At 58.5% G+C, this 57,671-nt stretch carries 48 protein-coding genes (1 of these 48 running past the window's edge); 32 read left to right on the forward strand and 16 right to left on the reverse strand.

The features are described from left to right. Position 1: 1 nt before the first annotated feature. Both FTW19_RS10955 and FTW19_RS10960 read left to right on the forward strand, forming a co-directional pair. Entirely contained in the window at positions 2-928 is a 927-nt protein-coding gene (locus FTW19_RS10955; protein ID WP_147647660.1) for a PmoA family protein, read from the forward strand. Then, entirely contained in the window at positions 925-3,648 is a 2,724-nt protein-coding gene (locus FTW19_RS10960; protein ID WP_147647661.1) for a TonB-dependent receptor, read from the forward strand. Before FTW19_RS10955 ends, FTW19_RS10960 begins: the two co-directional genes overlap by 4 nt. 83 nt (positions 3,649-3,731) lie before the next feature. On the opposite strand, the gene FTW19_RS10965 is transcribed toward FTW19_RS10960, so the two are convergent. After that, positions 3,732-7,316 carry a TonB-dependent receptor gene (locus tag FTW19_RS10965; protein WP_147647662.1) on the reverse strand — a complete coding sequence of 1,195 codons (3,585 nt, stop codon included), beginning with the start codon at positions 7,314-7,316 and terminating at the stop codon, positions 3,732-3,734. Between the two features lie 47 nt (positions 7,317-7,363). Further along, positions 7,364-7,762 carry a hypothetical protein gene (locus FTW19_RS10970; RefSeq protein WP_147647663.1) on the reverse strand — a complete coding sequence of 133 codons (399 nt, stop codon included), beginning with the start codon at positions 7,760-7,762 and terminating at the stop codon, positions 7,364-7,366. 356 nt (positions 7,763-8,118) lie between these two features. On the opposite strand from FTW19_RS10970, the gene FTW19_RS10975 reads away from it, so the two are divergent. Continuing rightward, positions 8,119-8,799 (forward strand): response regulator transcription factor, encoded by a 681-nt coding sequence (locus tag FTW19_RS10975; protein ID WP_147647664.1) that lies wholly within the window; start codon positions 8,119-8,121, stop codon positions 8,797-8,799. Further along, entirely contained in the window at positions 8,796-10,193 is a 1,398-nt protein-coding gene (locus FTW19_RS10980) for a sensor histidine kinase (protein WP_147647665.1), read from the forward strand. Before FTW19_RS10975 ends, FTW19_RS10980 begins: the two co-directional genes overlap by 4 nt. On the opposite strand, the gene FTW19_RS10985 is transcribed toward FTW19_RS10980, so the two are convergent. Together FTW19_RS10985 and araA are read right to left on the reverse strand one after the other, a co-directional pair. After that, complete coding sequence (locus FTW19_RS10985; protein ID WP_246153679.1) at positions 10,190-11,263, reverse strand: LacI family DNA-binding transcriptional regulator; 1,074 nt, start codon at positions 11,261-11,263, stop codon at positions 10,190-10,192. The two genes, FTW19_RS10980 and FTW19_RS10985, sit on opposite strands and share 4 nt — an antisense overlap. A 145-nt stretch (positions 11,264-11,408) precedes the next feature. Continuing rightward, the gene (araA, locus tag FTW19_RS10990; RefSeq protein WP_147647666.1) at positions 11,409-12,869 is read right to left on the reverse strand and encodes an L-arabinose isomerase; all 1,461 of its coding nucleotides are present in this window, start codon (positions 12,867-12,869) and stop codon (positions 11,409-11,411) included. A gap of 145 nt (positions 12,870-13,014) precedes the next feature. Between araA and FTW19_RS10995 the strand changes: the two genes are divergently transcribed. From FTW19_RS10995 to FTW19_RS11005, 3 genes are read left to right on the forward strand one after another with little or no spacing between them, the layout of a single operon-like run. Next, the gene (locus tag FTW19_RS10995; RefSeq protein WP_147647667.1) at positions 13,015-13,701 is read left to right on the forward strand and encodes an L-ribulose-5-phosphate 4-epimerase; all 687 of its coding nucleotides are present in this window, start codon (positions 13,015-13,017) and stop codon (positions 13,699-13,701) included. 7 nt (positions 13,702-13,708) lie between these two features. Then, positions 13,709-15,310 carry a ribulokinase gene (locus FTW19_RS11000; protein ID WP_147647668.1) on the forward strand — a complete coding sequence of 534 codons (1,602 nt, stop codon included), beginning with the start codon at positions 13,709-13,711 and terminating at the stop codon, positions 15,308-15,310. A 19-nt stretch (positions 15,311-15,329) separates the two neighbouring features. Next, positions 15,330-16,427, forward strand: coding sequence for an aldose epimerase family protein (locus FTW19_RS11005; RefSeq protein ID WP_147647669.1), 1,098 nt, complete (start codon positions 15,330-15,332; stop codon positions 16,425-16,427). Between the two features lie 311 nt (positions 16,428-16,738). Here the strand turns inward: FTW19_RS11005 and kdpC are convergent, their stop codons facing one another. The 7 genes from kdpC to FTW19_RS11040 form a co-directional block, all read right to left on the reverse strand. Beyond that, positions 16,739-17,290, reverse strand: coding sequence for a potassium-transporting ATPase subunit KdpC (kdpC, locus tag FTW19_RS11010; RefSeq protein WP_147647670.1), 552 nt, complete (start codon positions 17,288-17,290; stop codon positions 16,739-16,741). 11 nt (positions 17,291-17,301) lie between these two features. After that, the gene (gene kdpB / locus FTW19_RS11015) at positions 17,302-19,338 is read right to left on the reverse strand and encodes a potassium-transporting ATPase subunit KdpB (RefSeq protein ID WP_147647671.1); all 2,037 of its coding nucleotides are present in this window, start codon (positions 19,336-19,338) and stop codon (positions 17,302-17,304) included. An 11-nt stretch (positions 19,339-19,349) separates the two neighbouring features. Continuing rightward, positions 19,350-21,113, reverse strand: coding sequence for a potassium-transporting ATPase subunit KdpA (gene kdpA, locus FTW19_RS11020; RefSeq protein ID WP_147647672.1), 1,764 nt, complete (start codon positions 21,111-21,113; stop codon positions 19,350-19,352). Then, complete coding sequence (gene kdpF, locus FTW19_RS26440) at positions 21,114-21,200, reverse strand: K(+)-transporting ATPase subunit F (RefSeq protein WP_432445173.1); 87 nt, start codon at positions 21,198-21,200, stop codon at positions 21,114-21,116. It abuts the gene before it with no gap. Positions 21,201-21,315: 115 nt separating this feature from the next. Continuing rightward, on the reverse strand, positions 21,316-22,749 hold the full coding sequence (locus FTW19_RS11030; RefSeq protein WP_147647674.1) for an outer membrane beta-barrel protein: 1,434 nt from the start codon (positions 22,747-22,749) through the stop codon (positions 21,316-21,318). 64 nt (positions 22,750-22,813) lie between these two features. Beyond that, positions 22,814-23,512 carry a response regulator transcription factor gene (locus FTW19_RS11035; protein WP_147647675.1) on the reverse strand — a complete coding sequence of 233 codons (699 nt, stop codon included), beginning with the start codon at positions 23,510-23,512 and terminating at the stop codon, positions 22,814-22,816. Then, positions 23,509-24,639: a universal stress protein gene (locus FTW19_RS11040; RefSeq protein WP_147647676.1), complete on the reverse strand. Its 1,131-nt coding sequence runs from the start codon at positions 24,637-24,639 to the stop codon at positions 23,509-23,511. Before FTW19_RS11040 ends, FTW19_RS11035 begins: the two co-directional genes overlap by 4 nt. Before the next feature lie 17 nt (positions 24,640-24,656). Here FTW19_RS11040 and FTW19_RS11045 point away from each other — a divergent pair, with 17 nt between their 5' ends. From FTW19_RS11045 to FTW19_RS11055, 3 genes are all read left to right on the forward strand, one after another. Further along, a complete protein-coding gene (locus tag FTW19_RS11045; protein WP_147647677.1) occupies positions 24,657-26,096 on the forward strand; it encodes a sensor histidine kinase in 1,440 nt (479 codons plus the stop codon). 114 nt (positions 26,097-26,210) lie between these two features. Further along, the gene (locus FTW19_RS11050) at positions 26,211-27,017 is read left to right on the forward strand and encodes a hypothetical protein (RefSeq protein ID WP_187143420.1); all 807 of its coding nucleotides are present in this window, start codon (positions 26,211-26,213) and stop codon (positions 27,015-27,017) included. A 26-nt stretch (positions 27,018-27,043) separates the two neighbouring features. Next, positions 27,044-28,897: an ABC transporter ATP-binding protein gene (locus tag FTW19_RS11055; protein WP_147647679.1), complete on the forward strand. Its 1,854-nt coding sequence runs from the start codon at positions 27,044-27,046 to the stop codon at positions 28,895-28,897. A 30-nt stretch (positions 28,898-28,927) separates the two neighbouring features. Here FTW19_RS11055 and FTW19_RS11060 read toward each other — a convergent pair whose 3' ends face one another. After that, positions 28,928-29,986: a hypothetical protein gene (locus tag FTW19_RS11060; RefSeq protein WP_147647680.1), complete on the reverse strand. Its 1,059-nt coding sequence runs from the start codon at positions 29,984-29,986 to the stop codon at positions 28,928-28,930. Positions 29,987-30,115: 129 nt separating this feature from the next. Here FTW19_RS11060 and FTW19_RS11065 point away from each other — a divergent pair, with 129 nt between their 5' ends. From FTW19_RS11065 to FTW19_RS11085, 5 genes are all read left to right on the forward strand, one after another. Continuing rightward, positions 30,116-31,249 (forward strand): phospholipase D-like domain-containing protein, encoded by a 1,134-nt coding sequence (locus FTW19_RS11065; protein WP_246153680.1) that lies wholly within the window; start codon positions 30,116-30,118, stop codon positions 31,247-31,249. A 189-nt stretch (positions 31,250-31,438) separates the two neighbouring features. Continuing rightward, positions 31,439-32,539: a 23S rRNA (adenine(2503)-C(2))-methyltransferase RlmN gene (rlmN, locus tag FTW19_RS11070; RefSeq protein WP_147647682.1), complete on the forward strand. Its 1,101-nt coding sequence runs from the start codon at positions 31,439-31,441 to the stop codon at positions 32,537-32,539. Positions 32,540-32,658: 119 nt separating this feature from the next. After that, the gene (locus FTW19_RS11075) at positions 32,659-33,090 is read left to right on the forward strand and encodes a hypothetical protein (protein ID WP_147647683.1); all 432 of its coding nucleotides are present in this window, start codon (positions 32,659-32,661) and stop codon (positions 33,088-33,090) included. Positions 33,091-33,307: 217 nt separating this feature from the next. After that, positions 33,308-33,823 (forward strand): outer membrane beta-barrel protein, encoded by a 516-nt coding sequence (locus tag FTW19_RS11080; protein ID WP_187143421.1) that lies wholly within the window; start codon positions 33,308-33,310, stop codon positions 33,821-33,823. Positions 33,824-33,978: 155 nt separating this feature from the next. Beyond that, positions 33,979-35,127 (forward strand): diflavin oxidoreductase, encoded by a 1,149-nt coding sequence (locus FTW19_RS11085; RefSeq protein ID WP_147647685.1) that lies wholly within the window; start codon positions 33,979-33,981, stop codon positions 35,125-35,127. A gap of 75 nt (positions 35,128-35,202) precedes the next feature. On the opposite strand, the gene FTW19_RS11090 is transcribed toward FTW19_RS11085, so the two are convergent. Further along, positions 35,203-35,634 (reverse strand): DUF6526 family protein, encoded by a 432-nt coding sequence (locus FTW19_RS11090; protein ID WP_147647686.1) that lies wholly within the window; start codon positions 35,632-35,634, stop codon positions 35,203-35,205. Between the two features lie 79 nt (positions 35,635-35,713). On the opposite strand from FTW19_RS11090, the gene FTW19_RS11095 reads away from it, so the two are divergent. From FTW19_RS11095 to FTW19_RS11135, 10 genes are all read left to right on the forward strand, one after another. Next, positions 35,714-36,580: a deoxyribonuclease IV gene (locus FTW19_RS11095; protein WP_147647687.1), complete on the forward strand. Its 867-nt coding sequence runs from the start codon at positions 35,714-35,716 to the stop codon at positions 36,578-36,580. 76 nt (positions 36,581-36,656) lie between these two features. Further along, positions 36,657-37,589, forward strand: coding sequence for a hypothetical protein (locus FTW19_RS11100; protein ID WP_147647688.1), 933 nt, complete (start codon positions 36,657-36,659; stop codon positions 37,587-37,589). A gap of 108 nt (positions 37,590-37,697) precedes the next feature. Continuing rightward, positions 37,698-40,202, forward strand: coding sequence for a leucine--tRNA ligase (gene leuS, locus FTW19_RS11105; RefSeq protein WP_147647689.1), 2,505 nt, complete (start codon positions 37,698-37,700; stop codon positions 40,200-40,202). A gap of 195 nt (positions 40,203-40,397) precedes the next feature. Continuing rightward, positions 40,398-41,315: a hypothetical protein gene (locus tag FTW19_RS11110; RefSeq protein ID WP_147647690.1), complete on the forward strand. Its 918-nt coding sequence runs from the start codon at positions 40,398-40,400 to the stop codon at positions 41,313-41,315. Between the two features lie 62 nt (positions 41,316-41,377). After that, positions 41,378-41,548, forward strand: coding sequence for a hypothetical protein (locus FTW19_RS25790; RefSeq protein WP_187143422.1), 171 nt, complete (start codon positions 41,378-41,380; stop codon positions 41,546-41,548). A gap of 59 nt (positions 41,549-41,607) precedes the next feature. Beyond that, positions 41,608-43,221: a glutamine-hydrolyzing GMP synthase gene (guaA, locus tag FTW19_RS11115; protein WP_246153681.1), complete on the forward strand. Its 1,614-nt coding sequence runs from the start codon at positions 41,608-41,610 to the stop codon at positions 43,219-43,221. A 206-nt stretch (positions 43,222-43,427) separates the two neighbouring features. Then, positions 43,428-43,688, forward strand: coding sequence for a hypothetical protein (locus tag FTW19_RS11120; protein ID WP_147647691.1), 261 nt, complete (start codon positions 43,428-43,430; stop codon positions 43,686-43,688). 97 nt (positions 43,689-43,785) lie between these two features. Continuing rightward, entirely contained in the window at positions 43,786-44,157 is a 372-nt protein-coding gene (locus FTW19_RS11125; protein WP_147647692.1) for a hypothetical protein, read from the forward strand. A 113-nt stretch (positions 44,158-44,270) separates the two neighbouring features. Continuing rightward, a complete protein-coding gene (locus tag FTW19_RS11130) occupies positions 44,271-44,927 on the forward strand; it encodes a carbonic anhydrase (protein ID WP_147647693.1) in 657 nt (218 codons plus the stop codon). Positions 44,928-44,938: 11 nt separating this feature from the next. Beyond that, complete coding sequence (locus FTW19_RS11135; RefSeq protein ID WP_147647694.1) at positions 44,939-46,465, forward strand: SulP family inorganic anion transporter; 1,527 nt, start codon at positions 44,939-44,941, stop codon at positions 46,463-46,465. Positions 46,466-46,575: 110 nt separating this feature from the next. Here FTW19_RS11135 and FTW19_RS11140 read toward each other — a convergent pair whose 3' ends face one another. Together FTW19_RS11140 and rph are read right to left on the reverse strand one after the other, a co-directional pair. Beyond that, positions 46,576-47,586 (reverse strand): tagatose 1,6-diphosphate aldolase, encoded by a 1,011-nt coding sequence (locus FTW19_RS11140; protein WP_147647695.1) that lies wholly within the window; start codon positions 47,584-47,586, stop codon positions 46,576-46,578. A 154-nt stretch (positions 47,587-47,740) separates the two neighbouring features. Further along, positions 47,741-48,469: a ribonuclease PH gene (gene rph, locus FTW19_RS11145; RefSeq protein ID WP_147647696.1), complete on the reverse strand. Its 729-nt coding sequence runs from the start codon at positions 48,467-48,469 to the stop codon at positions 47,741-47,743. Positions 48,470-48,872: 403 nt separating this feature from the next. On the opposite strand from rph, the gene FTW19_RS11150 reads away from it, so the two are divergent. Genes FTW19_RS11150 through FTW19_RS11175 form a run of 6 tightly spaced genes read left to right on the forward strand, consistent with a single transcriptional unit; the run spans position 48,873 to position 54,966 of the window. Then, the gene (locus FTW19_RS11150; RefSeq protein ID WP_246153682.1) at positions 48,873-50,273 is read left to right on the forward strand and encodes a sigma-54-dependent transcriptional regulator; all 1,401 of its coding nucleotides are present in this window, start codon (positions 48,873-48,875) and stop codon (positions 50,271-50,273) included. A gap of 11 nt (positions 50,274-50,284) precedes the next feature. Continuing rightward, positions 50,285-50,788, forward strand: a complete 504-nt coding sequence (locus FTW19_RS11155) for a hypothetical protein (protein WP_147647698.1) — start codon at positions 50,285-50,287, stop codon at positions 50,786-50,788. Between the two features lie 44 nt (positions 50,789-50,832). After that, the gene (locus FTW19_RS11160) at positions 50,833-51,060 is read left to right on the forward strand and encodes a CDGSH iron-sulfur domain-containing protein (RefSeq protein WP_147647699.1); all 228 of its coding nucleotides are present in this window, start codon (positions 50,833-50,835) and stop codon (positions 51,058-51,060) included. A 19-nt stretch (positions 51,061-51,079) separates the two neighbouring features. Next, complete coding sequence (locus FTW19_RS11165) at positions 51,080-53,224, forward strand: CocE/NonD family hydrolase (protein WP_246153683.1); 2,145 nt, start codon at positions 51,080-51,082, stop codon at positions 53,222-53,224. A 7-nt stretch (positions 53,225-53,231) separates the two neighbouring features. Next, positions 53,232-53,792: an NUDIX domain-containing protein gene (locus tag FTW19_RS11170; protein WP_147647700.1), complete on the forward strand. Its 561-nt coding sequence runs from the start codon at positions 53,232-53,234 to the stop codon at positions 53,790-53,792. 7 nt (positions 53,793-53,799) lie between these two features. Next, the gene (locus tag FTW19_RS11175; RefSeq protein ID WP_147647701.1) at positions 53,800-54,966 is read left to right on the forward strand and encodes a threonine synthase; all 1,167 of its coding nucleotides are present in this window, start codon (positions 53,800-53,802) and stop codon (positions 54,964-54,966) included. On the opposite strand, the gene FTW19_RS11180 is transcribed toward FTW19_RS11175, so the two are convergent. Further along, positions 54,941-56,893 (reverse strand): ABC transporter ATP-binding protein, encoded by a 1,953-nt coding sequence (locus tag FTW19_RS11180; RefSeq protein WP_147650586.1) that lies wholly within the window; start codon positions 56,891-56,893, stop codon positions 54,941-54,943. The two genes, FTW19_RS11175 and FTW19_RS11180, sit on opposite strands and share 26 nt — an antisense overlap. A gap of 67 nt (positions 56,894-56,960) precedes the next feature. On the opposite strand from FTW19_RS11180, the gene hemW reads away from it, so the two are divergent. Next, positions 56,961-57,671: the 5' portion of a radical SAM family heme chaperone HemW gene (gene hemW / locus FTW19_RS11185; protein ID WP_147647702.1), read on the forward strand. 435 nt of this gene lie beyond the right edge of the window; 711 of the gene's 1,146 nt are visible here — the first part of the coding sequence; it begins with the start codon at positions 56,961-56,963; its stop codon lies off the right edge, out of view.

A 57,671-nucleotide genomic window follows, 5' to 3' on the forward strand; every position in this document is an offset into this window, starting at 1 on the left:
CATGTTGAAGTCCGTCTTCGTATGTCTTATCGCCGTCTCTATGCCGGCGATTGCCCAGGTCAGCATCACTGAAAACCGTGACCGCATCGATGTCGTTATCGATGGTCAGCCGTTTACCTCTCTCCATAAGGGAGACGACGCAAATAAACCGTATCTCTATCCCCTTCGTTCCGCGTCCGGAAAGCCGGTAACGCGTGGATTTCCCATGGAGCAGATCCCTGGCGAGTCGACGGACCATCCCCATCAGCGGAGTGTCTGGATTGGTGCGGAACATGTCAGCGGTATGGATTTCTGGGAGAACGAACCTGGTTCCGACCGGGCGCATAAAGGGAAGATCGTCTTCCAACGCGTACTCGCCCTGCACCAGGGCAAACGGAAGGGTGACGTCACTGTCGTTGCCGCATGGGTGGGACCCAATGGTGAGGCTGTCCTGCACGAAACCCTGACCTTGACTTTCTATGCCGGTACCGAGCGGAACAGGTTCTTCGATGTCGATGTGGATCTCAAGGCGGACAAGAAGATCGCCTTTGAAGATGATCATGATGCTTTGTTAGGTCTCCGTCTGGCGACCCCATTCGAAGAGAGTCATGGAGGCGTTGTAAAGAACGCTGAAGGTGTCACGGGCGCGGACCACGTGCGTGGTACGCATTCTCCATGGGCTGATTGGCAGGCGGATCTTGGCGGGGAAAAGATCGGTGTTGCAATCATGGACTCACCCAGAAATCCTCGTCACCCCACACCATGGCATGTCCGTCCGTATGCCATGATCTTTGCCAGCCCATTCGCGCAACATGACTTCTCGAAAGACCTGCCTGACGGCAGCATCACGCTGGAAGCCGGAAAGGATCTTCGTTTCCGCTATCGGATTCTCATCCACCCTGGAGATTTTTCAGTGGCTGCTGCCTTCAAAGAGTTCGCCGCGCAATGAAGGTCTTGGGTGCGATTGGGATTTGTCTGTTCGGGGTGTTTTCTTCTCCGTGGATATACGGCCAGGTGGTTGAGGTCGGCGGACGTGTCACAGTTGCGACTTCTCCGCTTCGCAACGCGCAGGTCACGTTGAGTGGCAAGACCTACCGGCTTGCAGCACGCACGGACTCTGACGGAAGGTACAGCTTTCAGTTGCCGGGAAATTGCCCCTGTACGCTGACAGTGGAAGCGCCCGGATTGCACACCGCGACCCGCACGGTTCCGGTACTGAGGACAGGGGAAGCCCGCAGCGTGGATGTGATGCTGGAGCTTTCCGGGGTTCAGGACTCAATCGATGTCTCCGCGAAGATGTGGGATGCCGGTAACGGAGGCGTCGCAATCAGCCAGACGGTCTCCCGGCAGGATCTGAGCGAACTGCCCACGGTCACGCGTTCGACAGCCAAGTCTGCGCTTCTCGACCCTCACGTGCGGCAGGCGATTGGTCTGGGGGCAGACTATCAGGACAGCAATCGCCTCTCCATCAATGCCGCCTCCTATCGCAATACCGCATACGTTCTGGATGGGACCACGACATACGACTGGATCTATTCGGTTACACCGACAGAGGTCGTCTCGATGGGAGCGACTCAGGAGATGAAGGTGCTCACGGGGAACTACTCCGCGCAGTATGGCGTCTCCACCAGCGGCATCCTCGCAATTACAACCAGGGCGGGTGGTCCGCAGTATCACGGAGAGGCATTCGCTTACATCCGTCCCAGCGGTATTCAGGCATCCGCTCCGCTTGCCGCCTTCCATATCCCAAACGAGCGCGAAGACTGGGGAGCGCTTGTCGGCGGACCGCTTGGCGGCGACCGTACTACGTTCTTCGCCAGCTATGAGGGGGCACAGCAGACTCGCGGTGCTTATATCCAGTCGCCCCTGCCAGGTTTCTTCAATGGCAAGGTCAAGGAGTACTACCCGCTTTTACGCTTCGACCGTCAGCTCACATCGACACAATCGCTTATGGTTCGATTCAACGGAAATCACTACGAATCGAATAACGTGAACGATCGTATCTCCGGCTTCAATCAGCCGAGTACGGGCCGGTACGCACGCACGCAGTCGTGGGGCGGACAGGTGGCGGAGCAGGCAGTCTTTCACAATAAGGTGAACCAGGCTCGCTTTTCGTTCGTGAACTATTTCCCGGATACAGCCATTCCATTGCAGTCGTCGGTTTCGGTGGTGAGGCCCAATTACAGCACTGAAGGCTACTCCACTGCCAACTGGGTGCATGCCCAGAGTTACACCGCGGGAGATCTCGTCTCGATTCATCAGCGACGAAACGACTGGAAGATCGGAATGGAACTCTCTTATCTTCGCGCGAAAGACTATTCCTATACTCCGTTCGGCACCTACACTTTTGCGTCAGGAGCTCCGCAGCCAAACGAACACCCGCTTAGTTATAGTCAGACCTTCGGGACTGCATTTCTGCAATACAAGCAGACGGAGCTGAACGCTTTTGTTGAAGACAACGTAAAGTTGAACTCTCGATTGAGCGCTAGTCTCGGCCTGCGGTATGAGTTCCAGACGCTTACGGATAATGATGCGAACTTTGCTCCACGGTTAGGTCTCGCGTGGGACATCCGAGGGAATGGGAAGACTATTCTGCGCGGGGCCTATGGCCTGTTTTACGACCAGTACTATCTCTATATCTCTCGCCGTTTCCTCACGCTTGGACCAAACGCTCCTACGGCAACGTACTCCTTGAACTATGGCGCGGCAGGATTCCCGACGTTCCCTAATTCGCTGATTGCACCGCCGAATGGAGTTTCGGGAGGGAAGCGCGATCTCTATTTGCGTCCGGCCCGGCTCGCAAATCCATATGCATCGCAGGTGTCCGCCGCCCTGGAACAGAATCTTGGACACGGACTTACGCTCGAGATTTCCGGATTGTACGTTCACACGCTGAAGCAGATGCGCGTGAACGATATCAACCATCCTGTTCCTTTCATCAGAACGGCATCGGGACAATACCGCGGAGGTACGCTCGCCGGGGCAGCGGCTGCCGCGGATGCAACACGTCCCTATCAGACCTATGCGAGACTTCCCGTGAGGGATATTGCGGTCATCGAAAACACTGCGTCAAGCGCGTATAGCGCGCTTGATGTGGGCATTACACAGCAGGCTGGAACACGTCTTCGACTGGCAGCGCACTACGTACTCTCGAACTCTGTCAGCTATGCGATGTTCTACTCCGATGCCAATAGCGGGGTTCCCAATGAGTGGAATAACCTGGCGAGTGCCGAGCGTGGGCCCGGAGATTTCTATCAGAGAGACCGGTTCGTCGCGAACGCCTGGGCTCAGCTTCCAGCGCGCTTTCAGCTCGTGTCTGTTGTGACTCTCGCTTCCGGACTTCCGGTGAATCCCATTACCGGCGATGACAACAACGGAGACAGCTACGCGGTCGATCGTCCTGTCGGATATGCACGGAACTCATTCCGCACACCGCTGCAGGCGAATGTCGATGCGGCGTTTTCCCGGAGGTTTTCCCTGGAACGGCATCTGCAGATAGAGGCGCGCGTCGAAGCCGACAATCTCTTCAACCGCCATAACTTCATTACAGTCAACAATGTGTTTGGAGAAGGCGCGACACCTCTGGCAAGCTTCCTCACACCGAAGTCCGGAATCACGAATGCAGATCCAGCCCGCCAGTTCCAGTTGGCCGCCCGGCTCATCTTTTAGAGGTTGATCGCAAATAAGAAGGCCCAGCATAAGCCGGGCCTTCTTATTATTTGTTGGAATGCTAAGCGGAATTTTGCGTTCGCCTAGAAGTGATATTTGACTGACAACTGCATGTTACGAGGATTGTTGCGGACGGCCGTAATCTGGCCGAAGGTTGCAGGCGAGCCTACGTTGCTGGATGGATTAGACCAGTAGGCACTGTTGAAGAGGTTATCGGCATCAGCGCGGAAGTTGATCTGATGCTCATTCCAGATCGTGAAGTCCTTGGTAATGGAGGCTCCGTAGGTCTGGAAACCTGGTGCGCGTTCCGAGGTAGGACGAGTGCTGCCGAAGGTTCCAGGTGCGGGCTGTCCGTAAGCGCAGACACCATTGTCTACGCCGGCGGCGCACGGAATCGCCGACGGATCAGTTCCGAACCAGTTGTTGATGGAACGATTGACAATCTTCAACGGGCGATAGTGATTTGCACGCTGTGAGTTGCCATTGACCATGGAGTTGTTGGTTGCGCTGATGTTGACGGGGAATCCTGCATAGTAGGAGATACCGGTCATACCCAGTTTCCATCCACCGATGACTTCGTCGAGGATCAGCGGCATATTTCTGCCGAGCATCCGGCTGCGGCCGATCGGCAGGTCATACACCAGGTTGTAGTTGAGAGCATGACGGATGTCCTGTCCGATGGGACCCCATTCTGAGTGGAGATCATAGACATTTTCTGCATATGCGCTGCCTACCGTAACACTGGGCACACCATAGAAGCCGGTGCTGTTGGTGAGTCCCTTGCTGTAGGTGTAGTTGGCGGTGTACTGCAGACCATGCCAGGCGCGCTGGCGGAAGCTGACCTGCAGGGAGTTGTAGTTCATCGCGGCATTCGAGTCGGTGTAACGAATCACGCCGTTATAGCCCACACCTGGAGTTGTGTAGAAGGGAGCCGGAGCCAAGGTGAGGCAAGCCGGGTTGGGGTTGGCCGTGTTGACGGCTACCGGAGCTCCGTTGATGACGCAGGGATTATGCAGCTGGTTGCGCTGGTTTGCGGTAACCAGGTGCTGACCAGACTCGCCGGCATAGCCGACCTGAAGGGAGGCTGTGCTGGTGAACTGATACTCCAGCGTCAGGTTATAGATGCTGATGAATGCCGGCTTGATCTTCTTGTTCCAGACGTTATAGACGTTCGAGAGCGCCGAGGCTGCTCCAAAACCACCCTGTACGTTATAGAAGGAACCAGCGGTATTGCCTGTACCAGGCAGATTTCCGCTGAGCTGCGAGGCTGACTGGAAGGGAAGGTTGGTGGTCATACGGAGGTTTGCGCCGGTGCCTTCCATATAGTTCTGCAGGCCATATCCGGCGCGAACGACGAACTTAGGACTCACCGACAGGGCAAAACCAATGCGAGGCATGATGCTGCCGTAGTACGGGTCAACCAATCCGCGGCCATAGCCAGCAGCACTGGCTGTGATGCAGGGGAGGCCGAACGGCTGGCATACGGAGGTATTGTTGCCGTCGACGATAATCCTGCCGGGATTCGCGGGGTCGATGGTCGACATCTTGCGGTTGACTTCATAGATCGGCTGCGAGTACTCGTAGCGGATACCGAGGTTAAGGGTAAGGGTTGGAAGGACCTTCCAGTCGTCCTGGATGAAGTAGGCATTGCGCCACTGACGCATGCCGACCGGACCGGCGACGCCGCCAATACTCTTGAAACCGGCTCGGTTCAGAAGGAAGTCAGCGGCGGTGTAGCCGGTGCTGTGTCCGTTGGCAAGCGTGGTGTTACTGGAGGTTCCCGGTCCGAGATAGAAGAAACCGCCGAGTGAGCCGTCATTACCCGGATAGAAGTTGTTCTGTTGCTGGCGCAGGAACTGCACACCAAATTTGAAGGTGTGGCGATCCTTGAGCCAAGTGAAGTTGTCACCATACAGGAAGGTGTTGATGGTGTAGTTTGTCCCGGTATTCTGGTTGCCGAGGGTGGTGTATTCGGTTCCGTTGGTTGCCAGAAAACCCTGTGGGCTATTGGAGTTGGTGAAGCCAAGAGCAGAGAAGCCGGCAAACTGCTGATTGACCGGATTACTGCTTCCGATGCCGAGAACGCTGTCTCCCCGGAGGCCAAAGACCCCGGTAGGATCAAGCAAAACCGCGCCATTATTCTGAATGCGAGTGTAGCCGGCGCGGAACTCATTGACCATCGCTGAGTTGAAGCTATGGATCTCATTGATGGCAACGCCGCGTACCGGGAAGGTGGGGGCGCTGGCGAAGCTGGTAGGAAGAACATTCTGTGTCGTCTGTCCCTGGTTCGCATACGAGAAGCGGACAGACAGGTTGTCCTTTTGCGTAGCCTTCCAGTCAACCTTGATATCGAACTGGTTGCCATAGTTACGCTGTTTGGTGGGACCAACGTAGTTGTTGCGAGCCGGAGTGTTGCTGGCATCCGGCGCACGGTTTGCACGCGGATAGAGCTCAGGATGCGCCAATAGATACTGCGCCGCGGGGTTGGAGATCGTGATCTGGTTATTGGCGTATCTGGGATTACCCGCGGTCGTCGCATCGTACAACTCGATCAGACGAGCGTTGTTCGCGCAGACTCCACCTGGATCGCCGGAGCACATCAGAGCCGGGTTGAGCAGTTCAGAAAAATCGCCATTGCGCATCTTGTCGGTGAGCACGGTCGCGAGTCCGCTACCACCGGAGTGATAACGGCCACCCTGGTAGTCACCGAAGAAGAAGAGCTTATCTTTGAAGATAGGACCGCCAAACGTCGCGCCGAAGATGCTGCGAGTGAAGGTGCTCCTTGGAACAATGGTCGATCCGTGCTTGTTGGCCCAGGTGTTGGCATTCAAAAGGTGATTGCCGAGGAAGTAGAAGGCACTGCCGTGAAACTGGTTCGTGCCGCTCTTGGTCTGATAGAGAATATCGCCGCCGAGTACATTCCCGTATTCCGCGGGAGCGTTGGCAGAGATGACCTGAACCTGACCGATCGCATCAACGCTGGGGTTGTAGCCCGGCGTGTCGTCCAGCGTCTGATTGATGTTCATACCATCAAGCAGATACTGATTAGTTTGTTGACGGTTGCCGTTGACGGAGACCGAGCTATTGCTGCTGGCATTTGCCGGATTGTTTCCGCTGAGCGGACCGGAGATCGAGGCATTGCTGACGAAGCTGTTCGGCGAGGTGCTGATCGCGCCGGGAAGGAACATTGTCAGGGCATTGAGATTGCGGCTAACCAGAGGAAGGTTCTCAATGGCGCGAGTATCCAACGTAGTAGCAAGGGTTGGACTCTCGGTATTGAGGAGAGGTGCGACCTCAGCTTCGACGGTAACCTTCTGCGATTGATTCGCAACCCCCAGCTTGCCGTCAATCTTTGCATTTTGACCCGTCTCCAGAGCGAAGGGGCCATACGTTGTGGTAGCGAACCCCGAAGAGGTGATCGTTACCTTATAGTTGCCGATCTGCAGGAAGCGAAGGCTGTAGATGCCTTCACTGTTGGTTGTGGTGGGAGTCTCAACCCCGGTATCCACATTCGTTGCGACGACACTGGCGTTTGGAATAACGGCGCCGGAAGCGTCGGTCACGGTACCGTTGATGCTGCCGGTGATCGTCTGGGCCATAGCAAAGCTGCTACAGACAGCCAGGAGCAACATCGTCATGAATCGAAAGAATCGAATTCGTTGCCGCATCGGTGTCTCCTAAAAGTGTTGGTGCTGCGTGAAGGTGCTGCTTATCTCTACTTCTTTGTTGTGGGAGCCAGAACCTGTAGCGGATCTTCCGGTACTGCATCTTGCCCAGCGGAAGATCGAAGTGAATGTAAGTTTTGGGCGAGATCGTCGTGAGTCGACTCGGGGTGGAATCGCGAGGTCGATGAATCCAAGCTTTGCCGTGGCGTGAAGGAAGTGTCCGGTTCTACTGTCAGCGTGGAAGGTCCGAAGGGGTGCGAGGCAAATCCCTGGACAATGTCTATTCCAGGGAGGATCGGCGTGAGAGCGCCCACACGCGTTCCTGCGGCGCCGGCAACCACTCCGCGCAGACCTTCGACAGCCGTCTGGGCAAAGAGAAGATGAGTCGCCGAACCGACAAAACAACTGAACGAACAAAATGCGATGCGCTGGCTTAGTTTCACTGCCATTACTCCACAGGGGGAACTAGGAAAACGGAGAAGCCAAACAAAGCGGACAGATTTTTACAGGCTTTTTGCGCGTTTATGGCGTAAAAGCTCAATTTTTCTGCTTGCGGGCAAGCTTATTTGCCTAGGCCATAGATGAACATCAGTCAAATGTCCTAGTGGCAGCCTCAGCGGAGATATCTGTTTCCATAGTGATATACCGATATATCCTTTGTTACCGCTATCTCCGGGCCTTTCCGTCGGTGTGCGGTTGTGAGGAGACAAGGGGAAGCGTGCCCGTGCGACACGGGAAATCTGCTACGGTGTGCTATTCAGCCGGTATTAAGCCATGGCAGAGACAATATGGATGAGGTATAAGAGTGCGTCTTCTCATCATTGAGGATGAAAAACGGCTCGCGGAGAATATTGCCCAGGCGCTTCGCGAGGCGGGTTTTGCGGTCGATTACGCGGCTGATGGTATTACCGGGTCTCACATGGCGGTGCAGGATATCTTCGATGCCATCATCCTGGACCTGATGCTGCCAGGGAAAAGTGGCAAGCGGGTCCTGACCGAGCTTCGGCAGACGAAGTCCCGCACTCCCGTCCTGGTGCTGACGGCGCTCGAGGGCAAAGAGACGATCGTCGACCTGCTTAACAGCGGAGCAGACGATTACCTGGCCAAGCCGTTTGATCTGGGCGAACTGCTGGCCCGCGTCAAGGCGCTTATCCGCCGGGCGAAGGGTGTCTCCTCAACCATCATCCAGGTCGCCGACATGGAGATTGACACCGTCCGCCAGACGGTAAAGCGGCGTGGTCAGGAGATCGACCTCTCGCCGATGGAATACCGCATCCTGCAGTACCTCTCGTATCGTCCACGTGCGATCGTCTCAAAGCAGGAGTTGCTTGAGCATCTCTACGACTTCGAGTGGGAGCATCACTCCAACGTCATTGAGGCCCACATCTCCAATCTCCGCCGTAAGCTGAACCTTCAAGGAACAGAGCCTCTGATCGAAACCCTGCGGCACCGTGGATACCGGTTGAGTGAGGAAGCTTCGTCGTGAACCAGGGTAGTTCGATCACGCGGCGGCTTATTACCGCTGTGCTGCTTCTGGAAGGGCTCGCCGCAGTTCTGCTGATCGTCGCTGTCATCGTCAATGAGCATCAGGATGAGTACAGTGCCTTCGATGCCAACCTCAGGGCCTCCGCAAACGCGTTTTTAGGCGCCGTGCAGGAAGCGGAAGACTCTTCCCCCAACATTGGCCTCGATGTGCGCAGAATTCCTCGAACGCCGCACGCGGTGTATCGCGTAACTGACGGCGAGGGACACGTTCTCGGCGCCGAGGGGCCGGTACCGGACCTCACCATCGAGCCCGATTCTTTTCGGCGAGTCAAAATTAACGGTCACTCCTATCGCTTCTTTGCTCTTGATGGAGAACGGGTCGTCGATCCCGGAACCCCAAGTGCTGTGATCCACCAGGTGCACATTCTCTACGGACAGCCGGATGGCCGTGTGTGGCACGAGATCTGGGAGGCGACACGCTTTTTCATGCTCGCGACAGCGATCTTGCTGGGGGTTACGGCGGTTCTGCTCGTCTGGATGATTCGCAGACTACTGTCTCCGATCCATGTGCTGGCATCTGAGGCGGACAAGGTGAACTCTGTGCATTGGAGCTTTACCGCGCCGGAAGTCGCGATGCACCTTGCGGAGCTGCGACCGCTCGCATCTGCTATTGAGCGAACCGTCAACCGGCTTCAGAGTTCCTTTGAGCAGCAGAAGCGCTTCACTCGCGATGCAGCGCATGAGCTGAAGACAGACCTCGCCATTGTTAAATCGTCGCTGCAGTTACTCACCATGAAGGAGCGGAGCGTCGAGGAGTATGGAAAGGGCCTCGGTATCGCCCTTGAAGATTTCACGCGGCTGGAAGAGACGGTGCAGCAGATGCTGACGCTTGCGCGCCTGGAGCAGCCTGCCGATGCCGTTTCGCCAACGTGTGCCCTGCACCAGGTCCTGCAGGACAACGTCACCCAGAGCGCTTCGTTTGCTTCGCTGAACAAAGTCACCTTGATGGCCTCTCCTGTGGCAGCCGTCTCCGTTCCCGTGGATGCGCGAGATGCGGCGCTTCTTTGTTCCAACCTGATCGTGAATGCCCTGCAGCATAGTCCTGATCACGGGGCGGTTGAAATCGCCCTGCGGTCTGATGGACCTACGGCAACGTTGACCATTCGCGACCATGGTGAAGGCATTGCGGAGGAAGATCGTCCTCACCTGTTTGAACCGTTCTATCGCGGTGATCCGTCACGCAGCCGGAAGAGCGGTGGCACCGGTCTCGGTCTCTCGATCTGTAAGGCGATCTGCGATCGTGCCGGCGGAAGCATCGAGATCGGCAATCATCGAGCCGGAGGCGCCATTGTCACGGTGACGCTTCCGGTGTCGAGAGCCGGAAGGACAGGTTAGCGAGAGCGAGCCTTCCCGGATTTCTTGCGCAGGTCGGCGAGTGTGCCGGCCGGTACCGAAGTGGTTTGACGTACCACCAGCTTCGTTTCAACGTCCCGCGGAGGCGTGGAGGTGTCGAGCAGCGCCGTCACGGCACTGGCGGCAATGTCCCGTCCGGACATGCGGATTGTGGTGAGCGGCGGCAGCATGTATTCGCTGATACGGATGTCATCGAATCCGATCAGGGAGATATCTTTGGGAATCGACAACCCTGCCCGTGAGAGTGCATGCATGGCGCCGATGGCGGTCATGTCGTTCGAGCACATGATGGCGGTAGGTGGCTTGCTGAGGGCAAGCAGGTGATCAACACCACGTTCACCGCCTTCCACGGTATGGTCTCCGTGAAAGATGTAGCTCTCCGGCACGCGCAATCCGATCTCGTCGACGGCGCTACGAAAGGCCTGCAGCCGGGCCACGGCAGAGTGAAGCCGGTCGGGTCCGGAGATGAATGCAAGCCTCCGGTGTCCGAGTACGGCCAGATGCTGCACTGCCTCGTGGATCCCTTTCTGGTAATCCACCCTGATCGTCGAAATGCCCTTCTTCTTCGGAGCCAGGTCGATAAAGACCATTGGGATGCCCTGCGATGCCAGGCGATCGAGAAGCGGCTCTTCGATACCGAAGGTCATCACCGCAACGCCTTCGACCTTGCGCTCCAGCATGCGCTGTACGCACTGCTCCATGCGCTGCAGGTCGTAGTTGGTCGAGCCGATGAGTGTCTCGTAGCCAACTTCGACGGCCTTGTCCTCGAAGCCCTGAATCAGCTCCGGAAAGAAGGGATTAGTGATGTCGGAGATGATGACCCCGAGCAGCTTGCTGCGGCCTGATACCAGGGCGCGAGCCTGGGTATTCGGAACATACCCAAGCTTCTGAATTGATTCCCATACCTTCTTTGCCAGGGCAGGATCGACAGACGGGACCTTATTGATGACCCGCGATACGGTTGCCACCGAAACTCCGGCCGCGTGAGCCACAGTGCGAATATCCAGACGGCTTTTAGCGTTCCTGGCGTCTGACCGCTTGCGTTTTTTCAAACCGATCGATCCTCATCTCTGCCCGGCGCCTTCTAGAGCGTTTTCCTGTTGCTGGGTATCCCGGAAGGCGAGTGCAATGGCGTTTTCATTGCGGAAAATGCCCTATTATGTGTAAGCACTACATTACACCTTCAGGAAAAATGCTCTAGCCGCGCGTTAGTGCCTGGCGGATATCGCGCAGCCTGGTCTCGGCATCGATGCGGATCAGCTCAATTCCGGCAATCGCTGCAAAGTCTTCCATGTGCTCCATCGTAAGCGCCTGGCTGAAACCTGTGTGGTGCGCTCCTCCGGCATAGATCCACGCGGCTGCTGCTGCCTTCAGGCTCGGTCGTGGAATCCAGACGGCCCGTGCGACTGGCAGACGGGGCAGATCGTGCTCCGCAGGAATTACATCCACATCGTTGACAATCATACGGAAACGGTCGCCCATATCAACAACGCTGGCAACAATGGCCGGACCCGCGGGAGTATTGAAGACCAGACGAACTGGGTCCGCCTTGCCGCCAATGCCGAGAGGATGAACCTCAAGCGAGGGTTTGGCGTCGGCGATGGAAGGGCAGATCTCCAGCATGTGCGATCCCAGCACCTTGGGTGTGCCGGAGAAATCGTAGGTGTAGTCCTCCATGAACGAAGTTCCGCCCGTCAGGCCCTGCGCCATCACCTTCATCACCCGTACCAGTGCGGCCGTCTTCCAGTCGCCTTCTCCGCCGAATCCAAAGCCATCAGCCATCAGACGCTGTGTCGCGATGCCAGGGAGCTGACCCATGCCGTGCAGATCTTCAAAGGTGTCGGTAAATGCGCCGAAACCGCCTTCCGTCAGAAATGCGCGCAGTCCAAGCTCAATGCGGGCGGCTACGGTCAGCGAGTCGGCCCGGTCATGCTGGCTCGCGATCGAGTAGCTCTGACGGTATTCGCTGACCAGTCTGGCGACCTCCTGATCGCTGAACTGCGCCATGCGGTCGGTAAGGTCGCCGATGCCATAGCCGGAGACGGTGTACCCAAAAACACGCTGAGCCTCGACCTTGTCGCCTTCGGTGACGGCAACGTGACGCATGTTGTCGCCAAAGCGGGCGACCTTCAGGTTCTGGGATTCGTGCCAGCCGAGCGCGGCGCGGCTCCAGACGCCAATCTCGGCGACGGTCTCGGGATCTTCGAAGTAGCCGACGACGACCTTTCTGGGTAGACGGAGTCTGGCGGTGATGTGTCCGAACTCACGGTCGCCATGGGCGGCCTGGTTCAGATTCATAAAGTCCATGTCGATGGTCGCCCACGGCAGCTCGCGGTTGAACTGAGTGTGGAGCTGCAGGATCGGCTTGCGCAGCAGCGACAGGCCGGCGATCCACATCTTGGCCGGAGAAAACGTATGCATCCACAGCACCAATCCAATGCAGCTCTTGCTGGAATTGGCCTCCTGGCACAGGTCTCGAATCGCTTCAGGAGAGGTCAGCGTTGGCTTCCAGACCACCTTTGCGGGAATAGCTGTGCTGCTGTCGAGCGATGCGGCAATTTTCGAAGAGTTCTCCGCGACCGTTGCCAGGGTTTCAGGACCATAGAGGTGCTGGCTGCCGGTCACAAACCAGATTTCCAGAGAAGCTGTCGATGCCATCGATACGTTTTCCTTTCGCATTGCCCCCTTCACGGTAATCGTTTACCCAAAGAGTTGCAAGGGTACCCTGATAACCTGCTTGCCTCTACTTGTTCCGGGTTCTTCAGAAAACGTATACTCACCGCAATTCCACATAAGGTGCGACATGCTGCAGGAACTGAAAGAGAAAACGCTCGAAGCCAACCTTGACCTCGTACGCCGCGGCCTCGTGCTCTATACCTTTGGCAACGCCAGCGGTATCGACCGCGAAAGCGGTCTGGTAGTCATCAAGCCGAGCGGCGTGGACTATGACGCGCTTCGCCCGGAACACATGGTGGTCTGCGATCTTGACGGCAATATCAGGGAAGGCGATCTCCGACCCTCCAGCGACCTGAAGACCCACCTGGAGCTTTACCGCGCATTCCCAAGTGTTGGTGGAGTGGTGCACACCCATTCCGAAAACGCTACGGCATGGGCTCAGTCCGGCCGTGAGATCCCCGCGCTGGGAACCACCCATGCGGACTACTTCCACGGTCCCGTCCCATGCACTCGCGAGCTGACGGACGAGGAGATCAACGGTGATTACGTGCTGAATACCGGGTATGCGATTACCGAACGGTTCAAGGGCATCGATCCGCTGGCCGTTCCTGCAGTTCTGGTGGCTGGACATGCACCCTTTGCCTGGGGCCGCGATCCGATGGACGCCGCACACAATGCGGTCGTTCTGGAGGCCGTGGCGAAGATGGCTTTTATGACCGTGCTGTTAAATTCCACTGCCGGCGTGTCGCAGGCATTGCTGGACCGGCATTACTTCCGCAAACATGGCGCCAACGCCACCTACGGACAGAGGTAAGGAAAAGATGGCTATCGTTGCAGGCGCAGACTTTGGAACGCTCAGCGTTCGTGTGACCTTATTGGATTCGGAGAAGGGAAGACTTGGCACAGCAGTCGCCGAGTATCCGCTGCATCGCCGTCGCGAAGATCCGGACTATGCCACGCAGTCTCACGACGATCAGATGGAAGCCCTGGTCCGGGCCACGCGGCAGGTTTTGGAGCAGGCCGGTACGCGCGGTGAAGATGTCGCCGCGATGGCGCTGGATACCACCGGTTCCAGCGTGCTGATGGTGGACGACGCGATGCAGCCTATTGGGCCGTACTATCTGTGGTGCGATCATCGCGCACACCGAGAGGCCCGTGAGATCACCGAGCTGGCCCATACGACGGGACTGGAAGCAATCGAATGGTGCGGCGGCGTTTATTCCCACGAGTGGGGATGGGCGAAGCTGCTGCATTGGCTCCGTAATGCAACCTCGGAGGAGCGCGGCCGGTTCGGAACCGCGATCGAGAACTGTGACATGGTGGCGGCAACGCTTACCGGTGTTACTGATCCCGCCGGGATCAAGCGATCTGTCTGCGCCATGGGCCACAAGTGGATGTGGAATCCGAAGTGGGGAGGCATGCCTTCGGAAGAGTTTCTGGTCAAGGTCGACCCGCTGCTCGAGGGCATTCGGGAGAAGATCGGCGGCGAATATCTGACCTCCGACCATATTTACGGAGGGCTGCATCCACACTGGGCCGACCGTATGGGCTTGAAGGCGGGCATTCCTATTCCTGTAGGAGCCTTCGACGCCCATTGGGATGCACTAGGAGCGGGCTGCAAAGAGGGCGATGTCGTCAATGTCGTTGGCACCTCGACCTGCATCATCGCTATGGCGGAGAAGACGCAGCTCGTCCCCGGAGTCTGCGGTGTGGTTCCAGGCAGCGTTGACCCGCAGCTCACCGGTATTGAAGCCGGCCTGTCTGCTGTCGGCGACATCTTTGAAGCGATTGCGCGACGTGCCGGGAAGAACGTGAAAGAACTGGCCCAGGGATTGGAGAGCTATCGTGCCGGCCAGACCGGTCTGCTTCGCCTGAGCTGGGATAACGGAGACCGCACGGTTCTGGTGAATCCGGAGCTGGGAGGTATCACCCTCGGCTGGAACCTCATTCATACGGCACAGGACGAGCTGCATGCCGCTATTGAAGGCACGGCCTTCCACACGCGCATCATCCTGGAGCGCATGGAAGAGTACGGAGTTCCGGTGGAACGGGTCATCAATGGCGGCGGCATCCCGCAGAACAACGCAACCCTGAACCAGATCTATGCAAATGTTCTGAACAAGCCGGTGCTTGTTCCCGACGGTGTACCTACCAGCCTCGGTTCCGGCATCATCGCGCTGGTTGCTGCTGGGGTTTACCCGTCGATCGAGGCCGCACAAGCCGCGCTCTGCCTGCCGTTCAAGACCTACATGCCAGAGGCGAAGGCTGCGGCCGTCTATGAACGCCTGTACGCGCTTTACCGTAAGGTGTACTTTGCTTTTGGACGTCCGGATGCATCCGCGGCGGTTCTGGGAGATGTCCTTCCCCAACTTCGCGAGATCGCCCGGGAGAGTCTGGCGATGGACACAACAGGCAACGCCTGAAGCACACGAGGAGAAACGGATGTTCAAGCGGTGGTTGACGGCTGTGATGATGACTGGAATGGCTCTGCATGCCATGGGCCAGGTAACGAAGGCGGCTTTCGGCAAAATGCCGGACGGACAGGGAGTAGATATCTACACCCTCAAGAGCCCGCAGGTCGAAGCGAAGGTCATGACCTATGGAGCGAAGCTCATCAGCATCAAGACGGCTGATCGCACTGGCAAAGTCGCCGACGTGATGCTGGGCTTCGATACGCTTCCTGAGTGGTTGAAGGACAAGACCTACAACGGTGCTGTGGTCGGCCGTTACGGTAACCGCATCGCCCTCGGTCAATTCAAAATCGATGGCCAAACCTATCAGGTGCCCACGAACGATGGTCCGAACGCCCTGCATGGCGGCCCGGTTGGCTTCGACAAGAAGTTGTGGACAGCGAAACAGGTGCCGAATGGCGTGGAACTGACTCTTATCTCTCCTGACGGCGACATGGGCTTTCCCGGCAAGTTGACCGCGCAGGTTACCTATACGCTGAAGGGCAGCGCCCTTCGCATCGACTACCGTATGACGACCGATAAGGCCACCGTCGTCAATCTCACGAATCATACCTACTTCAATCTCACGGGTGGAACGGAAGATATCCTTGGACATCAGATCCGCATCAATGCTAACCACTACACGCCCACCTCAAAGACGTTGATCCCGACCGGAAATATGGATGTCGTCGAAGGCACACCGATGGACTTCCGTACCGCCCATGCGATCGGCGAGCGTATCAGCGCCAACTTCGAGCAGCTCACCGTTGCCGGTGGATATGACCATAACTGGATCCTGAATGGACCGAACGGCGTGATGAAGCTCGCGGCTGAAGTGGTTGAGCCGAAGAGCGGACGCACGCTGACGGTCACCACCACGGAGCCGGGTGTACAGTTCTACTCCGGTAACTTTCTGGATGGCTCGTTGACAGGACGCGGTGGTGTGAAGTACACCAAGCGCATGGGTCTCTGCCTTGAGACACAGCACTATCCCGATTCACCCAACAAGCCAGGTTTCCCGACCACTCTGCTGAAACCCGGCGAAGTACGCACCTCGTCGACGGTCTTCACCTTCGGCGTAGCCCACTAAAGATCACATGACTAAAAGCAATGGCCAGACACCGGAAGGGTATCTGGCCATTGCAGTTTCTGAAGCCTCTTCGGTCAGCGTTGTTGACCGAGACTAAGATCTCCACGCATTGCGTAGGCACTTCGCGCTGAAGCGCGAATGTCTTGCTTAAGGGGACGGCTTTAGCCGTCCCGTAGGAAGTCTCACAGGAAAGCGGCTTCAGCCGCTGAGGGCAATGCTAAACCTGCCCTGAAGAAAATGGGTATCAACCTTGGCTCAAAGGACAGAGCCAAAGCCGATACCCATTTTCAATACAGATTCAGTTGTTCTGTCTAGATTCCACCATCAAGTGCCAGATTCAATGCCAGTACATTCACGCGCGGTTCTCCCAACAAACCAAACTGACGATCAGTGATGTGGCCTTCCACGAACGTCCGCAGTTTGGCTTCATCCAGATGGCGCTCGGCTGCTACCCGCGGTACCTGGGCCAATGCCGCAGCGGGCGAGATGTCCGGATCAAGACCCGACCCAGAGGCAGTGACTAGATCCACCGGGACGTCGCTCACCTTTTCAGCAGCAACGCTCGCGGTGACGCGATCGACTAATGCCTTGTTCGTCGGAGCGAGATTCGATCCGCTGGAGGCCGATGCGTCATAGCCAGTACCGGCCGCCGAAGGCCGGCTATGAAAGTAGGTCGGCCCGGTGAAGGGTTGGCCGATCAGCTTTGAGCCGATCAGCTCACCCTTCTGGGTCACAAGCTGTCCATTCGCCTTATCCCGAAAGACAAGCTGTGAGATCGCGGTGATTGCCAGCGGGTAGACAATCCCCAGTAGCACAGCTGTAACCAGGGTATAGAGGGTTGCGGTAATGAGATGTTTCTTCATGGTGAGTTCCTCTATGCAAGATGCATGGCGACGATGACGATATCAATCACCTTGATGCCGACAAACGGTACGATGATGCCGCCCAGTCCATACACCAGCAGGTTGCGCTGCAACAGCGCGGCAGCGGACATTGGCCGGTAGCTGACACCGCGCAGTGCCAGCGGAATCAGGGCAATGATGATCAGTGCGTTGAAGATGATGGCCGAAAGGATGGCTGACTCCGCGTTGTGCAGGTGCATGATGTTCAACGCATTCAGCACCGGGAAGAAGCCCGCGAACATTGCCGGAATGATGGCAAAGTACTTCGCCACATCGTTAGCGATGGAGAAGGTGGTCAGGGCGCCTCGGGTCATCAGCAACTGTTTGCCGATGGCCACAATCTCGATCAGCTTCGTCGGGTTGCTGTCGAGGTCGACCATATTGCCTGCCTCTTTTGCCGCCTGCGTACCGCTGTTCATGGCGACGCCCACGTCGGCCTGTGCGAGTGCGGGAGCGTCGTTGGTGCCGTCGCCAGTCATGGCCACCAGCTTGCCTTCGGCCTGCTCGCGCTTGATCAGGTCCATCTTGTCCTTGGGTTTCGCTTCCGCCAGGAAGTCGTCCACGCCCGCCTCTCGCGCAATGGCTGCCGCGGTCAACGGATTGTCGCCGGTGATCATGACCGTGCGAATGCCCATGGCGCGAAGCTGATCGAAGCGCTCGCGCATGCCGCCTTTCACAACGTCCTTCAGGTGAATGACGCCGAGAGCCGTCCCGTTCTCAGCAACGACCAGGGGGGTGCCGCCGCTGCGTGCGATCGTCTCCACGGCTGCGCGCACCTCGGCGGGCATCGTCGAGCCGTGCTCTTGCAGGTAGCGGGCGATGGCGTCGACCGCTCCTTTACGGATGCTTCTGCCTTCCACCTCGATGCCACTCATACGTGTGGTCGCGGAGAAGGGAACGAACTCAGCATGCATCTGTCCCAGCTCGCGTCCGCGAAGGTTGTACTTCTCCTTCGCCAGAACAACGATAGAACGTCCTTCCGGAGTCTCGTCTGCGAGCGATGAGAGCTGGGCAGCATCGGCAAGCACTTCGGCCTTTACGCCTGAAGCGGGTACGAACTCCGACGCCTGGCGATTGCCGATGGTGATGGTTCCGGTCTTGTCCAGCAGAAGGGTATTGACGTCGCCTGCGGCCTCCACGGCACGTCCTGAGGTCGCCAGCACATTGTGCTGTACCAGGCGATCCATACCGGCGATGCCGATGGCCGAGAGCAGGCCTCCGATGGTTGTCGGAATCAGACAGACCAGCAGCGAGACCAGAACGAAGACCGTCTGCGGTGCGGCGGAATAGATCGCGAAGGGTTGCAGCGTGACCACGGCTAGCAGAAAGATGATGGTCAGTCCGGCCAGCAAGATATTCAGCGCGATCTCGTTCGGCGTCTTCTGTCGTTCCGCGCCTTCCACCAGAGCGATCATGCGATCGAGGAAGGTCTCACCCGGGTTGGAGGTGATGCGGACCGTGATGACGTCGCTGAGAACACGCGTTCCACCGGTGACGGCGGAACGGTCACCGCCTGCTTCACGGATCACCGGAGCAGATTCACCGGTGATGGCCGATTCATCCACCGAAGCGATGCCTTCAATGACTTCGCCATCGCCTGGGATCATCTGCCCGGCGCTGACCTGTACGACATCACCCGCTCGCAGTTGCGAGCTGGCGACTTGCTCGACGCCGTTTTTGCCAACGCGGAAAGCAGTCGTCTCTGACTTTGCCTGGCGCAGGGCATCGGCCTGCGCTTTGCCGCGGCCTTCGGCCATGGCTTCAGCGAAGTTCGCAAACAGGACCGTGAACCAAAGCCAGAGCGTGATCTGCAGATCGAACTGGAAGTGCCCACGCTTGGTAATGAGATTGAGAATGAGCAGGACTGTGGTGAGTACGCTGCCGATCTCCACCACGAACATGACGGGATTCTTCATCATGACCTTGGGGGAAAGCTTCAGCAGTGCATCCACCGCGGCGCGGCGAACGATCTTGCGATCAAACATGGAGCGGCGTTTTGCGTGCGACATCTCCGGTCTCCTTAGAAAGTCTGTCCGGCGCCGAGCAGCAGATGCTCAAGAATCGGACCCAGTGAAAGTGCAGGGAAGAAGGTCAAAGCGCCGACGATCACGATGACTGCGGTCAGCAGAATCGTGAACAGCGGGGTGGTGACCGGAAATGTACCGGAGGACGCCGGGACAATCTTCTTGCCGGCGAGGTTGCCCGCAATCGCCAGCATCGGGATGATCATCATGAAGCGCCCGAAGAACATCGCAATGCCCAGCGTGTAGTTGTACCAGTGCGTGTTGGCGTTCAAGCCGGCGAAGGCAGAGCCGTTATTGCCGGTTGCCGATGTATAGGCGTAGAGGATCTCTGACAGACCGTGGGGTCCGTGATTGGCAAGACTGCTGAGGCCAAGATGTGGCATCAGCACCGTGACTGCGGCAAAGCCAAGAATCAGGAGCGGGAAGATCAGGACGTACAGCATTGAGAGCTGTACATCGTAGGCTTCGATCTTCTTGCCGAGATACTCCGGAGTCCGGCCTACCATCAGGCCCGCAATGAAGACCGCGACGATGACGAAGACGAGCATGCCGTACATGCCTGCTCCGACTCCGCCGAAGACGACCTCGCCAAGCAGGATGTTCACCATGGGCACCATGCCGCCGAGGGGCGTAAAGCTGTCATGCATGGAGTTCACGGCGCCGCAGCTCGCATCGGTAGTGACGGTGGCAAACAGCGCGCTGTTGGTGATGCCGAAGCGTACCTCTTTGCCCTCCATGTTGCCGCCGGAGTGCAACGCGGAGACGTGCTGATCGACACCATGCAGCAGCGGATTGCCATGTGCCTCCGCCCAGTAGCACGTCAACACGCCAACAAAACACAAGAGTGCCATGGCGGCGAAGACTGCCCATCCATGTTTGGGAGAGCCCACCATTTGGCCAAGCGTCGCTGTCAGAGCCGCGGGAATCAGGAAGATTGCCAGGATTTGCAGGAAATTGGACAGCGGAGTTGGATTCTCGAACGGATGCGCGCTGTTCGCATTGAAGAATCCGCCGCCGTTGGTTCCCAGCATCTTGATCGCTTCCTGCGATGCGACCGGCCCCTGTGCAATGGTCTGTGTTGTGACGGTGGTCTGCTTCCCATCTGTGCCGGTGACCGTCTGCGGCTCGACGAGCTTGACTGTGTCGTACGGCTTGAGATTCTGGACTACACCCTGTGAGACCAGGGCCAGCGCGATGATGGTCGATAACGGAAGCAGGACCCACAGCGTTCCGCGCGTCAGATCCACCCAGAAGTTGCCTAGAGTCTTCATCTCGCGCCGTGCAATGCCGCGAATGAACGCGATTGCAAGGGCAAGCCCAACCGCTGCCGACCAGAAGTTATGCGTGGCCAGGCCCAGCATCTGGGTCAGGTAGCTCATCGTGGACTCGGGCACATACGATTGCCAGTTCGTATTCGTAGTGAACGAGATTGCGGTATTCAGCGCGAGGTCTGGGGCTACGCCTGGAAGGTGCTGCGGGTTCAGCGGCAGTACATGCTGTAACCGTTCCACCAGATAGGTCAGCACCAGCGTTGCGGCGCTGAAGACCAGCATGGCCGTGGCGTAAACGCCCCAGCTCATCTCCTGTTCGGGATTAACTCCAGTCAGGCGGTAAAGTAAACGCTCGCATGGGCCGAAGATGAAATCAAGCGGTGTACGTTGTCTCTGGAAGACACGCGCCATGTAGGCGCCGAGAGGTTTTGTGAACAGCAGGACAGCGGCAAAGAAGACGACAATCTGAAGCCAGCCATTGAGAGACATTTAGAACTTCTCCGGGCGAAGCAATGCGTAAACGAGATACGCCATTAGTGAAACCACAATGGCGAGAAGAACGCAGTTGAGAATCATTGGTTCTTTCCTTTCAGCCGTGCACAGCCATGGACATACAGAAGGCTGAGCGGAAAAAGAAGGATGAGCGTTATGCCTGCGATGACATCGGGCACGGTGTCCCTCCTTGAGCCAGTTACCACTGACCCTGTTTGTTACCCCACCAGAAGATAAGTCCGAGCGTTGCCGTCGGTTGTTGTTTGACCAGCACGCCCTCTCTGTCTGTGGTGAAGAAGTTTTGGTTGGAAAAATCTCTGCGGTACTCAGCACGGGCCAGCATGCCCGGCGCAAGCTTATGGTCGGCGACGAAGGTGAATTCCTTCAGGGCCTGTGTCTTTCCACTGAACAGGGCTCCGCGGTCGTCGAAGTACTCAAAGCGGCTGCCGATACTCCAGTCCTTCGGCAGCGCATAACGGATGTAAGCTGCTCCAATGGCTACATGCGCGGGGTTTGACTGCTGCTGCACGCGGCTGATCACGTAATCCGCTTCGCCGACCAGCGTGAGCTTGGGGGTTACGTTCCACGTCGCATAGGTGTCGAAGATGTGGTTCCGTCCATTCGGCGCTGGCGTGATGTTGGTCGTGGGAAGGCCCGGCTGCGTGGGATAGGTCGGTGCTCCCGGGTTATCTGTCGGCAGGACGTCGCGCTGCTCCTGGCCAAAGTAATAGTTCACGTTCCAGGAAACAGTGGAAGCGGGTTTGAAGTTGAAGATGAATGCCTGCGACTTGAAGCCGTTGAAGTCTTCCGTCTGCTGCGCGCCGTTCACCAGCCAGTACGTGACGTTGATCTTCGGAGTGAGGTTGTAATTCGCGCGGACACCCATGTGGTAATAGGGCAGGTAGTTGAAGGTGAACGAGCGAGAGTAGGCGATCTGATCCTTGGTGTAGTTCCCCTCTACTCCCAGCGCGCTGGAAAACTTGCCGAAATCGATCTGCAGGCCGCTTCCTACCGGGGCAAGATAACTGCCGTATGCCTGAAACAGGTTGCGCCAGACCTGCGCCCGCTGCTCGTTCGCATAGGAGCCCTGCAGCGTCTCCGTCGCCTGGCCGAACTGCAGGTCGAGGCGTCCGCCGAAACGGCTGTCGATGGTTGGAATCCGCTCTACGACCAGGGAAGCCTGGTTGATGCTGAAACTATTGCTGGTGACATCGTAGACACGCAGCAGGTTGGCGCGTCCGATGGGCTGGTTGAAGTTGTAACCGTAGTAGCCGTCAAGGCCAAAGCCGAGCGTTGTGCCGTGCAGAAAGTCGTCCACGGTAGCCGGGGCGGGCGCGGGTGTGGATGCGGAAACTGCTGTAGATGGCGTTGCCGTCGAAGCCGCAGCAGAACTAGAGGAGGTGGGCGCCGAGGAAGCCGGGGCCGCAGTTCCCGCGGCAGATGTGACGGGTGTGGCTGCCGAGGCGGCTTCTGTCTTTTCCAGGGCGTCCAGCCGGGCTGCCAGGCGGGCAAGCTCTGCCCGCAGCTCCGCAATCTCAGCGCGTCGTGCGGCGGAAGGGTCCGGTGCTGATTGTGCGGTCAGCGGAAAGGCTGCGAGGAGGAGAAACGCTACGGTGCTGGCCAAAATCTTCATACGAACCCTGAATAGATTCAACGGCCAGGGTCCGTATGAAATTCATAGGAAAAGCGTTAAAAAGTCATAAGAGATCATCCCGGCCCTCTGGGTTGAACCGGTAGCCGACCCAGGGTTCGCTCTGGATGTACTTGGAGTCTTCCGTCTCGATCTTCTTCCGAAGTTGGGCCACCAGTACACGCAGGTATTCGGGCTGATTGGTTCCGGCGACGCCCCAGATCGCCCGTAACAGGTTCTTGTGGGTAAGCACCTTTTGCGGCGCCTTTGCGAACAGGAGCAGCAGATCGAACTCCTTCGGCGAGAGATGGATATGCTCACCGCGCATGGTAACGGTATGACTGTCCTGGTCGATCTCGAAGTGGCCGACATGCAGCACAGGGTGTGGCGCGTCTTCTGCCTTATGGCTGCGGCGGAGATGGGCACGTACACGGGCCAGCAGCTCCGGGGTGCGGAAGGGTTTTGTGACGTAATCGTCTGCCCCCTCGTCCAGAGCCTGCACCTTGGCCTCGTCATTGTCCCGCACGCTCAACACAATGATTGGTAACGTGTGGGTCTCGCGAACCCGCTTTGTCAGCTCAATACCATCCATGCCGGGCATGGCGATATCCGTGATCAGGAGGTCGGGTACCGTCTGCGCGATCGTTGATAACGCGGATCCTCCGCTCAAAGCCGTATTGACGGCGTATCCGCTGGCCTGCAGCGAAGTACGCAGCATGCGCAGGATCTGGGGATCGTCGTCCACGATCAGAATATTGGCGCTCATCGAGACTCCTGGGTGATGATGTGCAGGTCCACATGCGGCGCTTCCGACATGAACTTCTGAATAGCCAGATAGTACAGATACTTTTTCAGACCGTGCAAAGCAGAGCGTCCGAACAGCGCCTGCGTAATGCGTTGTTCCTTGACGAAGGCCGCCGTGGCAGAGGCAACACTGCTACCGGTTAGATGAACCACCGTGGCGCCCAGATTCGTGGCGAACTGGATATGAGATTCCAGCGTCTTTTTGCGCTCAGGCTCTTTATCACGTTCACTGTCGACGTGCAGGACATAGAGCTCTCCGTCCAGAGCTTCGGCAAGCCGTGCGCCGCGCCCGATCAGGTCGCGAGCCTCGGGGTTTGCGCTGATACAAACAGCGATGCGCTCTGCCACGGTCCATTGGGGGCCAAGGCGCTTGCGTTTGACATAGTCGTCAAGCGTGCGGTCTACCGCCCGGGTTACCCGCTGCAGCGCCATCTCGCGCAGGGCGATCAGGTTCCCCTGGCGAAAGAAATTCGAGAGCGCTCGCTCGACACGTTCTGAAGGATAGATATCGCCGCGGCGCATACGCGTGATCAGGGCCTCCGGCGTCAGATCGCTGATCACGATCTCGTCTGCCTGATCCAGCACCCAGTCCGGGACCTGCTCGTGTACCTTGATGCCGGTCAGGGCCTGCACCCGCATGCTCAGGCTCTCGACATGTTGGATATTGATCGTCGACAGCACATCGATCTTGTTTTCCAGAAGCAGCAGAACGTCTTCATACCGCTTTTTGGTGCGGCTGCCCTCGATGTTGGTATGGGCCAGCTCGTCCACCAGAGCCACCTGCGGCATACGCGCAAGAATGGCGTCAACGTCCATCTCGGTGAAGATCGTGCCTTTGTATTCGATCTCTTTGCGGGGAATCTGCTCGAGCTTTCCGGCCATCTCCAGGGTGCCGGCACGGCCATGGGTCTCCACGACGCCGATGACAACGTCTTCTCCACGGCTACGCCGGCGCACGCCTTCACTCAGCATGGCGTAGGTCTTGCCAACTCCCGGTGCGTATCCAAGAAAAACCTTAAAGCGCCCGCGTGTTTTTTCCGTGTCACTGGTCTTTAGCCATTCTTCCGGAGACTTGCGATAGTCAGACAAGGCTTAGAATGCTCCTCATGAACTCGCGCAGGATCGTCGCCATTACGCGCTGGACGTTCTCCATTGTCGCACTGACGGGGATCATCTTCGTCTATCGGCACTGGCTCCACGTCAATCCGACTACGGTCGCGCTTACGCTGTTGTTATACATCCTCGTGCTTGCCTCGACCTGGAGTCTGCGGCTCGCGGTCGTCACCTCGGTGCTGGCAACGCTGGGGTATAACTTCTATTTCCTTCCGCCGGTCGACACGCTTACCATCGCAGATCCACAGAACTGGCTTGCCTTGTTTTCCTTTCTGGCCACAGCGTTGATCGGCAGCCGTCTCTCTCAAAAAGCTCGGGACGAGGCAGAAGAAGCACGCGTGCGCCAAAGAGAGCTCGAAACGCTCTTCGCCCTCAGCCGCGAGATGCTGGCGACCGATAATGTTGCCGCCCTCATTGATGGAGTACCGCGGGCAGTAGTGGCGACGACCAAGGCTCGTTCTGCTGTTCTGTACCTGCTGGATGAGGACCTCATGTTCCAGGCGGGAACGGAACAGCTGTCTGAGCATCAGCGGCTCTATCTCCGAGAGGAAGCAAAGGATGGCAGCGGAATAAGCCGTACCGGGGATGAGGTCAGGGTTGTATTGAAGGTTGGCGTGAAGCCCCGCGGCATCCTCATGTTGCGGGGAGCCGTTCTCTCTGACGGCGCTCTTGAAGCGATCGGCACCATCATCTCCGTTTCTCTCGATCGCGCCAAGGCGCTCGAGAACGTAGCTCATAGTGAGGCCACCAAAGAGAGCGAGCATCTTCGCAGCCTGATGATCGATTCCATCACTCATGAATTGCGTACGCCGCTTACGTCTATCAAGGGAGCGGCGAGCGCGCTGCTCTCCGATGAAATCCAGAAAGACGAGGACAGGCACGAGCTGTTGACCATCATCGATCAGGAGAGCGATCGCATCAATCGTCTGGTCTCTCAGGCCGTAGAGATGGCGCAGCTCGACGCGCGCCAGGTCCATATGACCTTTGAGCCCGTGGATATCGGCGATGTCATCTTCGGCGCCATCAAGGAGGTTAGTTGGGTCGAGGAAAGAAATCCCATCGACGTGCGCATCCAGCAAAAGGAACCAGTACGCGCTGACTTCGAGTTTTTGAAGAAGGTGCTGGGCAATCTCCTCGAAAATGCAGCTAAATACTCCGCGGAAGGCAGCCCTATCGTTCTGACGGCCGAAGTGCAGGGCCGCAAACTGGCTGTCAGTGTCGCCGACAAGGGAATCGGCATCGATCCGCATGAACAGAGCCTGATCTTCGATCGTTTCTATCGCGCTCCGATTCACAACCAGAGAATCTCCGGTACAGGGATGGGGCTTTCGATCAGTCGCTCCATCGTAGAGGCACATGGCGGTTCTATCGATGTCGTCAGCCGGCCAGGTGAAGGATCGGTCTTTACCTTTACCGTTCCTTTGGCTGCGTAGCCAAGTCTGCAGAGCAGCTACCCGAAAGGGGGTCGGACACGGTATCTCCTGTTTGGTCTAAACTCGGAAAAAGCAACTGGTTGCTGGTCAACTTCATCCCACTCCCATACACTCATGCGAATGAACGGAATTAGCCGATTTTTGCTGGCAGGCTCACTTTTTTCCCTGTTGCCGCTCGTGTCCGCTGCGCAACCCGCCATCCACTCCGCTTCCGCTGAGTTTTTGCTGGCTGAGAGCGCGATGCCGGTACTGCCCGACAGCCCTGGTTTTGTACGTTCTGCTGCGCTGAAGGTTCCTGCAGAGAATGAAAGTACGCTCGACGCGGCAGATGGCGCTCCGGTTGTCAAAACCAATGTGGCAGAGAAGCATGCCCGTATCATTCAGCCGGGTCAGCAAGCCCAGCCGCTTACGCCCGGTGACAAGTTGATCTTTTCCATCCACAACCAGACCCGGCCGATGTCCCCCGTAAACTGGGTCGTTTCCGCGGGCTTGAGTCATCTCAGGGATGGACGTCCGCATTATGGAACTGACAGTGGTGCCTTTGGGGAGCGTTTGGGGGCTGCGGCTCTAAAGCAGGGCACGCAGTCAATCCTGGTATTCGGCGTCTTCGCCAGTTTGTTTCACGAAGACCCGCGTTACTACAGGCAGGGTAACAGCCACCCATTCATGAAGCGTGCGGTCTATGCCGCGTCGCGTATCGTCATTACTCGAACCGACTCAGGACAGCCGAGCATCAATTGGGCACGGATCTGCGGTATGGCCGGCTCCGCCGCCATGACCAATCTCTACTATCCTGAGCGCGATACCGGGTTAAATCCGACCTTGCGAAGCTATGGCGACTCCTTCGTTACCGGTGCGGCGACGAATGAGCTACGAGAATTTATGGCCGATGCTATCGCCATGATTCGTCGAAAAAGGTAGAAAATAGGACCGGGCTGGGCACTCATATGCCGAACGTCGCATCCGAGACGCGCCGCGAGCTGACCATCCTTGGGCTGCTTTCGCCCTATAAGAAGCAGCTTTGGCTCGGTCTGCTCGCAATCGCCGGTGAAAGCATCGCCGGCTTGCTCGAGCCGTGGCCTCTGAAGATCGTTCTCGACAATATCTTCAAGGGCAAGGATATGAGTGGCTGGCTCAACCGGTTTGTCCATTTCACTGCCGGTCAGTCCACGCAGGGCATGTTGACCTTTGCCTGTGTTGCAGTCCTCGTCATAGCGGTCATGGATGCGGGCTGCAGCTATGCGGAGAAGTACCTCACTACCAGCGTCGGTCAATGGGTGACGCACGACCTGCGCCGCATGATCTACACCCAGGTACAAAGGCTCTCGCTCTCGTATCACGATCAGCAGCCGACCGGCGACCTTATCAGCCGCGTCACCAGTGATATCGATGCTATCCAGACGTTTATCGTCTCCGGTCTGCTCGGCATCCTGGTGAACGTCGCCACACTGGTGGGCATGATCGGCGTGATGTTTTACATCAACTGGGAGTTCACGCTCATCGCGCTGGCGGTTGTGCCTGTGCTCTTCAGCATCGTCTACACCTATACCCGCAAGGTGAAGAAGGCCTCCCGCGAGGTCCGCAAGAAGGAGGGCCGCCTCATCTCCATCGTTGCCGAGGTGGTGAACTCGGTCCGTGTGGTAAAGGCATTCTCCCGGGAAGACTACGAGGTCAGACGCTTTGAGGGGGAAAGCCTGGAAACGGTACAGGCGGCGCTCACCGCTCGAACCCTGAAGGCGAGGCTAGTGCCGATGGTAGACATCATCACCGCGGTAGGGACGTGCGCGGTACTGTGGTTTGGCGCGCGGATGGTTCTGACCGGAGACCTGAGCGCCGGTTCCATGGTCGTCTTCATCTTCTACCTGGGCAAAATGTACAAGCCCATGCAGGAGATCTCCAAGACAATGGACGCCTATTCCAAGGCCGAGGTCGGGTACGAGCGTGTCCAGGAGATCCTTACCAGTCATGAGGAGATTCTGGATGTCCCCGGCGCCAAAGTTGCTCCATCGTTTCACGGCGAGATCGATCTGGAGAACATCGACTTCTCCTATAACGAACAGAAGAAGATCCTGTGCGGCGTGAACATGCACGTGGAGGCCGGGACGATGGTGGCGCTCGTCGGCCCTACAGGCTCGGGTAAGACAACGATCGTCAACCTGATCGCGCGTTTTTATGAGCCGGAACACGGTATCGTGAAGATCGACGGCACCGATATCCGTGACTTCAAGCAGAAGTCGCTGCGCTGCCAGATCAGCTTCGTACTGCAGGATACGGTTCTCTTCAGCGGAACGATCTGGGACAACATCGCTTACGGACGGCCCGATGCAACCGAGGCGGAGATCGTGAGTGCGGCCGAGGCCGCCAACGCCATGGAGTTTATTCAGAAGATGCCGAATAAGTTCAATACCGTTGTCGGTGAACGCGGCATGACGCTCAGCGGAGGCCAACGGCAGCGTATCGCGATTGCCCGCGCCATCATTCGCAATGCACCCATCCTGATCCTCGACGAGCCGACCTCAGGCCTCGATGCCGCCTCTGAGCATCTGGTCTTTGACGCGCTCGACCGCTTGATGGAAGGCAAGACCGCCATCGTGATTGCTCACCGGCTCTCGACCATCCGCAAAGCGACTTGTATCTATGTTGTCGACGATGGCCGCATCGTCGAATCTGGAACACAGGAAGAGCTTATGGCGCGCGAAGACGGAGTCTTCCGCAAGCTGCACGATATCCAGTTTTCCGAGGAGCCGGAGAGCGCCGGCCTTTCTCAAGGGACGCCTCAGGGCGTGTCATCAAACTCCTGACCCCAGGAATTTGATGATGCGACTTATGCCCTACAGCTCCTTCAACTCGCGGATACGGCTTTCGACAATCTCCACGTAGGCATCGATCTGATCGGCAGGGAAGTGCCCGGCACGGAAGGCATCCACCAGTTGCTTGTGGCTCAGCCGCCCTAGCATCTCTCCCATCCAACGCGCATCATTCCGGGGAATCTTGTTGCCAATCCAGTCGAGATGGATGCGCATCGCATATTGTTTGGGATTAGCGGAGCCAATCAGGAAGTTCGGTTGTTTCGGTGTCGCGAAATCGACGTCGGTGTCGCCGATACGGGTGATGAACTTCGATTCCCGGAAGCTGTCGATATTGCCCTTGGATCTGGCTTTGGTCCAGCTCAAACCATTGGTGCCGAAGGTTGCGCCGACATCATTGACCAGGAAGATCTGTTTGCCTGATTTCTTGTCGGAATAAACGGAGTTGTTCTCGTCTTTCAGGTCCCAGTTGTTCATCACCGCCATCATCACCCGCAGACCGTTGAACTCGCGTGTGCCCGTAAAGGGATTATCCCCCCACATCCAGATACCGATCTTGTCCTGCCCGCCCGGTTTGCGCGAGAAGCGGGCCTGCCGAATATGGCCCTTCTTCGCCTCATCGTCGCCGCGTGAAAGCTTGATGCCGGGGATCTCAGTAGCCTCCAGGACGTAATCGTCGTTGACGTAATAGCCCACCGCCCATAACAGGCGCGACGCCACCACCTCCGGCCGCGCTTCCTCACCCAGCTTCACACGCCATTTTTTGTTGCGGGCGTCGCGCACATCGAACTTGGGGTTAGTACCGTCGGTCTCCTCATCCAGAAACGTGAATGGCTCAGCTGGGGCCTTGTCCTTTCCTCCCTGGCCGCCGTACAGGTCCAGCGACTCGATCTTTCCGGGTTCGTGCCACAGGATTGGTTTGTGGATCGCCGAGGCGGGGAGCGGAGCGTTCTTCGTCGCCTTAGAAGCTGCCTCCGGCGGATTCGTTTCTGCCGGCGATATTGCAGGCTGCTGTTGTGAAACAGCCATAAAAGAGAGAAGCGACAGGCTAAGGCTTAGTACAAGGCTGGCAGGGCGAGGCATGACGATCTCCGAACTAATTGCTTTTGATCTTTAAAGATTGGAAGCAGAATCAGGTGCCTCCGTTGGTATGGTATGCATAGAAAACATCCAAGCAGTCAGGAAAAGCATCTGTCTTTTGTGAGCACTCAAGTGAAGCTCCTTGTCCAGCCCGACGACGGCATCAAGCCTCTCCTCGCCGCCATCAATAAGGCAAAGGAAAGCATCCGAATCCTTATCTTCCGCTTTGACCGGTTTGAGATCCAGAAGGCTCTGGTCGCGGCCGTCGAACGCGGTGTCACCGTCCAGGCGCTGATCGCCTACACAAATCGCGGGGAAGAGAAGAACCTGCGCAAGCTGGAGATGCAGCTTCTCGAACGAGGCATCACGGTCAGCCGTACCTCCAACGATCTTGTGCGCTATCACGGCAAGATGATGATCGTTGACGATAAGGAACTCTACCTTTTCGCCTACAACTACACCCACATGGATATCGATCTAAGCCGGTCGTTCGGCGCCGCCATCAAGACGGCGTCTACGGTGAAAGAAGCGATCGAGCTCTTTGAGGCGGATGCCCATCGCGTTGCATTCAAGTCAAAGTCAAAGAACTCAGGCCTGGTCATCAGCCCGGTCAACGCCCGCGAGCGGTTGACCGACTTCATTCGCAAGGCGAAGAAGCGACTCTACATCTACGAGATGAAGATCAGTGACGCTGAGTTTATCCGCCTGCTGCAGAAGAAGATCTCGGAAGGGGTGGAGGTCCGCGTGCTCTCCCGCGCCTCTTCCAAGAGCGATATCCTCCCCGTCCGGAAGATTGCCATGCGTCTCCATGCCCGGGTCATTCTGCGCGATTCGGAATCCGCCTTTATCGGCAGCCAGAGCCTGCGCAAGCTCGAGTTGGAAGCCCGGCGAGAGATCGGCGTCATCTTCAAGGACACGAAGGTCGTACACCAGATCGAGCGCGTCTTCATGCGTGACTGGAAGAAGTCCGAGCCGATCGTTCCGGAAAATGCCATGGAGGCTGCCTTTGACGTTCCGGCGAAGAAGGTCGCCAAAGAGCTGGCCAAGAAGATCTCTGTCAAACCGGTGATCGAAAGGGTGCTTGACCGGGTGATGGATATCCGCGAGGATGCTCCGTTTGAGCCGGATGAAGTGGTCCAGACCGTCCGCGACGCTGTCCGGCAGGAGGTCCACGAGGCCGTGGCGGAGGCTCTGCGTAACCTCGCCCTGGACTGTATCGGAACTGTCCCCGACGATCCAGGCCCCGAAAAGGGAAAAAAAGGATAGGGCATTTTTCCTGTAGGTGTCGTGCATCTATGGGCTTTTCCGCAATGAAAACGCCGCTGCACGCTCCTTCCGGGATACCCAGCAACAGGGAAAATGCTCTAGCCGGTCATAAAGCCGCAAATTTCAGGTAGGCGAATTGGAAAGGCAGAACCCACCTTGTTGCGCTTAAGCGGCTATCCTTAAAGTGGTATGCAGGTGGAGCCGCTTTTCGGGCAGAATCTGGGCGAATTGACCTCCAGGGTGGGTGGTGACACCCGTCGTGCGCGGCAACTGTGGCGGGCGCTCTACCACGACCGTATCGCGACACTCGATACGCTTGCAGCTCGTCTGCGGGTGCTGCTGCCTGGCGACACAGCGGTGGGTTTACCTGTCATTGCGCAGACGGCCGTCTCTGTCGACGGCACGGAACGCTACCTGATGCGCCTGGCGGATGGCGAAACCATTGAAACTGTCTGGATGCCGGAAGGGGAGGCCGACGATTTTGATGGACGCGATCTTCGCAATCGCGGCCGTCTTGCCGACCAGGGATATCAGCGTGCGACGATCTGTATCTCCAGCCAGGTGGGTTGCGCCGTTAACTGTCAGTTCTGTCTCACGGCGAAGCTGGGAGTGAAACGCAATCTCACCGGCGGAGAGATCGCCGGACAGGTAGCAGTCGTGCTCAACCGGCACCAGATTCGTGTCGGTGTTGACCGCATCAACCTGGTCCTGATGGGCATGGGCGAGCCCTTCCTGAACTACGACGCCGTGATGAAAGCGATCGGCCTGATCGTGCAGGGAATTGGCATCCCGGAATCGCGCATTACCGTATCCACCAGCGGCATTGAGCCGGCGATTCGCCGTTTTGCAGTTGAAGCTATCCGGCCAAATCTCGCTCTCAGTCTGAATGCTCCAAACGACGCCGTCCGCGAGCAAGTGATGCCCATCAACCGCAAGTGGAAGATCGCTGAGCTGCTCGAAGCGGTGAAGACGATCCCGCTCGGCAAGCGCGGCTGGATCAACGTCGAGTACGTCCTTCTTGGGGGCATCAACGATCAGCCCGAGCACGCCTTGCAGGTGCTGGAGCTGTTGCGAGATGTCCAGGCGAAGGTCAACCTCATTGTCTGGAACCCTGGCCCGGGAATCGCTTACCGTCAGCCGGAGCCGGCCGATGTCACCCGTTTCCATCGCATTCTCGTCGATAACGGTATGCCGACCTTTACCCGCCGCCCCCGCGGCCGCGATATCTATGCTGCCTGCGGGCAGTTGAAGCGGACGCTGGAGGAGCCGGAACTGGTTGCCCTTGGTTGATTCGGGGGCTGATTTTCGGCTGATTATGGTCTGGATTCCGCAACTATCCGGGGCTGTCTGGCTCTGAGTAGGATGAACGCCGCGTCCCGCCGCGAATTTTTAGAAGGAGGTCATCTTCCATGAAGACCACCCGGGTTTATCTCGCTATCCTCCTCGCCATTATGGTCGTAACACCAGTCGTGATGGCTGTTGCTGCCCAGCAGCAGGAAGAGCAGGTCATCAATAAGCAGGTTCCCGGCCCTGAGCCGCCGGCGGATCGTATGCTGGCTCTCTACACCAGGAAGCTGAATCTCACGCCAGACCAGCAGGCGCAGATGAAGCCGCTTCTGGAAGAGCGGCAGCAGAAGCTGACCGCACTGCGCAACGACAGCTCGGTGCGGGGAAGGCAGCGCCTTCATCAGGTAAAGCAGATTCGCGATGACGAAGACAAGAAGATCAACACCATCCTGAACGACGACCAGAAGAAGCAATACGCCCAGCTGGAAGAACAGCAGATCGAGCGGATGCGGCAGCACCGTCAGGGCCAGCGGGCGCTTGACGAGGTGCAGTAGCGCATTTCTCCTGTAGGTGTATTGCAGGGCTTGTGCATCTATGGGCGTTTTCCTCAATGAAAACGCCGCTGCACACTCCTCACGGGATACCCAGCAACAGGAGAAATGCTCTAGTCCAGCGTTTACCGTTCCGGTACACCGTTCCTGTGGATCGCTGTTTCCGCATCTAACGGAACGTACTCTTGTACGAATACCTCCCCGGAGGATGGGATACGTGATGAAGCCCCGTCTGCTTGTATTTGCAGCTCTTGTTTTAACTTTTTTCGTTTCTGGAAAGTCATCGCACGCGCAGGCGGTGTACGTCGAAGGAACAGCATCCCGCATCAGCAATTCTGCGAGTGATAACTGGGTCTTTGGGCCGACAGTTGGCGTTTACTTCGATCATGGCGGCGCTCTTCCGGCTCACATCGGTTTGGATGCGCGCGGCCAGTTTCTTTCCAAAGGTTCGACCAGTGTTAAGAACTTCATGATCGGGCCGCGGATCTCGTTCGTTCCACACGTCGTGCCCTTCAAGATCTATGGTCAGGCGGAGATTGGGTTTACCAATTACTCGGTCAACTCTGCCCAGATCGATCACACCGGTTTTGGGTATCAGCTCGACGCCGGGCTGGAGACAACCCTGCTTCCACACATTGACTGGCGTGTGATCGAGTTCGGGTATCAGAACCTTTCCACCGGTTCGACCACCTACCATCCGGTCAACCTCAGCACCGGCCTGGTATTGCGTTTTTAGGGCTGTTGGGGCCGTCTTCGCTAGAGCGCTTTCCCTGAGGGTGCCGTGTAGGGCTTCCGCATCCTATGGGCGTTTTCCGCGATGAAAACGCCGCTGTACGCCCCGTCCGGGATACCCAGCAACAGGGGAAACACTCTAAAATAAAAGACGGACCCATGAGCACAGACAGTAAATACACCCGCAATAACCCGTACCATTCGCGCGTCCTTGTCAATCAGCGTATGACGCTTGCCGACTCTGAAAAAGAGACGCGGCACTACGAGCTGGAGCTTGAGCCCGGCATGCATTACACCCCGGGCGATGCCATCGGCATTCTTCCTGAGAACCGCCCGCACGCGGTGCACGAGGTGCTGGAAACCCTCGGATATACCGGCGAAGAGCGCGTTCTGGACCACTACAAGGTTGAGATCTCCCTGCACGAGGCCGTGCGTACCCGCCTCGGCATCGGCAAGCTGTCTCGCGGTAGCGTGACCGCGCTGGCCAAGATGGCTGACGGCCATCCCAAGGCGGACGAGCTCCGCAAGTACACCCTTCCCGAGAACCGTTCCCTCGCGGAAGAGTATGTCTGGGGACGCGAATTCATCGATCTGATTACTGAATTCCCCGGCATTCTCAAGAATCCGCAGGATCTCTTTACTGTGCTGCAGCGTCTGACGCCGCGCATGTACTCCATCGCCTCCAGCCAGGAGATGAACCCGAACGCCGTGCACACCATCGTGCGCGTTATCCGCTATGACACCCATGGCCGCGAGCGCCAGGGACTCTGCAGCGGACACCTCGCCGAACGTGCCCCTCACGGGTACAAGATGCCTGTCTTCCTGCACGAGAATAAGAACTTTCGTCTTCCCGAGGACACCAATGCCCCGGTCATCATGATCGGTCCCGGCACTGGAATCGCGCCCTTCCGCGCCTTCCTGCAACATCGCCAGGCGCTCGGCCACAAGGGCAAGAACTGGCTCTTCTTCGGCGAACAGCGTCAGGCCTCGGACTTCCTGTACCAGAGCGACCTGGAAGCCTGGCACAAGGACGGTCTGCTGAACAACTTCCACACGGCCTTCTCCCGCGACCAGAAGCAGAAGGTCTACGTTCAGGACCGCATGAGGGAGCATGCCGCCGAGCTCTACAAGTGGCTGGAAGAGGGCGCGTACTTCTACGTCTGCGGTGACGCCAGCCGTATGGCCAAGGACGTCGAGAACGCTCTCCTGGACGCCATCGCCATGGGCAAGCATGGCACTCTTGATGATGCCAACGCCTACTTGGCCGAGATGAAGAAGCAGAAGCGTTACCAGCGCGACGTCTACTAGAACCTGCTGTCCGAAACAAAGCAAGGCCCGGAGAAGATGCTCTCCGGGCCTTGTTGTTTTCGTTGAGATTGTAGGTCAGACGCGGAAGTGGTCAGCCCGCCACTGCTCAACGGCCTGCTTGATCTGCTTTGCCGACAGGTTTTCATTCCATGTCCGTGCAGCCAGCGCCGGCAGCTCCCCATCGGAGGCGAACCGCAGCGCGATCAGTTGCCGTTCGTTCAACTTGGCGATGTTTCCCCGCTCGCTCTCCGGCAAAAGAGCCATCAGGCGAAGCCTCTCTTCAAGCCGGATGACACGGTCCTGCACTTTGAGCGAGTACATCCGCATCTTGAGGGTGAGGAAGGCAAGCAAAGGTGTCAGGACTGCCAGGAAGATGTGCAGGTCGTTTGGGAAGAGGAACGCGTGCACAATGGCAACGATCGAGAGGATCGCCAGCAGGGGAAAAAGAAAGAGGTGGAACGGGGCATCCAGCCGTCCATGGTTCTTATAAGTCTGAGGTGCAGCCATCGCCGTTCAGGCTCCTTGTACCGGAATTGTGGAAGGGAAGACGACTTTCACACTACACCATCGCCGTTATGCTGAAGAGATGGCAACTGCAAAGAAGCGTATCGGCATTCACCTCTCCACCACCGGCGGTGTGTACACAGCCGTTACCCGCGCCGTTGAATGCGGCGCTAATGCCTTCCAGATCTTTTCCGCCAGCCCACGTATGTGGAAGGCCGGCCCGGTGAAGCCGGCCGATGCCGCCAAACTCAAGGAACTGCGCAAGCAGCATGATGTCGGCCCCGTGGCGATTCACGCCAGCTATCTGATCAACATGTGCTCGCAGACTGAGAGTGTGCGGGCGAACTCCATTGCCGCCTTCCGTGGTGAAGTGGAGCGCGCCCTGGCCCTGGGAGCGGAGTTTCTGGTTCTCCACCCAGGAAGCTGGAAGGGTCTGAGCCGCGATGAAGGCCTGCGACTGGCCGCGCAGTCGATTGAGAAGGCGATTGACGGTCTGCCCTGTCAGGGAGCCGATTTCCGGATCCTGATTGAAAATACCGCGGGAGCCGAGTTCTCCCTCGGTGGCTCCCTGGAGCAGGTCGCCGAACTGGTCGAGACTCTGCGTCCCTGCGCTCCGGTCGCCGTCTGCCTAGACACCTGCCACGTTCACGTCGCTGGATACGACATCGTCAGCGAAGAGGGCTACGCAGAGACCATGCGGCAGATCGAGACCACCATCGGCTTCGAGACGGTCAAGATCTGGCACTGCAACGACGCTAAGGCTGAACGCGGTTCGAAACTGGACCGCCATGAGCATATCGGCGAGGGCACGATCGGAGCTCCGGCCTTCCGCCGCCTGCTGCGCGACGCCCGCTTTGCCCACTGTGCTTTCCTGGCGGAAACCCCGGTGGATGACCCCGGAGACGTCCTCCGTAATGTCTCGGCGCTCTGGACGCTTGCCGCCGGGTAAATAAAGTTGCCCAGCGCGTCGTCTTCGCGCGACTTCGCCCGTCTAGATGGGGTAGAAGCAACCGGGGGAAGGTCACATGAAGCTTCGTTACATTACATTGACAGGTGCGCTCGCTCTGGCGAGCGTTGCGATCGCACAGCAGCCGGGCCCTGAGGCAGGTCCGCAGGGACCGGGAATGCGTGCCGGACATGGCAAGATGGGCCCTATGGGACGCGGCATGGGAATGCACCATGAGGTGGTCAGCAACGCTCCATATAGCGCCACCTTCACCGATACCCGTACCGAGAAGTTGCAGGACGGCTCCGTCCTGACCCACACCTCCACCCGCACCGTCGCCCGCGACACCCAGGGACGACTACGCGAGGAGATCACCTTTGAGCCCCGCCGCGGAGCGAAGGGCGCCGCTGCAACCAAGAAGACCGAAGTCGTTGTCTTTGATCCGGTCGCCCAGACCGTCACCCGCTGGAACAACGAGAACAAGATCGCCCATGTGATGTCTCTTCCGCAGGGTGGTCACCGCGGTCCTGGTTTCGGAGCAGGCCCTCAGGGCGGACCAGAAGCTGGTCCCCGTCCGGCCGGCTTTGAGCGTCCCGGCCGCGAGCGCGAGGGCGTAAGCTTCGCCTCCACCGACCTGGGCTTCAAGACGATGGACGGTCTGTCGCTTAGCGGCCGTAAGGTCACCCGCACTATTGCTCCCGGCGTTATGGGCAACGACAAAGAGATCGTCGTCTCCCGCGAGAGCTGGTACTCGAATGACCTGAAGGTGATGATCTCGGAGACGGATACCAACCCCTTCGCCGGCAGCCACACCCTGGTAACCTCGAACCTCTCCCGGAATGAGCCCGCGGCAACCCTTTTCAAGGCGCCCGAAGGCTACACCGTGCAGCAGGATCAACCCCGCTTCGGCAAGGGCGACGGCCGTAACTTCGGCCCGCGCCGCGGACCTGGCGGTCAGCAGGGACCGATGGTTCCTCAGCAGGGTGGTCAGCAGCCGCCGGCCGGAGAATAGAGCCGTCCGATTCGTTTCTCCTCGAAGCCCGCCGGTTTATTGGCGGGCTTCCTCTTTGTGCCGAAGTGCCGGAGTTGCCCTTTTCTTTACAATCGATGATGTATGTCCATGGAAGAAAAGCAGCAGCGTTATAACCCCGCTGAGATTGAACCACGCTGGCAGCAGCGCTGGGACGCGGATCCCAACCTTTACGCCGCCGAGCCCGCAGGCAGCGGCAAGCCCAAGTATTACGTGCTGGAGATGCTGCCGTACCCCAGCGGCAAACTGCACATGGGCCACGTCCGTAACTACTCCATCGGCGACGCCCTGGCGCGCTTCATGTGGATGCGCGGGTACAACGTGCTGCACCCCATGGGATGGGACTCCTTCGGCCTGCCTGCCGAAAATGCCGCGCTGAAGAACAACACCCCGCCGCGCGAGTGGACGCTCTCGAACATCGCTGAGATGCGCAAGCAGATGAAGCGCATGGGGCTCAGCTACGACTGGCAGCGCGAGGTCACCACCTGCCTGCCCGACTACTACAAGTGGAACCAGTGGTTCTTCCTCCGCATGTTCGAGAAGGACCTGGCTTACAAGAAGAGCAGCAAGCTCAACTGGTGTCCGCAGTGCGCCACGGTGCTGGCCAACGAGCAGGTGATTGACGGCCGCTGTTGGCGGCACGAAGACCAGATCGTCGAACTGCGAGAGATGGACCAGTGGTTCTTCCGCATTACGCGCTATGCCGACCAGTTGCTCGAAGGCCTGGACAGCATGCCAGGCTGGCCCGAGAAGGTGCGCACGATGCAGCGCAACTGGATCGGCCGCAGCGATGGGACCCTCGTCGACTTCGCCGTGGAAGACCTCGACTGCCCGATCACTGTCTTCACCACGCGCGTGGACACCATCTTCGGAGCCACCAGTGTGCAGGTCGCACCAGAACACGCCGCTGCCAAGGCCTTTGCCGCCGAGGACGCGGAACTGGCGAAGAAGATCGAGGAGCTGCTCGCCCAGCAGCAGGCCGCGCGCGAGACCGGAGATATCGGCAACATCGAGAAGCACGGCTATCCCACCGGCCGCTTCGCCATAAATCCATATAACGGCGAGCGTGTACCGATCTGGATTGCGAACTACATCCTGGCCGACTACGGCACCGGCGCCATCATGAGCGTCCCGGCGCACGATGAGCGCGACTTCGAGTTCGCCACGAAGTACGACCTGCCGATTCGGCGTGTCCTTGCGCCCAACGTCGATGTTGCTGAACAGCCCGAGCTTCCGTACACGGCGGAAGATGATGCTGTGCTCATCGACTCCGGCGAGTTCACCGGCGAAGCCGCGCTCGAAGCGCAGCAGAAGATGGCAAAGCACGCCGAGACCCACGGCTTCGGCAAAGCCACCATCACCTGGCGCTTGAAGGATTGGGGCGTCAGCCGTCAGCGGTATTGGGGTACGCCGATTCCGGTTGTCTATTGCGAGAAGGACGGCATCGTTGCTGTTCCCGACGATCAACTCCCGGTCTTGCTTCCCGACAACATCGAGATCACGCAGCAGGGCGGTTCGCCGCTCGGCAAGGTCGCGGAGTTCGTCAATACGACCTGTCCCAAGTGCGGCGGCCCGGCACGGCGCGAGACCGACACCATGGACACCTTTGTCGACTCGTCCTGGTACTTCTATCGCTATACCGATGCGAAGAACGAAGGCGCGCCATTTGATTCTGCCACTACGAACTACTGGTTTCCGATCGATCAGTACATCGGTGGTGTTGAGCACGCCATTCTGCACCTGATCTACTCGCGCTACTGGACTAAGGTGATGCGCGACCTCGGCCTCATCGACAACGATGAGCCGGCGACCCGCCTCTTTACGCAGGGCATGGTCATCAAGAACGGCGCGAAGATGTCCAAGTCGAAGGGCAATGTTGTTTCGCCCGACGACATGATCGCGCAGTACGGCGCCGATGCTACGCGTATGTATGCTCTCTTCGCTGCGCCTCCGGATCGTGATCTGGAATGGCAGGAGGAAGGCGTTGCCGGCATCAGCCGTTTCCTCTCGCGCGTCTATCGCCTTACCACGAAGTACGCTCCTGGAATTGCGACGATCGAAGACAACGGTGCAAACCAGGCGCTCACACCCGCCGGCCTGAAGCTGCTCCGCAAGCTGCATCAGACCATCGCCAAGATCTCGCAGAACTTCTCCGGCCGCTGGACCTTCAACACCTGCATTGCCGCCGTCATGGAGCTGGTGAACGCGATCGTCGATGCAGAGCCGGCGATGGACTCCGGCGAGGTCTCGACCGCAACGCAGAAAGAGGTCTTTACCGCCCTCGTACTTCTGCTCGCTCCGTTTGCTCCGTTCCTGTCGGCGGAGCTGTGGGAGGTCTTAGGACACTCCGGAGTTGTCTTCCGCCATGCGTGGCCCGAAGCTGACGAAGAGCTCGCCAAGGAAGACGAACTGGAGATCCCGGTACAGATCAACGGCAAGCTTGCGAATGTCGTCAAAGTGCCTGCCGGCTCCAGCGAGGATGCCATCAAGGAAACGGCGCTCGCCGATGAAAAGGTGGCTGCACGTATCGCCGGTAAGACCGTGGTGAAGATCATTTACGTGCCGAATAAACTGCTGAACATCGTCGTGAAATAGTTGGGTGGGAGCCGCGGGCTTCAGCCCGCGGTTATCGGCCAGAAAGAATTTGGGCTTTAGCCCTGGGCTTTCTACTCGGATAAGTGAAAGGCCCAAGGCTAAAGCCTTTGTTATTTTGATCTGCCATTCAGCGGGCTGAAGCCCGCTGCTCCCACCCAGCCCTTAAACTGGAACCAAGGAAGGCGAAGCAAACCCTTGTCCACCTACGAGAGCCAGTCCAGTAAGACCATTCGCGGTACCCAGAGCTTTGTCGGCACGATGTCCTGGGTATGGAAACATCCTCTCTTGGTAGGTCTGGAGATCCTCTGGCGCTGGCTCTGGGGTATTCCCGCGCTGTGGCTCACCGCGCGCACCGCAAAACGAATTCTCGATCAACATCCCGTCGACTGGACCGCACTGCAGCACGCCTCGCTGCTCGATCCCATGCACGCTGCTGAGGTCGCCGGGGCAATCATCACCGTACTCGCCGCACCAGTCACGGAAGCGCTCACCTGGTTGCTTCCTCTATTGATGCTCACCTGGGTAGCGGCGCATACCATCGGCCGCACCATTGTGTTGCACCGTATCGACGCGGAGCTGATACCTCGCCCGGCTACCTTCCTGCTGCTTACACTGCTGCGTCTCGTCGCACTAGCCCTTGCGTTCGCTGTATGGTGGCGTTCATTGCTCTGGTCGTCGACCATTACTATCGCCAATCCCATCGCGCAAGGCAGGGAACCGAACCTCGTCGGCTACTGCGCGCTGCTCATCATTTTTTCCATGGGCGTCTTCGTCCTGTGGGGTGTGGTGAGCTGGATCTTCTCTATTGCTCCCTTGCTCGCGGTGGTGCGTCAACTGACTGCCGCACAGGCCATCCGTGAGTCCTTCCGCCTCGGCGCACTGCGGCAGAAGCTGGTCGAGATCAACCTGGTGATGGGGATCGTCAAAATCACGCTGATAGTGCTCGCGATGGTCTTCTCGGCGACGCCCTTGCCGTTTCAGTCCGTGGCGACAGACAGCTTCCTGCACACGTGGTGGGCCGGTGTTACCGTCGCTTACCTGATCGCCTCAGACTTCTTCCACGTGGCGCGTGCCGTAGCGTACCTCCAGCTCTATCGCCGTGCTACTGGGTAAAGTGGAAAGCACAACGCCGCTCGTTGCTACCGCATCCTACTGCCGCAGCAAGGAGGGACAGTATGTCCTTTGCCCTGTATCTGATTGGATATCTCCTCTTCATCGCCGGTGTCGCCTATGCGGCCCATCTGGCGCATGTCCCGCAGCATTGGATCTTCGCGCTGATTCTGATTCTGGCCGGTGCCGGCGTCCTGACGGGCGTCAAGAACACGCGACACAAAGACCCTGTATAGGCCCGGGCTGGATTCCGGCCTATTTCGAGGGGCGATTGCGCACATCGTAAAATAGGCTCGTGGACTCCCAAATAGCCGCTGACGCCGCATCGACTTCCACCATCGTTATTCTCGACTTCGGATCGCAATACACCCAGCTCATTGCTCGCCGCATCCGCGAGTTCAATGTCTTCTCCGTGGTGTTGCCTTGCACCGCTCCGCTGAGCGATGTGCTTGCCCTGAATCCGAAGGGCATCATCCTTTCGGGCGGTCCCAGTTCGGTCTACGACGCCGATGCTCCTGCCGCTGATCCTAAGGTGCTGACCACCGAACTGCCGATTCTCGGTATCTGCTACGGCCTGCAGTTCATCACTCACCATCTCGGCGGCAAGGTTCATCCCGCGGACAAGCGTGAGTACGGCCACGCGCGCGTACAGATCGCCAACCACAACCGGCTTTTCGCCGGCCTGCCGCAGGAGATCAACGTGTGGATGTCCCACGGCGATTCCGCAGTGCAGCTCCCCGAAGGCTTTACCCAGACCGCCCAGACCTCCAGCGCCCTGGCCAGCATCGCCAACGAAGAGAAGCGCATCTGGGCGGTGCAGTTCCATCCCGAGGTCAACCACTCGGAAAAGGGAAGCGAGCTGCTGCGCAACTTCGTCATCGAGATCTGCGGCGCCAAACCTGACTGGACTCCGGAACACTTCATTCAGTCCACCGTCGAACGTGTGCGTGCCCAGGTTGGTCCCAAAGGACACGCCATCTGCGGTCTCTCCGGTGGCGTGGACTCGTCCGTCGCTGCCGTTCTAGTCCACAAGGCTATCGGCGATCGCCTCACCTGTATCTTCGTGAACAACGGCGTCCTGCGTAAGGAGGAGTTTGCAAAGGTGCAGGCCACCATGCGCGAGAAGCTCGGCCTGAAGGTCATCGCGGTCGACGCGGGCGAACGCTTCCTCTCGCGTCTCTCCGGCATTACCGATCCCGAGGCAAAGCGCAAGATCATCGGCAACGAGTTCATCGCGGTCTTCGACGATGAGGCAGAGAAGATCCTGAAGGACCTCGAAACCAAGGGCGTTGCCGAGCACGACGCCGAAGGCAACGAAGTCGCCTGGCTGGTGCAGGGAACGCTGTATCCCGACGTGATCGAATCGTCCTCAGTAAAAGGCCCATCGCAGACCATCAAGAGCCATCACAACGTCGGCGGCTTGCCGGAGAACATGAAGCTCAAGCTGATTGAGCCACTGCGCGATCTCTTCAAAGACGAAGTCCGCCGCATCGGCCGCGACCTCGGCATGCCGGAAGAGATCCTGGAGCGCCAGCCCTTCCCTGGTCCCGGGTTAGCTGTCCGTATCCTGGGCGAGATCACGCCAGACCGCGTCGCCATCCTGCAGGAGGCGGACGCCGTTGTGGTCGAAGAGGTCAAAGCCGCAGGCCTCTACCGCCAGCTCTGGCAGAGCTTCGCCGTGCTGCTCCCGGTGAAGACGGTAGGTGTAATGGGCGACCAGCGCACCTACGCCTACACCTGCGCCATCCGCGCGGTGACCAGCGAAGACGGCATGACCGCCGACTGGGCTCCGCTCCCCTATGAGGTGCTGAAGACTATCTCCAGCCGCATCGTGAACGAGGTACGTGGCATCAACCGCGTGGTCTACGACATCACCTCGAAACCACCGGGCACCATCGAGTGGGAGTAGCAACGAACGAGAGGTGTACTGAATGCCCTGGGTGACTGACATCGAGGCACTCAGGCTTCGCTCGTTGGGTAAAGATACGCGGCGCGTATGTAGGCGGATCGAGCCTAAGCTCGATCCGTTTTTCTTTCTTTGTCATTTCGTAGCGCAGCGAAGAAATCTGCTTCTCCGCATGCTTGGTCCGGAGTTCGTTTCGTAGGAAGGGTGGCTTGCATATCGTCGAAGGTGCCGGTGTCGACCAGTCGCTGGGCTGCAGCCTGCAGGGCCTCATTGTTCAGGGTCTCTCCCGGTTTGAGACCGGAAGCGGCCCCGAGTTCCGTCTAGGGAGAAAGATTTTGACCATCGAAGACGATTTTCTTGATGATGTACTGTGCGTGGGCGGCAGAAACGGCAAAAAACAAAGCAGTTATGCGGATAAGCGAGCGCATGAACATGGCGATGCTATCCCGCGTCGAAGTGGGACACAATAAAACTTGCTCACCTTCTGGGTTGGCAGGCGTACATTCTGTGGCACAATACACCAAAGCTATGCGCAAAACTCACCTCCTCGTACGAACGGCCTTGCTGATGGCTCTCGCCCTCGGCATGAACCTGCTCTCGTATGTGGATATTGCGCATGGCCGCCGGGCGCCCCATAGTTCGCGCATTGCCTATTCGCACGTTCCGCCACATGGATCGCACCGGCCGACCGGCCGCAGTGGACGCACGCTGCGTCTTGCCGCCGCCGATAATCATGCTCCGGAAGTGGCCGAGGCTACGGTCATCCCCAAAATGAAGCCGATCGACCCGGTCGTTGTCTCGCCGGCCGTCGCTCTGCCGTATCTGGGGCCGATTCTTCAGCCCGAAATGATCTCCGAGCCTCTGGCTCAGGTCAATGAGATTGCCGCCGGTTCCGCTCCACGCGCGCCGGGTGGCTCCCGCGCACCTCCCATCGCTTAATTTCTCCGCTCGCAAAGCCCCTGTGTTTGTGAGCGCCTTCGTGTATCTACACACCGGCGTTCCCATAGACGCACCCGCTTATTCGATGTGCACCATTTAGGAGATTGCAAACGATGCAACGCCTTCTCGACGGGTACGCCCGTTTTCGGAACGAAGTTTTTCCAAATCATTCCTCGCTCTTTGCCCAGCTCGCCCGCGGACAGAAACCGGAAGTCTGCCTGATCACCTGCTCCGACTCACGCGTTATGCCGGAGATGATTCTGCAGTGCGATCCCGGCCAGATCTTCCCTATCCGCAATGCAGGCAACCTGGTACCGCCTCCGGGAGAGTCGCATAGCGGCGTCACCGCGACGGTGGAGTACGCCGTCAAGGCGCTGAAGGTGGCCGATATCGTGGTCTGCGGTCACACTGGCTGCGGCGCGATGAAGGAGTTCCTGGAGCGCAAGCACGTTGAGGAACTGCCTCTCGTACACGCATGGCTTCGCCATGCCGGACCATCCGCCAAGTGGCTGCGCAGCCTCTTTGAAGAGGCGGGTGCGATCTCGCTTGAGAAGCAGACCGAGCTCCTCATCCAGGCCAACGTTATGACCCAGCTCAACCATCTGGCCCAGCAACCGGCGGTCGCCGAAGGTTTGGCGAACGGTACGGTTCGTCTGCACGGATGGGTTTATGACATCGCAACCGGCGAGATTATCGCTCTCGACAATGAATCCGGCGCTTTCCTTCCGCTTACGGTCGGCGCCGATGACGAAAACCGTCGTATCGCATAAAGGAAATCATCATGAAGAACACAGTCTCGCAGCCGGCAAACGGCGCTCTGGTGAAAGACCTTTCAGCGTCGTTGGTTGTATTCCTTGTAGCCCTGCCATTGTGCATGGGCATCGCTCTGGCATCCGGCGTTCCGCCGGCCCGAGGTATTGTTACCGGCATCATCGGCGGTATCATCGTCGGTCTGTTCTCCGGTTCGCCGCTGCAGGTCAGCGGCCCGGCTGCGGGACTGGCCGTTATCGTCTTTGAGCTGATCCACGAGCATGGTATCTCCGCGCTCGGCCCCATCCTCATCCTTGCCGGGGCCATGCAGCTCACCGCGGGGCTACTCAAGATGGGCCGCTGGTTCCGCGCCATCTCCCCTGAAGTGATTCACGGCATGCTCGCCGGCATCGGCGTCCTCATCGTGATTCAGCAGTTCCATGTCGTTCTGGATCGCTCGCCGAAGTCCAATGGCCCGGCAAATATCATGGCTATGGGCGAAGCCGTCTTCGGCGGTATCTTTCCGCTGAATGGCAGCAGGGAAGAGGCGGCAGCTCTTGTCGGCATCATCACACTGGGTGTCATGCTGCTATGGGAACGCTTCCGTCCTGCTAAGCTGCGTCTGCTTCCCGGAGCCTTGCTTGGTATCGCTGCCGGAACCACCGTGGCACAGGTCTTCCATCTCGGTGTAAACCGCGTCAACGTTCCCTCAAACCTGAGCGATATGGTCAGCATCACCGGCCCGTCGACGATCGCGTCGGTCAACTGGTTCAGCCTGATCGGCACGGCCGCCGCTCTCGCCTTTATTGCTTCCGCGGAGACGCTGCTCTCGGCTGCTGCCGTCGACCAGATGCAGACGCGGGTGCGGGCAAACTATGACAAGGAGCTCGCGGCCCAGGGTGTCGGCAACATGCTCTGCGGCTTCGTTGGCGCCCTGCCGATGACCGGTGTCATCGTGCGCAGCTCCGCCAATGTGCAGGCCGGCGCTGAGACCCGCAAGTCCACCATCCTTCATGGCCTCTGGCTGCTGCTCTTTGTGTTGGCAATGCCTTTCGTCCTGCGGATGATTCCAACCGCCAGCCTTGCCGCTGTACTGGTGCTTACGGGCATCAAGCTGGTGAAGCCGAAGGATGTGCTGCATCTGCGCCGCTTCGGCTGGGCTCCGGTTGGCATTTACCTGCTCTCCATGGGCACCATTGTGGCAACCAACCTGCTGACAGGCGTTCTGGTTGGCATCGGTCTCTCGCTGCTGCGCGTACTCTGGAAAGTGACGCACCTTGAGACTCACGTCGAGGAGAAGGACGACCTGACCGAGGTTCACTTCTCCGGCGTCGGTACCTTTCTGGCGATTCCGAAGATTACCGCCGCGCTCGATCAGGTGTCTGTGGACAAACCTGTTGTTGTCCATACACACTCTCTGCGGTATGTCGATCACGCGTGCATCGAGGTGATCGAAAACTGGGTCGAACGCCGCCAGGAGCGTGGGAGTATCGTCCACTTAGAGGTTGAGATGCTGCATCGCCGCTACCATACGCCGGTCAGCCGCAGCGTCGCGTAAAGTTTGCTCTTTGCTGTGTGCCGGTTCTGCCAGAGGACGGGCGCCATTCAAAGCAAAGAGCAGGGCCCGCCAATTTGGCGGGCCCTTTTTCTTTCTACTGCTGAGGCTCTTTAACCCAGTTCTTCCAGGCTGTTGGCGCCGAACTTCACATACCACGGTGTTGCTGCCTGCAGCGCCTTGTTCACGTTGTTGATGTTCTCCACGCCGGTCGTGTTCAACCAGTCCTCAAAGGCCTTGGCGCCCTGCTTGGCGAAGATGGGGATGCCGTCGTACCAGGTGGCGCGGCCGCAGAGTACACCGTTGAACTTTGTTCCTGATTCGGCCGAGAGCTCCAGCGTCTCGATAAACACCGGATTGGTCACACCGGCAGACAGATAGATGAAAGGCTTGTGCGTCATCGATTCCGCATCGCGGAAGTGCTGCAAGGCCTCAGCGCGGGAGTATGCCTTCTCTCCCTTGAACGCCCGTGTGCCTTCCACGAAGGCCATCTCCACCGGAACCTCGACCTTCAGCACATCGACGCCATAGCGTTCCTTGCCGAACTCCGCCATCGATCCGGAGACGACCTCAGGCTTCTTCTTAGCGTACACCAGTGTCTTCTCTCCGCCGCCGTTCTCGTCGTAGCCAACCGTCTCCAGGAAGAAGGGAATGTCATGGCATCGGCACTCATCGCCAATACGCTCCACCCAGGCATGCTTCAGGTCATTGACGGTGCTGTCTTCGAAGGGAGTGTAGTAGAGCAGGATCTTGATACAGTCTGCTCCGGCCTCCTTCAGGCGGCGGACGCTCCATACATCCAGCAGGTCCGGCAGTCTACCTGGAGTATTGGCGTCGTAACCAGTCTTTTCATAGGCCAGCAGAAGGCCGGCCTTATTGCGATGCTCCGCCGCGGGAAGCCCGAACTCCGGATCCAGAAGGATAGCCGAGGCATGCTTCGTCAGCACCGAGGTGACGTGAACCTTGAACTCCTCCAGGTCATGGGCAGTGGCGGTTCCCCCGCGCTCTTTGGCGATGGACTTCTGCAGCGATCCACGCTGATCCATGGCCGCGGCTGCAATGACGCCGCGCTTATCCGATACCGCCTTCAAACCTGCCAATTTGCCGGGTGTGGGCTTGGTCATAAGGTCTCCTGCTTGTCTGTTCCTTTGTGATCGGTTGGTGTTCGAATGGGGAATCTTCGTACCTGCGGTGTAGACACTAAACGAGCCCGAAGACTCCTGTCGAATTCGTGCTTACCACTGTACAACAACGTTCGATAATCGCGGAAAGTTGCGATTATCGGACAGTGTGCCGCTGCAACTCGAAAAGATGCCGAATGCCGATCTCGGCAAAGTCCAGCATTGTGCCTAACTGTTCCCGGGTATAAGGATGGCGTTCTGCTGTCGCCTGGGTCTCCACCAGGCCGCCGCTTTCGGTCATGACGACATTCATATCTACTTCGGCCTGTGAGTCCTCTTCATAGCAGAGATCAAGCAGCACATTGCCTTCGACGATGCCGACGCTGGTGGCCGCGACCAGTTCGCGCATCGGGTTCTGCGGCAGCGTGCCTGCCTCCACCAGCTTGTTCAGCGCAATGGCAAGCGCCGCGCATGCACCGGTGATTGCCGCCGTTCTGGTTCCGCCATCGGCCTGCAGAACGTCGCAGTCCAGAATCACAGTCCGTTCGCCGAGCGCCGTCATATCGACCACCGAGCGCAGCGACCGTCCAATCAGACGTTGGATCTCATGGGTGCGTCCGCCGATCTTGCCCCTCTCGGCCTCGCGCGGGGTGCGGGTGAGGGTAGCCCGGGGCAGCATGCCATACTCAGCCGTTACCCATCCGCGCCCGGAGTTGCGCAGCCAGCCGGGTACGCCATTCTCGATGGTGGCGTTGCACAGTACGCGGGTATAGCCGGCCTCAATCAGAACCGACCCTTCCGCCATGCCGACGAAACCGGGGGTAAGGGAGGTAACGCGAAGCTGATCGGTCTTACGATCGCCAGGACGAAGAAACGGAGTTGCCATGGAGCGATTGTAATGAGCCTCCATCGATTGCCGTCGACAAGCCTCAGGCTGGACCATTTTGGGAGCAACCGGGAACGGATTTCGATACGCTGAATCGACCAGCGCCATGGGGGACGGTGTAATGCCTTTGACAACATCTTTTTTGTATTTTGTTTTGAATCACTTACCAAATTGGTACAAGGAATGTGAAAATATCCATATTGTCGTGATATAAGCAAGCTCTCTGGAGGTGTCTGCCAATGCGGGCGATCTTGTTGAGCTGTTCCGCCAACCCTATTCAAATCCTCCGTATCCTCTCCTCTCAAGGAGGGCTGAGATGAGAGGTCAAGCGTCTATGCCAACTCCTGTCCCTCGTTGGAAAACAGCTCAACCCGCCGCTCGGACTGTTGCACCGCCAAATGGCATGAACCTGCTAGTCGTTGATGACGACTCCGCCGTTCGCCACGCCTGTTGCGAAATCGGTAAGAGCGCCGGCTTCCAGATCTTTGCCTCGGGAACCATCGCCGAGAGCGAAGCGATTCTCAATGAACAGGCGATTGATATTGTCCTGCTCGACCTTCGTGTGCCCGGCGGCAGCAGTCTCGATCTCCTGGAACGTGCCCGCTCGGCGCATCCGGAGCTGGTTGTCATCCTGATGACGGCATTTGCCACGGTCGCTTCTGCAGTAGAAGCGATGCGCAACGGCGCATCGGACTATCTGACCAAGCCTTTTGCGCTGGAAGAACTGATGCAGGTTCTCGACCGCGCCAGGCGACGCCGGACCTTTGAGCTGGAAGCCCGCCGCCTGCGGGAGGGGACCGGAGAGTCGCGTTCGCTGTCGAGTCTGTTAATTGGCAACACCGCCGCGATGCAGCAGCTTTCGCGCATGATCACCAAAGTGGCGCAATCGTCGCACCCGGTACTCATTCTGGGCGAAACTGGAACCGGCAAGGAACTGGTTGCGCGAGCCGTCCATGAGGGTGGTGCTCACGCTGACCGACCTTTTCTCGCCGTGGACTGCGGCGCCCTGGTGCCGAGCCTGATTGAGAGCGAGCTCTTCGGCTACGTGAAAGGCGCCTTTACCGGCGCCGACAAGGCCAAAGACGGCCTGCTAGTAGCCGCGGATGATGGCACAGTCTTTCTGGATGAGATCGGTGACCTTCCTCTCGATATGCAGACGCGGCTCCTGCGCGCGCTTCAGGAAAAGGAAGTCCGTCCGATCGGCGCGTCCGAGCCAGTGGCAGTTCATGCCCGTATCCTGGCTGCCACCAACCGTGACCTGCCGGCGATGGTCGAACAGGGAACCTTCCGCAAGGATCTCTATTTCCGGCTGAACGTCGTCAATCTGCGTGTTCCCCCGTTACGTCAGCGCCGCGATGATATTCCGCTGCTCGCTGCCCACTTCCTGGAGCGCATGCGCCGCGAAGATGGAGTCGACTATGTTGTCTCCGACGAGGCGCTTCGTGTGATGCACGAGTACGACTGGCCGGGCAATGTGCGGGAGTTGGAGCACGCGATTGAGCGTGCCTGCGCTATCTCTTCCGGGCCTGTCCTCACCATGGCGGAGCTGCCAACGCAGTTACAGGAGTACCGGGCGCAGACAGCGCGCGGCGGCTCAGTCATCGCGGTCGCACCTGCGGCTGAGAACGTAACTGTTGTCCACCAGTCGCCCGGCATCGTCTCCATCGCAGAGCTTGAAAAGCAGGCCATTCTCAACACGATTCAACAACTCAACGGCGACAAATTGATGGCGGCGCGCTTGCTCGGTATCGGCAAGACGACGCTCTATCGCAAGTTGAAAGAGTACGGCATCGAGCACATCTAAGGGAGAGACCGATGGAAGCAACGATTCTGCTGGTCAGTGCTTCGGCAAAGGCGGAAGGCTGCGCGTCGTTCCTGTCAAAACGCCTCAACGCGTCGATTGAGATTGTCGCCAACCGCCGGTCGGCTTTGGCGACGCTGCGCCGCAATGAGTTCCAGGTTGTGATGGTCGATGCCGATCTGGCGATGCAGTATCCAGACGGCGCTGATCTCTTCTGGCAGCACTCCGGCCTGGCCCTGCCGATCTTGTTCCGTATGCCGGCGGAAGATTGCTCTGTGCTGCTCCGCGAGGTTCGTGCCGGGCTGGCACGCCGCGAACGGGAGCAGCAGCTCGCACGTCGCGCCGTTACTGCATCGCTCGAGGCTGAGCTGAAGTCGTCCGTGACCGGTATTCTGCTGGAATCGGAGCTGGCTCTGCGTGAACCCGGACTTTCGCCGGTTCTGGAGCGCCGTTTGCGGCACTTGACAGAGCTGGCCATCTCGTTGCGCGACCGCCTGCGTCCGGAGCCATCCAGCTAGCTGGTATGCTGAGCTTTCCATCTATCTAAGGAGAGCTACCCGGAATGTCCGAAGTATCGCCCGTCAAAGTCACTGTTCGCCCCAACGGCCCCCTGCGTGTGGAAGGCCCCATCGTTCTCACGGATGCCGATGGCAAAGAGTGGGATCTGACCGGAAAGCCTGCCGTTTCGCTCTGCCGTTGTGGCGCCAGTGAGAAGCGCCCCTTTTGTGATGGTTCGCATAACCGCGTGGGCTTTCAGTGTGCGGCCAGCCCTGCCGGAAATCTGACCTAGTTCCTTTCGGAGTCTGCCGATGATGATGCTGCGTTCGTACGCTCTTCGTAGCCTTGCCCTGCTTGCCGTATCCGCCCCCGTACTTGCTCAGAATGCCGATGAGGCCCTGTTGAAGGCTGCGGTGGGCGAGTACGCGCAGCACGCTGAGCCTGATGTCCTGGTGGCGGTTCGCTTCTCCGGCAGCGCGCTCACCCTTGAAGGGGAGCGCGCCCGCCGTGTGGCCCTTAAGCCTGAGGGAAGTGGTTTTACTACGGAGGGCGGCAACCAGGCCGTCGATTTCACGCGTGACGCCAGCGGAAAGGTCACAGGTCTAACCGTCGCGCGCGGCAACATGCATGTGGCGTACGACAAGATCGGTGACGCTCCCGTCACGGTCAGCCACTATCGTCCCTACATCCGCACCGAGGCGATGATTCCCGCGCGCGACGGAGTCAAGCTCCACGTAGTCATCCTGCGGCCGGAAGGTTCTGAGAAGTCCGGGGAGCCGCTGCCTGTTCTGATGTCGCGTACGCCCTACGGCGCGGGCGGAAGCTCAGACATGGTGAATGGCTCTAAGCCGGAGCTGGCTGCCAGCGGCTACATCTTCGTCTACGCCGATATTCGCGGCCGTTATGGATCCGAAGGCCAGTTCGTCATGAATCGCCCGGTCGTTCATAAGTATGGCGATCGTACCGATACCAAGCTCGTAGATGAGAGCTCCGATACTTACGACACGGTCGAATGGCTGGTAAAGAACCTGCCGAACAACAATGGTCGCGTAGGTGTACTGGGTGTCTCGTATCCTGGCTTTCTTGCCATGATGGCGGGCGTAGATCATCATCCGGCGGTGAAGGCGATCTCTCCCCAGGCTCCGATGACGGATGTCTGGATGGGCGACGACTTCTTCCATAACGGAGCCTTCCGCGAGACCTATGGCTTCGATTATGTGCAGCAACTGGAGCGCGCCAAAGACGATCAGCGTGTCTCCATGAACGACGATCTCTTTGAGTGGTTCCTGAAGAACCGAAACTTTGAGGGCGCGGCAAAGGCAGCCGGCATGGATCATCTGCCGACGGCGAAGGCGTTTCTGACGCAGCCCAGCTATACGAAGTTCTGGCAGGAAATGGCTGTACAGGCCCGCCTGACACAGATCGAAGTGCCAACTCTTGAAGTCGGCGGCTGGTGGGACCAGGAAGATATGTGGGGAACGCAGGCGGAGTACGCCGCGCTGCGCCCGCACGACGGCAAGAAGGACAAGCAGCATGCCGTCTTCATGGTTCTGGGGCCGTGGAACCACGGCGGCTGGGGAGCTACTTCGCGTCATCTGGGCGCGGTCGATTTTGAAGCGCCTGCAGGCGATCAATACCGCAAGACCATTGAAGCTCCGTTCTTCGAGTTCTACCTGAAGGACAAACCCGGCTTCGATCTCAAGGACACTGCCAGCTTCCGCACCGGTGAAGACCGGTGGCATCGTTATGACGTCTGGCCGCCGAAGACCGGCTTCAAGACGGCGAAGCTCTATCTTGCTCCGCAGAAGAGTGTCAGCTTCGCAGCGCCGAAGGGAGACGACAAGTCTTCGGTGGTTACCTATGTTGCCGATCCCGCGAATCCTGTTCCGTATCGCGCACGGCCGATCCAGTCCACCTATGGCAATGGATCGAAGTGGCGGCAATGGCTGGTGGAAGATCAGCGTTTCGTGACCAGCCGTAACGACACGGCAGTCTTCCAGTCGCCTGTGCTCGATAAAGACACCACCATCACCGGCGATATCGTCGCTGACCTTTTCGCTTCCACGACCGGCAGCGATGCCGACTGGGTTGTGAAGCTGATCGATGTTTATCCGGACGACGCTCCGGCGCCCATGGCCGGTTACCAGCTCATGATCGTCGATGAGATCTTCCGCGGCCGCTATAACAAGAGCTTCGAGAAGCCTGAGGCGATCACTCCGAACCAGGTCGCTGAGTTCAAGTGGAGTCTTCATGGGGCGGACCACACCTTCCAAAAAGGGCACCGCATTATGGTGCAGGTGCAGTCTTCGTGGTTCCCGCTCTATGATCGCAATCCGCAGACCTTCGTGGAAAACATCATGACCGCTCCCGCAGATGCGTACAAACCGCAGACGCAGAGCATCTATTTCTCGGCAGCCCATCCTTCGCACCTCGAAGTGCTGGTCCTTGCCGAGTAGGAGCTTCATGTCGATCAAGACCATCTCCTCCCGCGAGGTCTACCGCAATCCCTGGACACGCGTACGGGAAGACATCATCGAGCGCCCGGGCGGCGTGCGGGGTGTCTATGGCGTCATCGAGAAAGACCCGGCCTGCATCATCATCCCTTTGGAGCGCACGCCTGAAGGAGAGTTCGTCTACCTGGTGGAGCAGTATCGTTACACCATCGGTAAGCGGTTCAAAGAATTCCCCCAGGGTGGCTGGGAGACTGAAGATATCGTTCCCGAGGAGCTCGCTCATGGGGAATTGGGGGAAGAAACCGGCCTGATTGCCGGCCGCATGACTCTTCTCAACGAGATGTGGATCGCTTATGGCGTGATGCGCCAGCGGCACTATCTCTATCTCGCAGAGGACTTGAAACAGGGCGTAACGGAGCGGGATCCGGAAGAGCACGACCTCGAGATCTTTCGTGTCTCCGTCGCCGAATTTGAACAGATGATCCTGCGCAGCGAGATTCAGGATAACTGCACTCTCGCCGCGTGGGGCGCCTACAAAGTCTGGCGTGAGCATAACCCGCGCCCGGAATAAAGGAAATATGCCGTCGATCAAGCATCTTGAATGTTCGCGCTGCGGCCACACGGCCAGCGCATCGGTCCCGCAGAATGTCTGTCCGCAGTGCGCAGGCTCCTACTATGTCCGCTACGATCTCTCCGCGGCGAAAGGGCTTGCTGCCCGTGATCGCGTGACAGTGGACTATCCTCGCTCCACCGGCATGTGGCGCTATCGCGAGGTCTTGCCGGAGGTTACACCGGTTTCCCTTGGTGAAGGCTGGACGCCCATGTTGCCCAGCCGCCGCTACGGCAAGGTATGGGTGAAGGAAGAGGGCGCCAATCCCACTGGAACCTTCAAGGCGCGCGGCATGGCGATGGCCATCTCCATGGCGAAGCATCTGGGCATTCGCAAGGTCGCTGCTCCTTCCGCAGGCAATGCCGGAGGAGCGATGGCTGCCTATGCTGCTGCCGCCGGGATGGAAGCTCATATCTTCATGCCGAAGGATGTCCCCCTGTCGAACCAGGTGGAGTGCCACATTCACGGCGCACATCTCACGCTGGTGGATGGACTGATCTCGGACTGTGGCCGCATCGTCGCGGAGCGCAAAGACGCCGAGGGCTGGTTCGATATGTCCACGCTGAAGGAGCCATATCGTATCGAAGGTAAAAAGACGATGGGCTATGAGCTGGTAGAGCAGCTTGGCTGGCGCTATCCCGCGGCGGTCTTTTATCCCACCGGCGGTGGTGTGGGGATGATCGGCATGTGGAAGGCCTTTGAGGAGATGGAAGAGCTCGGCTGGGTCTCCGGTCCTCGCCCGAAGATGATTGCGGTGCAAGCCGCAGGTTGTGCGCCGATCACGGTCGCCTATGAGGCTGGCGAAAAGGCATCGGTAATGTATCCCAATGCTCAAACCTTCGCATCCGGCCTGCGCGTGCCAAAGCCTTATGGCGACTATCTGATTCTCGATATCGTCCGCGCCAGCGGCGGCACTGTTGTCTCGCGAACTGACGATCAGATCTTTGACGCGCTCTCAGATTGGGGCAGGAACGAAGGCCTGCTGCTATCGCCCGAAGGCGCTTCTTCGATGGCGGCCTACGACTACCTGATCGAGACCGGCTTCCTGAAGCCGGACGATGAGGTGGTGCTCTTCAATACCGGTTCGGGGAACAAGTACACCGACGTCATCAGCCAGCGGCTGGGGTTGGGATAACACTGGGGGCAGTGTCTCCCAGTTCCTGGTCCTTGTACTGCAACTGGTAAAGCTTCCAGTACAGGCCGCGATGCGCCAGCAACTGCTGATGCGTGCCTTGTTCGTGCAGATGTCCCTTGTGCATCACCAGGATGGTGTCAGCCTTTTGAATCGTAGAGAGCCGGTGAGCAATCATCACCGAGGTGCGTCCGGTAATCATGCGATCTACCGCCGAGCGAACCAGGAGCTCCGTCTCGGTATCGACGGAGCTGGTCGCTTCATCCAGGATCAGAATGCCCGGGCGGTGGGCCAGCGCGCGCGCAAAGGAGATGAGTTGTTTCTGGCCGGTGGAGAAGGTGGCTCCTCGCTCCACGACGGGTTCCTGCAGCTCGTTGGAGAGGCTGCGGATGAAGGCTCCGAGATTGACGTCTTCTACGGACTGCTGGAGCTGTTCGTCGGTGATCCAGTCGCTGCCCAGGCGGATGTTCTGAGCAATGGTGCCAGTGAACAGGAATGGATCCTGCAGGACGACGCCAAAGCGCCTGCGCAGGCGATTCAGATCCTGTAGCCGCACATCGACGCTATCCACCAGGACCTCGCCGCGCTGCACGTCGTAGAAGCGCATCATCAGGCTGGTGATGGTCGTCTTGCCCGCGCCGGTGTGGCCTACGATGGCGGCGGTTTCATCAGGAGCGATGATGAAGGAGACCCCCTTCAGAATCCATTCAATCTGTGTGTCAGCCGCCAGCTCTTCATCCGTAGCGGAGGAGACGAAGACCTGCTGCGCCTCGGTCAGGCGCTGATAGGTGAACCAGACGTTGCGGAACTCGACCGAGCCGGAGTTGTCGCCGGCAATCGGCTGTGCAGGCGACTGGATCGCGGGAGCGGTATCCAGCAGCTTGAAAATGCGTTCCGCGGCAGCCATGGCAGCCTGCAGGATGTTGTACTTTTCGCTGAGGTCCTGGATGGGGCGGAAGAACCGCTGTGCGTATTGCATGAAGGCGATCAGCACGCCGATGGTGACATACCCAGAGAGGACTCCGCCTCCGCCGCGCCAGATCACCAGTGCAATGGCTGTCGCTGAGAGCAATTCGACGGCCGGGTAATACAGCGCATAGGCGAAGATCGCGTCGGTCCACGCCTGCTTGTTTTCATCGTTGACGGCGGAGAAGTCACGGAAGGCACGCTTCTCGCGGTTGAACATCTGCACCACCGCCATGCCAGAGACATACTCCTGTGTGAAGGAGTTGATGCGCGCGGTTGCGCCGCGCTGGCGCCGGTAGCTGTTCCGCACATGGTCGCGGAACAGCTTTGTACAGTAGATGATGGCCGGAATCACCGAGAGCGTCATCAGCGCCAGCAGGGGATTCATCTGCACCATCACAATCACGATGAACAGCAGGACGAAAACGTCCTCGAAGATGGCCAGCACGCCCGAGGTGAACATCTCGTTCAGGGCGTCGACATCGCCGGTGACACGGGTGACTAGCCGGCCCACAGGGTTGTGGTCGTAAAAACTGACATCCATGCGCTGCAGATGCCGGAAGATCTGGCTGCGCATATCGAACATGACGCGCTGCCCGGTCCACTGCATCAGGTAGGTTTGCATGAACTCCAGGCCATAGCTCACCAGCAGGGCGATGAGGTACAGCGCCGCAAGCTGAGAGATACCGGTAATCGGGTCATGGCTCAGGTAGCGGACGATCCAGGCCGGTTTGTGGCCTGCTTCGGGAGACATGTAGGCATCGACGCCGACCTTAACCAGGAACGGTCCTGCTACGTCCGCCCCCGCCTTCAACAGGATCGCCAAAGCAGAGATCAAGGCATGGCCTGTGTATGGCCGCAGATAGGTCAGCAAACGCCGCATCAGGCGTGAATCGAATGCTTTACCCGCCGGATCGTCGTCATGTGCCGACTTTTTCTTCTTGTCTTCTGCCTTGGCCGCCATCTGGATAGATTGTAGATGCGGAGCCACCCGTCTCCGGTTCACCCTTTCCGGTGAAACAATAGAGAAGATGTCCCCCGCCGGTCTCTATCTTTCGGTTCCGTTCTGCCGCGCCAAGTGCAGTTACTGCAACTTCGCGTCCGACGCCTTCGGCCCCGCCCGGATGGATGCGTATGTGGACCGTCTCTGCGAAGAGATCGCCCAGGCGCCGGCAAAGGCTTCCGGCATGGGGGCGACGTTACCCCGGGATGTGGATTCGGTGTATTTCGGTGGAGGGACGCCTAGCCTGCTCTCTGCCGTGCACTTTCAGCGCATCTTTGAAGCCCTGCAGGCCGTTTTCTCGCTGCAAACCGATGTTGAGCTCACGCTGGAATGCGCTCCGGGGCAGCTTGCGGACGATACCCTCGCGGAGCTGCTTCGTCACGGCCTTAACCGGGTCAGCCTGGGGGTGCAGTCCTTTGTCGACCAGGAGTCGCGTGCGGTCGGCCGCTTCCACACAAAGGATGTCTGCCTGGCCGAGATCGCCCGTCTGCGCTCCGCCGGCGTGCAGGAGATCAATGTCGATCTGATCGCAGGTCTGCCGCATCAGACCCATGAAAGCTGGCGTATCTCTCTGGAGCAGGCCGCTGCGGCAGATGTGCCTCACGTCAGTGTCTATATGTTGGAGGTCGATGAGGAGTCCCGGCTCGGCAGGGAACTCATCGCAGGCGGCGTTCGCTATCACGCCCACCATGTGCCCGACGATGGCCTGGTGGCGGAGATGTATCTGGAGGCCTGTGAG

The organism is Terriglobus albidus (assembly GCF_008000815.1).
Taxonomy (GTDB): Bacteria; Acidobacteriota; Terriglobia; order Terriglobales; family Acidobacteriaceae; genus Terriglobus; species Terriglobus albidus_A.

What these genes read in the sequence shown, in the direction of transcription:
- FTW19_RS10955 (WP_147647660.1), top strand. Translation starts at nt 2, where the DNA reads ATGTTGAAGTCCGTCTTCGTATGTCTTATCGCCGTCTCTATGCCGGCG.
- FTW19_RS10960 (WP_147647661.1), top strand. Translation starts at nt 925, where the DNA reads ATGAAGGTCTTGGGTGCGATTGGGATTTGTCTGTTCGGGGTGTTTTCT.
- FTW19_RS10965 (WP_147647662.1), bottom strand. Translation starts at nt 7,316, where the DNA reads ATGCGGCAACGAATTCGATTCTTTCGATTCATGACGATGTTGCTCCTG.
- FTW19_RS10970 (WP_147647663.1), bottom strand. Translation starts at nt 7,762, where the DNA reads ATGGCAGTGAAACTAAGCCAGCGCATCGCATTTTGTTCGTTCAGTTGT.
- araA (WP_147647666.1), bottom strand. Translation starts at nt 12,869, where the DNA reads ATGGCATCGACAGCTTCTCTGGAAATCTGGTTTGTGACCGGCAGCCAG.
- FTW19_RS10995 (WP_147647667.1), top strand. Translation starts at nt 13,015, where the DNA reads ATGCTGCAGGAACTGAAAGAGAAAACGCTCGAAGCCAACCTTGACCTC.
- FTW19_RS11000 (WP_147647668.1), top strand. Translation starts at nt 13,709, where the DNA reads ATGGCTATCGTTGCAGGCGCAGACTTTGGAACGCTCAGCGTTCGTGTG.
- FTW19_RS11005 (WP_147647669.1), top strand. Translation starts at nt 15,330, where the DNA reads ATGTTCAAGCGGTGGTTGACGGCTGTGATGATGACTGGAATGGCTCTG.
- kdpC (WP_147647670.1), bottom strand. Translation starts at nt 17,290, where the DNA reads ATGAAGAAACATCTCATTACCGCAACCCTCTATACCCTGGTTACAGCT.
- kdpB (WP_147647671.1), bottom strand. Translation starts at nt 19,338, where the DNA reads ATGTCGCACGCAAAACGCCGCTCCATGTTTGATCGCAAGATCGTTCGC.
- kdpA (WP_147647672.1), bottom strand. Translation starts at nt 21,113, where the DNA reads ATGTCTCTCAATGGCTGGCTTCAGATTGTCGTCTTCTTTGCCGCTGTC.
- kdpF (WP_432445173.1), bottom strand. Translation starts at nt 21,200, where the DNA reads ATGATTCTCAACTGCGTTCTTCTCGCCATTGTGGTTTCACTAATGGCG.
- FTW19_RS11030 (WP_147647674.1), bottom strand. Translation starts at nt 22,749, where the DNA reads ATGAAGATTTTGGCCAGCACCGTAGCGTTTCTCCTCCTCGCAGCCTTT.
- FTW19_RS11035 (WP_147647675.1), bottom strand. Translation starts at nt 23,512, where the DNA reads ATGAGCGCCAATATTCTGATCGTGGACGACGATCCCCAGATCCTGCGC.
- FTW19_RS11045 (WP_147647677.1), top strand. Translation starts at nt 24,657, where the DNA reads ATGAACTCGCGCAGGATCGTCGCCATTACGCGCTGGACGTTCTCCATT.
- FTW19_RS11050 (WP_187143420.1), top strand. Translation starts at nt 26,211, where the DNA reads ATGCGAATGAACGGAATTAGCCGATTTTTGCTGGCAGGCTCACTTTTT.
- FTW19_RS11055 (WP_147647679.1), top strand. Translation starts at nt 27,044, where the DNA reads ATGCCGAACGTCGCATCCGAGACGCGCCGCGAGCTGACCATCCTTGGG.
- FTW19_RS11060 (WP_147647680.1), bottom strand. Translation starts at nt 29,986, where the DNA reads ATGCCTCGCCCTGCCAGCCTTGTACTAAGCCTTAGCCTGTCGCTTCTC.
- rlmN (WP_147647682.1), top strand. Translation starts at nt 31,439, where the DNA reads ATGCAGGTGGAGCCGCTTTTCGGGCAGAATCTGGGCGAATTGACCTCC.
- FTW19_RS11075 (WP_147647683.1), top strand. Translation starts at nt 32,659, where the DNA reads ATGAAGACCACCCGGGTTTATCTCGCTATCCTCCTCGCCATTATGGTC.
- FTW19_RS11080 (WP_187143421.1), top strand. Translation starts at nt 33,308, where the DNA reads ATGAAGCCCCGTCTGCTTGTATTTGCAGCTCTTGTTTTAACTTTTTTC.
- FTW19_RS11085 (WP_147647685.1), top strand. Translation starts at nt 33,979, where the DNA reads ATGAGCACAGACAGTAAATACACCCGCAATAACCCGTACCATTCGCGC.
- FTW19_RS11090 (WP_147647686.1), bottom strand. Translation starts at nt 35,634, where the DNA reads ATGGCTGCACCTCAGACTTATAAGAACCATGGACGGCTGGATGCCCCG.
- FTW19_RS11095 (WP_147647687.1), top strand. Translation starts at nt 35,714, where the DNA reads ATGGCAACTGCAAAGAAGCGTATCGGCATTCACCTCTCCACCACCGGC.
- FTW19_RS11100 (WP_147647688.1), top strand. Translation starts at nt 36,657, where the DNA reads ATGAAGCTTCGTTACATTACATTGACAGGTGCGCTCGCTCTGGCGAGC.
- leuS (WP_147647689.1), top strand. Translation starts at nt 37,698, where the DNA reads ATGGAAGAAAAGCAGCAGCGTTATAACCCCGCTGAGATTGAACCACGC.
- FTW19_RS25790 (WP_187143422.1), top strand. Translation starts at nt 41,378, where the DNA reads ATGTCCTTTGCCCTGTATCTGATTGGATATCTCCTCTTCATCGCCGGT.
- FTW19_RS11125 (WP_147647692.1), top strand. Translation starts at nt 43,786, where the DNA reads ATGGCTCTCGCCCTCGGCATGAACCTGCTCTCGTATGTGGATATTGCG.
- FTW19_RS11130 (WP_147647693.1), top strand. Translation starts at nt 44,271, where the DNA reads ATGCAACGCCTTCTCGACGGGTACGCCCGTTTTCGGAACGAAGTTTTT.
- FTW19_RS11135 (WP_147647694.1), top strand. Translation starts at nt 44,939, where the DNA reads ATGAAGAACACAGTCTCGCAGCCGGCAAACGGCGCTCTGGTGAAAGAC.
- FTW19_RS11140 (WP_147647695.1), bottom strand. Translation starts at nt 47,586, where the DNA reads ATGACCAAGCCCACACCCGGCAAATTGGCAGGTTTGAAGGCGGTATCG.
- rph (WP_147647696.1), bottom strand. Translation starts at nt 48,469, where the DNA reads ATGGCAACTCCGTTTCTTCGTCCTGGCGATCGTAAGACCGATCAGCTT.
- FTW19_RS11150 (WP_246153682.1), top strand. Translation starts at nt 48,873, where the DNA reads ATGAACCTGCTAGTCGTTGATGACGACTCCGCCGTTCGCCACGCCTGT.
- FTW19_RS11155 (WP_147647698.1), top strand. Translation starts at nt 50,285, where the DNA reads ATGGAAGCAACGATTCTGCTGGTCAGTGCTTCGGCAAAGGCGGAAGGC.
- FTW19_RS11160 (WP_147647699.1), top strand. Translation starts at nt 50,833, where the DNA reads ATGTCCGAAGTATCGCCCGTCAAAGTCACTGTTCGCCCCAACGGCCCC.
- FTW19_RS11165 (WP_246153683.1), top strand. Translation starts at nt 51,080, where the DNA reads ATGATGATGCTGCGTTCGTACGCTCTTCGTAGCCTTGCCCTGCTTGCC.
- FTW19_RS11170 (WP_147647700.1), top strand. Translation starts at nt 53,232, where the DNA reads ATGTCGATCAAGACCATCTCCTCCCGCGAGGTCTACCGCAATCCCTGG.
- FTW19_RS11175 (WP_147647701.1), top strand. Translation starts at nt 53,800, where the DNA reads ATGCCGTCGATCAAGCATCTTGAATGTTCGCGCTGCGGCCACACGGCC.
- FTW19_RS11180 (WP_147650586.1), bottom strand. Translation starts at nt 56,893, where the DNA reads ATGGCGGCCAAGGCAGAAGACAAGAAGAAAAAGTCGGCACATGACGAC.